Source organism: Agathobaculum sp. TL06 (assembly GCF_054658635.1).
The window spans coordinates 112630-169817 of the sequence record NZ_BAAGGY010000003.1; the positions used below are offsets into that span (position 1 = coordinate 112630).

Consider the following 57188-nt stretch of genomic DNA (forward strand, 5'->3'; position numbering starts at 1 on the left):
GTCATATCCGTTCCCTTTCCCGACGGGCGCTTTACGCGCGTCTGCCGTATCGTGTTTACAGTATAGCGGGCCTTTCTTAAGATTCCGGCAGGGGATTTCTTAAGATTTTCTGAAGCCCTCTATCTATAAGAGTCAGAAAGCCCCCGATCCGTTGCAGAATATCTGCGGCGGACGGGGGCTTTTTTCCCTCCTGCAAACAACACGGTACAGGGACGGGTCTTGTTCTCAGGTATTATGGTCGGAAACGTGGAACTGCTTCAGGTTGCCGATCTTCTGTGCGCGCACATCCATTTCCGCGCACACGTCCGCGAGCGTCACGCCGCATTCGTTCATCATCACCATCATGTGATAGAACACGTCGTTGATCTCGCCCACCAGCTCGGCCTTATCGCCGTTTTTTGCCGCGATAATGGTTTCGGCGCACTCCTCGCCAACCTTTTTCAAAATCTTATCCAGACCCTTTTCAAACAGGTAGCAGGTATACGAGCCCTCCTGCGGCTCAGCCCTGCGCTGTGCGATCACAGCCTCCATTTGCTCAAAGGAATTCATGCTGTTCATCCTCCTTATCTTTTCTGCCGCTTCCATAATAAAGCCGCCCATCACTGCGGCCGCGCCTGCTATCACAACAATTCGGAACCTCCGTTACGGCTGCCCTTCCTTCTCCCACAGCGTCGTAAAGAAGCAGGTGCGGTTGCCCGTATGACAGACCGGCCCTTTGGGCGTGCCGACATAGATCAGCGTATCGTCATCACAGTCGGACAGTATTTTGGACACAAAAATAAAGTTGCCCGAGGTTTCGCCTTTGTTCCACAATTTCTGGCGCGAGCGCGAGAAAAACCACGCCGTGCCAGTCTCCATCGTCAGGCGCAGGGCCTCTTCGTTCGCATAGCCGAGCATGAGGACCTCCCCGCTGCGCTCGTCCTGGCAGATAACCGGAACCAGCGGCGCTTTGACAAAAAATTTGTTCAGCTCCATGATTTACAACCTCACCGGAATGTTCTTTTCGCGCAGATGCGCCTTGACCTGCCCCACGGTCAGCTCTCTGTAATGGAACAGGCTTGCGGCCAGCGCGGCGTCGCAGTCCGTCTGCTCGAACACCTCGGAGAAATGATCGAGCGCGCCGCAGCCGCCGGACGCGATCACCGGAATGCCGGCCGTCTCCACGACCGCCTTTGTCAGCTCCAGGTCAAAGCCGGACTTGGTGCCGTCCCGATCCATCGAGGTGAGCAGGATCTCGCCCGCGCCGCGCGCGGCTACCTCGCCCGCCCACGCGACCGCGTCGATGCCGGTCGGTGTGCGTCCCCCCGCAACATACACCTCAAAGCCCGAGGGGGTCTTTCCGGTCTTTCGCCCGTCGATGGCCACGACAACGCACTGGCTTCCATACTTCTCCGCAGCCGCGTCCACCAGCCTGGGGTTTTTGACCGCCGCCGAGTTGACCGAAACCTTGTCCGCGCCCGCGCGCAGGATCTCGCGGAAATCCTCCACCGTGCGGATGCCGCCGCCGACCGTGACCGGCACAAACACCTCGCGGCAGGTGCGGCGCACCACGTCCGCGATCGTGGCGCGGTCGTCGCTCGTCGCGGTGATATCGAGGAACACGATCTCGTCCGCACCCTCGGCGGAATAGAACTTCGCCAGCTCGACCGGATCGCCCGCGTCGCGCAGGCCGACAAAGTTCACGCCCTTGACCACCCGCCCGTCCTTGACGTCCAGGCAGGGAATGATCCGTTTTGCCAGCATCACTTCGCCTCCCTGATCGCCGCAGCCAGATTGAGCGCGCCGGAATAGACCGCTTTGCCCGCAATCGCCTCATCGATGCCCAGCGCCCTGAGCCGCCGGATATCCTCTAACGTGGACACGCCGCCCGACGCGACAATGCCGCACGTTACCGCCTGCCGCAGCGCGGCGAGCTGGTCGAAGTTAGGCCCCTCGAGCATGCCGTCCTTGTCGATATCCGTGAATATAATGGTTTTCACACCGTAACCGTCCATCTGTCTGGCAAACGCAATATAATCCGTGCCGCTGTCGACCAGCCAGCCCTCGGTGCGGACCGTGCCGCCGCGCGCGTCGATGCCGACCGCGATGCGGTCTCCATACCGCTCCACCGCATCGGCCACGAGCTGCGGGCTGCGCACCGCCGCCGAACCGATGATTACGCGCGTCACGCCCAGTGCCAGCACCGCTTCCACATCCGGCATGGTCCGGATGCCGCCGCCCAGTTCGACCGCTGCGCCCGTCTCCTCGATCACACGCCGGACGACGTTGTAATTCGCGTGCGAACCGTCCTTCGCACCGTCCAGGTCAACCATATGAATCAGCTCCGCGCCCGCGTCGAGGAAAGCCCGCGCAGTCTGCACCGCGTCCTCCGCGACCTTGTGCGCGGTGCCGTAATCACCTTTCTGCAGGCGCACGCACTGCCCGTCCTTCAGGTCAATGGCAGGGAGAACCCTCATTTTCCCACCTCCGTTAATTTTGCAAAGCTCTGCAGCATGCGCAGCCCCACTTTTCCGCTTTTTTCCGGATGAAACTGGCAGCCGAACAAGTTTCCGCGCGCCACCATCGCGGGTACGCGCACGCCGTAGTCTGTCACGGCGGCAAGGTCGTCCTCCGCCGCCGGCCGCGCCATGAAGCTGTGTACAAAATACACATACGCGCCGTTTTCCAGCCCCGCGGTCATTGCGTTCGGGCGCAGGATATCGAGCGCGTTCCAGCCGATCTGCGGCAGCTTGAGCGCGGTCGGGATGCGCGTGATACGCCCCGGCAGCAGACCCAGCCCCGCGCACGGGCGCACCTCATCCGAGCCCTCGAACAGCATCTGCATACCGAGGCAGATGCCGAGGAAGGGCTTTTCCCGCGCCGCTTCCAGCACCGCGCCGGTCAGTCCGGAGGCATGCAGCGCGTCCATCGCGTCCGGAAACGCGCCCACGCCGGGCAGGATCACGCCCGCCGCCCGCTCAAGATCCTCCGCGGTGTCCGCTATTTTATTTTCATAACCCAGGAAATCAAGCGAATTATGTACGCTCATCAGATTTCCCGCGCCGTAATCTACGATCGCAATATAGCTCATTGACCGTCCTCTTTATCCATTAAGGTGTTTTTCAGGGCTTTGACCGCATCGAGTATCTTCCAGCCAAAGCCTACGACCAGCCCGCAAAGCACACAAATCCCATTCATGCAGAACCGAACCCCTTGCTGTTGATGGATGAAAGGATTGATGTCTGATACAATCGCAATCAACCAAAGGGCTGCGATGGCAGCGCCAATACCCAGCAAAATATGCTTCACTTACAGCACTCCCTTCGCGGAAAGCACGCCTCCGCCTGTCTGCGCCACCGCCTGCTTGAGCGCCCGCGCGAGCGCCTTGAACAGCGCCTCGGTGATGTGGTGCGCGTTGTCGCCGTATTCGCATTTAAGGTGCAGGGTCAGCCCCGCGTTCACGCTGAGCGCGCGCATGAACTCGACCGTCAGGCAGGTATCGTACCCGCCGCACATGGGCTGGGGCATGGGCGCGTCGAACACCAGATACGGCCGCCCCGAAATATCCAGCGCGCAGAAGCCGAGCGCCTCGTCCATGGGTACGAACGCCTGGCCGAACCGCGCAATGCCCGCCTTGTCGCCCAGGCACTGGCGGAGCGCCTGTCCGAGCGCGATGCCGCAGTCCTCCACCGTGTGGTGGCCGTCCACCGCAAGGTCGCCCCTGCAGGTAAGCGTCAGCCCGAAGCCGCTGTGTACGGCAAAGCTGTTCAGCATGTGGTCGAAAAAGCCGATGCCGGTGTCGATTTGCCGTGCGCCGCCCTCCAGGTCGAGGGCGAGCGTGATATCGGTTTCTTTGGTTTTGCGTTTGATTTCAGCGTTTCTCATCTTGTGCTTCCTCCGCAAAGCGCACCGCGACCGAGTTCGCGTGCGCGTCCAGGTGCTCGCTCTGCGCGAGCGCGATGATATCCTGCGCGTAGCCCTCCAGCGCGTCGCGCGTGTATTCGATGATGCTGGTTTTCTTCAGGAACGTGTCCGTCGAAAGCGGCGAGAAGAACCGCGCCGTACCCGAGGTCGGCAGGACGTGGCAGGGTCCTGCCATATAGTCGCCCAGCGGCTCGGGCGCATACCGGCCGAGGAAGATCGCGCCCGCGTTATGCAGATACGGCAGCAGCTCACGCGGCGCGGCGGTCACGACCTCCAAATGCTCGGGCGCGACCATATCCGCCATTTTGCAGGCGTCCTTCAGGTCCTCGAACACGATCGCGCAGCCATAACCCGCCACGCTCTCGCGGATGATCTCCCAGCGCGGCAGCGCGCGCGCCATGCGCTCCATCTCGCATGAAACCGCCTGCGCCTGCGCCATGGAATCGGTCAGCAGCACGGCGGAGGCCAGCCGGTCGTGTTCGGCCTGGCTCAGCAGGTCGGCCGCGACCCAGGTCGGGTTGGCTGTGTGGTCGGCAATGACCAGCACCTCGCTCGGCCCTGCGATCATATCGATATCCACCGTGCCGAAAGCCAGCTTTTTCGCCGCCGCGACATAGGCGTTGCCCGGGCCGACGATCTTATCCACCTGGGGAATCATGCCCGCGCCATAGGTCAGCGCGGCCACCGCCTGCACGCCGCCCACGGCGATCACCTTATCCACGCCCGCAATCTTCGCCGCGGCCAGCACCTCGACCGACATGTTTTCGGTCGGCGGGGTGACCATGATGATCTCCCCTACCCCCGCGACCCGAGCCGGTATGGCGTTCATCAATACGCTGGACGGATACGCCGCCGTGCCGCCCGGCACATAGATGCCCACGCGCGCCAGCCCGCGCACGGTCTGTCCAAGCGTTTCCCCGCTGCCGCGTTCCCATTCCCAGGATTTTACGAGCATCTGCTCATGGTAATCTCGAATATTCGCGGCCGCCTTTTCGAGCGCCGCGGTCAGTCTGGGCGCGCACGCGGCATACGCCGCTTCCAGCTCGGAGGGCGAGACGATATAGGGCGTCTTGCCATCGAACTTCTCCGCATATTCGCACACCGCATCCCAGCCGCGCGCCTGCACGTCGTCCATAATCGCGCGCACGGTCTGCTCAATATCCCCGCGCGCGCCGGCAGCGCGGGCCTTCATCTCGCGGATGACAGCCTGCTCGGCCTGCCCGTCCGCAAGAACGGTCTTCAAAAACATATTATCCCTCCAACCCGCTTTCCAGCTCGGCAATCACCTTTTGGATCGCGGCCTTTTTCAGCTTGGCGCTCGCCAGATTGACGATTACGCGCGCCGAGATCGGCGCGACGTCCTCGATCACCTCAAGCCCGTTTTCCTTGAGCGTCGTACCGGTCTCCACGATATCCACAATCGCGTCCGCCAGCTCCAAAAGCGGCGCAAGCTCAACCGAGCCTTCGATCTTGATGGTTTCCACGTCCATATTCTTGCGGTTAAAAAACGCCTTGGTGACCGCCGGATATTTGGTCGCGATGACCGGCGTCCGGTAGCCGCCGTACACGTCTTTCCCCTTTTTGGTCGCCAGCGCGAAGCGGCATTTGCCGAACCCAAGGTCTACCATTTCGTAAAAGCTGCCGCCCTTTTCCATGATCGTGTCCTTGCCGACCACGCCCATATCGCAAACGCCGTGCTCGACATAGGTAATCACGTCCGCCGCCTTGGCCAGCACGATCTCCACGCCCGTATCCGGCAGGGTAAAGATCAGCTTGCGCGAGCCGGCTTCCAGTTCGGAAATATCATACCCCGCGCTTTTGAGCAGCGCGAGCGTCTTCTTCTCCAGCCGCCCCTTGGTCAGCGCGATGCGCACCGTATCGCGTCGGGTTCCGGTTTCCGTACCCGCAGCGCCCTGCAGGCTTTCCGCGACGCTTTCCACATCGATACCGAAGCCGCCCGCCGGCATATCCCTGCCGAACTTGGCGCACAGCGCGTTATACCGCCCGCCCGCAAGGATCGCCGCGCCCGCGCCGCCGATGTAGCCGCGGAACATCACGCCCGTATAGTAATCCATCTCATGCACCAGGCCCAGGTCGATCATGATCCGGTCCCCATAGCCGGCCTCGTCCAGCGCGCGGTACAGCCGGCGCAGATAGGAAACCGCGCCGAGCACACGCACGTTTCCGGTCAGTGCTTCGACCCGATCGAGCACTTCCATGCCGCCAAACAGCTGCGGCATCGCGCGGAGCGCCCCCGCCGCCGGACGGTCGCCATAGGGCGAGAGCGCGTCGCCCAGTGCAGCGAACGATTTGTTTTCGATCAGGCGGCGGATGCTTTCCGCCGCCGCTGCGTCCACGCCCAGCTCCTCTATCAGGGCTTTATAGATCTCCGCATGCCCCAGTTCGATGCGAAAGCCCGCCGCGCCGGTTTCCGTCAGCGCGCCGAACGCCGCGGAAAGGATATCCTTATCCGCCTCCAGCCCGTCCGCGCCGATTAACTCCGCGCCGACCTGCAGGAATTCTCCCTTGTGGCCATGCCCGCCCACGACCGAGCGGAACACCTTCTGGCTGTAATACAGCCGCACGGGCAGCGCCGCGTTATCCAGGCGCGTCGCCGCGATGCGGGCGATCGGCGTCGTATTGTCCGGACGCACCACGCAGATGCGTCCCGACCGGTCGATCACCTTGAGCATCTGCTCCTGATCCAGCTCCGGATTGGCCTGCGCAAATACGTCGAAATATTCGACAGCCGGTGTGATGATCTCACTGTAGCCGCGGTTTTCCAGGGCGGCGCGTATGGTGTTCTCGGTCTGCCGCAGGGCGCGGCAGGAGGAGAACAGCAGGTCGCGCGTCCCCTCTGGTGTGGAAATACGAAAACGGTTCATGGCCGAAAAGCTCCTTTATTGATTTATCGCGTTAAAATGATAGCATGAAACGTCTATCCCTGTCAAGACCTGATTTTGCGGATGGTCATATCCCGATAGGACGGCGCATCGCGCACGATCTCCAGCCGCCCCGCCGCGCCGAGCGCGCGGATACGGGAAAACACCAGCATATCGCCGACACGGTTGCCCAGCTCCTGATCGATTTTCAGCAGCGCGCCGCCAACCGTCTGTGCGGCGGTCCCTTCCTTTTCCGGCACGCAGGCAAGGATCGCCTGGTCGTAAAAATCTATCGCTGCGGACCGCGGCCTGCCGGCTTCCATCACGCGCAGCGGGGCGTTTTCCTCCTGCATGCGCTTCCATTCGGTCAGCAAAAGCCCCTGTTCGGTTTCGGTCAGCAATCGGCGGCGCCTGTAAAAATACCGCGCCGCACCCTGCTCCATCTCCCCGACCAGGCTGTAGCGCACCCGTCCATCCTTTGCCCGCTCGCTCCCGCCGCGGCGCGAGACGCGCGCCGCATACCGCCGCACCAGCGGCTGCGGCGCAAACCGCAGGAAGAAATTCAGTACGCGGCTGCTTGTGACGACTGAAACCGCGCCGCCGACCCACTCGTCCTCCTCCTCGATCTCACCCAGCGGAATCTCATCCACTTCGGCCAGCCAAACCGGCACGCGCCGCTCATACAGCCGGCTGACCACATACCGCAGGCCGCACTGCTCCACAGCATTCCCTCCGGCGGCCCAGACCACAGCCTCGTCCACTTCGTCCAGACGGCCGAACGCCTCCCAATGCCGGTCAAGGTAATCCTGCATCCATGCATGGTCCGCGCTTTCCTCCTCCCGCCAGGGGAAAAGGATATCCTCCCGCGCGGCACGGTTGCCGGCATCGCGGATATCACCCTGCGTATAATCATCCAGCAGTGCAATGATTTTTTCTTTCGGCATGTCCGGCGCAATGCGGTGTCGTGCAACAGACAGACAGCCCTTGGCGCTGTCCCCAAAGCATATCCAGTACATCCGCGCGCCCTCCTTACCGCCCTGCCGCGTACTCTTCCGCGACCGGCACCAGCGTTTCCAGAAAGCTTTCCTCCCCCATGGTGTTGACTTTCCAAAACATCGCCTGGCTGCCGCCCGAGGTAATGGCCGACAGGAACAGTCTGTTCCCATAACCCGCAAGCGTCAGGTTCATGCTTACGCGGTTGCCGCCCGCCCAACTGTAACGCTCGAACACGCGCACCGCGCAGCGCACGCCGTTCGCTTCCCAGTCACTCCCATCCTCATAGGAAGCGGACATGCTGCCGTTCATTACTGCGTCAAACAGGCGGCTCAACACGTCGTCAAAGTCTCCGGTTAACTGTTTTTCGTATTTGGCCATATCTATCCTATCCTTTCCCGTATTACGCAAACAGGCTGATCTGCGTGGTCTTGGGCATCGAGCCGAGCGCGCCGATCTGGTCGAGCAGCTCGACCACCGCCTTGGACGCCTTGGGGCAGCGCACCGCCATCTCCTCGGCGGAGAGGAACCTGCCGTTCCGCCGTTCCTCCACGATGTTCTGCGCCGCCTGCTCGCCGATGCCAGGCATCGAGGTAAACGGCGGGATCAGTCCCTTTTCGGTCACGATGAAATCGGTCGCAGCCGAGGTGTAAATGTCCATCGGCTCAAATGCGAAGCCGCGCCGGTAAAACTCATGGCACACCTCGAGCGTGGTCATCATTTCCTTTTCCGCCGCGGAGATCGTCTTCTCGCGGTCTTTCATCTGCAGCTCCTTGATCTTGTCAATGCACACCTTATCGCCCTTGATCATGCAGGACGCATCAAAGCCCTTGGCGCGCACGGAAAAATACGCGGAATAGAACGCCAGCGGCCGGTGTACCTTGAACCACGCGATGCGGAACGCCATCATCACATAAGCGACCGCGTGCGCTTTTGGGAACATGTATTTGATCTTTTTGCACGAATCGATGTACCAGTCCGGCACGCTCTGCTCGTTCATCGCGGCTTCCATTTCCTCGGTCAGACCTTTGCCCTTGCGCACGCTTTCCATGGTTTTGAACGCGAGCTTGGGCTTGACGCCCTGCAATATCAGGTAGTTCATGATATCGTCGCGGCAGCAGATGCAGCCGGACAGCGGGATGCCGCGGCGCACCAGCTCGGCCGCGTTGCCCAGCCACACGTCCGTGCCGTGCGACAGGCCGGAAATGGAAACCAGCTCGGCAAACGTCGAGGGATGGGTCTCCTTGACCATGCCGCGCACGAACTTGGTGCCGAACTCAGGTACCGCCAGGCAGCCGAGGTCGCCCAGGATGGGGTCGGTATCCGGATTTTCGCCCGTGTATTTCAGCGCCTTGCACGAATGGAACAGGCTCATGGTGTCCGGATCGTCAAGCGGAATCTCCTGCGCGTTAACGCCGGTCAGGTTTTCCAGGTGCTTAATCATGGTCGGGTCATCGTGTCCCAGCTCGTCGAGCTTGAGCAGGTTGGCGTCGATCGAGTGATATTCAAAATGGGTGGTGATGATGTCCGAATCCGGATCATCCGCCGGATGCTGCACCGGACACACATCGTAAATTTCGATCTCCTTGGGTACCACGACCACGCCGCCCGGGTGCTGGCCCGAGGTGCGGCGCACGCCCGTGCAGCCCGCGGCGAGGCGGTTCTCCTCCGCGCGCGAACACTCGATGCCGCGCTCGTCCATGTATTTCTTGACATAGCCGTAGGCGGTTTTTTCCGCCACCGTGCCGATCGTACCCGCGCGGAACACATGGTCGTGTCCAAAAATCTCGCCTGTGTAGTGGTGGATGCGCGACTGGTACTCGCCCGCGAAATTCAGGTCGATATCCGGCACCTTATCGCCCTCGAAGCCGAGGAAGGTTTCGAACGGGATGTTAAAGCCCTGCTTGGTCAGCGGCTTGCCGCAGGTCGGGCATACCTTATCCGGCAGGTCCACGCCGCAGGAGTATTCCTCGTGCCACTCGACGTATTTGTCGTCCGGACACAGGTAATGCGGCGCGAGCGAGTTTACCTCGGTGATATCCGACATAAACGCCGCGAGCGACGAGCCGACCGACCCGCGCGAGCCGACCAGATAGCCGTCCGCGAGCGACTTGGTCACGAGCTTCTGCGCGATGATGTACATGACCGCGTAGCCGTTGCCGATGATGGAGTTCAGTTCGCGGTCGAGCCGCGCCTGCACCAGCTCGGGCAGCGGGTCGCCGTAGATGCGCCTCGCCTTTTCATAGCACATATTGCGCAGGTCGTCCTCGCAGCCGTCGATGTGCGGCGGGTAGTTTTCGCGCGGCACGGGACGGATCACGTCGCACATGTCCGCGATCCTGTTCGTGTTCCTGACCACAACCTCGTACGCGCGGTCCGCGCCCAGGTAGGCGAATTCCTTCAGCATCTCGTCCGTGGACTTGAAGTACAGCGGCGCCTGGTTGTCCGCGTCGCCGAAGCCCTGCCCTGCCATCAGGATGCGGCGGAACGCCTCGTCCTCGGGCTCGAGGAAGTGTACGTCGCCGGTCGCGCAGCAGGGCTTGCCCAGCTCGTCCGCAAGGCGCAGGATCGCACGGTTCCAGTCGCGGAGCTGCTCCTCATCCTTGGCCATGCCCTTGCCGATCATAAAATTGTTGTTGCCGATGGGCTGGATCTCCAGATAATCGTAAAAGGACGCGAGCCGTTTCAGCTCGTCCCACTCCGCATTACTCGTCAAGGCGCGGAACACCTCGCCCGCCTCGCACGCCGAACCGAAGATCAGCCCCTCGCGGTGGCGGATCAGCTCCGAGCGCGGCATGATCGGCCGCTTGTTGTAGTATTCGAGAAAGCTCTTGGAGATGAGCTGGTACAGGTTGCGCAGCCCCGCCTGGTTTTTCACCAGGATGATGAAGTGATAGCGCGGCAGGTTTTTCAGCTTGTTCTTGCGGTCGGTCGTCGCGGCGAGCACCGGATTGATATCCGCCACGGTCCGCGCGTGCATTTCCTCCCGCAGGCGCGCCAGAAGCTTGACGAAGATGCGCCCCAGCACGGCCGCGTCCTCGCTCGCGCGATGGTGCTCGAACGGGCCGACCTGCAGCTCCTTGGCCAGAATGTTCAGTTTGAATTTATGCAGGTGCGGCAGCATCAGGCGCGACATTTCCAGCGTGTCGATCGCGGTGAAGTCCCGCTCGATGGAAAGCCGCTTGCAGGCCGCGCGCAGAAAGCCCATATCAAAGCCCGCGTTATGCGCAACAAGGGGATACTGCCCCTCCCCCGCCCAGGCGAGGAATTTGGGGACCGCCTCGCTGAGGTCGGGCGCGTCCGCGACCGTCTCGTCCGAAATGCCGGTCAGCTTGGTGATTTCCTCGGGAATGGGCTTGTGCGGGTTGACATAGGTCTGGAACGCGTCGTGGATCGCCCCGTCGGTCACACGCACGGCCGCGATCTCGGTGATCTCCTCGCTCGCGGGATTGAGGCCAGTGGTTTCCAGGTCAAACACGATGAACGTTCCCTCCAGCGGCTCGACCGAGCCGCCCCGCACGACCGAAAGGCTGTCCGCATCGTTGACATAGTACGCCTCAATGCCATAGATGATCTTCATATCCCCGATAATGTCCTTCTGCTTGCCCTCCTGCGCATGCAGGGCTTCGGGAAAGGCCTGCGCTACACCGTGGTCGGTGATCGCCATGGCGCGGTGTCCCCACTGTGCCGCACGGCACAGCAGCGCCGCAGTGGAGGACATACCATCCATCGCGCTCATATTGGTGTGCAGATGCAGTTCGACGCGCTTCATGCCCTCGGCCTTGTCCTGCCGCACGGGCTTTTTTGCCTTGACGATACCGGTCGGCTCCAAAACCATCTCCTTGGCAAACGAGTCGTACACCATCTTGCCCTGCACCGTGCAGTACAGGCCGTTTTTGATGTGGGAGGCCGTGTCGCCTGCCTTGTCCGCGGCCAAAAATTTGGACACACGTACCGAGTTCGTGCGGTCGGTCATATCGAACGCGATCTTGACATAGTCCTTGCCGGTCTTTTTGCTGTGGATGTCCTTGTTGTCGGTGAAAAACACCTCGCCTTGGATGGTGACCATATCGTAGGCCGCGATCGCCTCGTTGACCGACACGATCGGGTCCTGTATCAGCTTGCCGAAGATCAGGTCGTCGTCGCGCACCTTTTCCGTGCGCGGGCGCTGGTAGCCCGTATTTTCCGGCCGAGGCGCGGGACGCGGCTTTTTCGGCTTGGGCGCCGCCGGCGCCGCGGACGCTGCTTCCGCAACCGCCTGCTGCAAAATCTCCTCGCGCTTCGGCGCGTCGGACGGGGGCGCGTAGTCCTCCGCCGCCGCACGCACCGCATGCACCGGACACACCATATCCAGCTCGCGGCGGATGCGCGCTTCCAGATGGCGCAGCGCGTTGGCAAAATGCTTTTCGCTCACCTCGTCCATCGGGATATACAGCGCGCCGCCCTCGTATTTCCACTTGGCGCAGTCGAGCAGGCCGCGCGCGGAGGGCATGCGGTACGCCATATCCTCATACAGCGACTCTATGTACGCATCGGTCAGCCCGTCCGGCATGCTGTAGCGCGGCTCGATGCACACGCGTTCCAGCCCGTACTGCTTTGCGATCTGCTTTTCCGCCCGGGCGATCGCTTTTCGGCTGACCACCTGCGAAAGCCCCAGCTCGACCACCATCACGGTATTGTTATCCCCAAACGCGAGAGAACGCACCTCGCCCCCGGCGAGGTGCTGTTCTTCCGCCACGCTTTTACAGTTTCCAAAAATATCAATGAGCTTGCCAGCCACGGTCATTCTCCTTCAAAATGCGCGATCTCCTCCATCAGCGCGTCCACAAGCTGCTCCTGCGGCACCTTTTTGATGATTTCGCCGCGGCGGAAGAGCAGGCCCACGCCGTCCCCGCCCGCGATGCCGAGGTCGGCCTCGCGCGCCTCGCCCGGTCCGTTGACCGCGCAGCCCATGACCGCCACTTTCAAGCGCTTGCCGCGTATTTCCATGCAGCGCCGCTCGACCTCTCTGGCAATGCCGATCAGGTCGATGCGGGTGCGCCCGCAGGTCGGGCAGGAAACCACATTGATGCCTTCCTCCGCACGCCCCACAGCTTTCAGGATCGCCTTCGCCGCGTAAACCTCTTTAACCGGATCATCGGTCAGGGAAACGCGGATGGTATCGCCCACGCCGAGTGCGAGCAGGCCGCCGATACCGGCCGCGGACTTGATGGTACCCATGTATTCCGTCCCCGCCTCGGTCACGCCGAGGTGGAGCGGATAAGCGGTTTTTTCGTGCGCGAGCAGATAGGCCTGCATGGTGTCCGGCACGGAGGAGGATTTGATGGAAATGCAGATATCGTCAAACCCGCAGTCGCCCAGCAGTCCGGCATGGTACAGCGCGGATTCGACCATGGCTTCCGGCGTCGGCCCGCCGAACTTCTCCAGAATATGCTTTTCCACCGAACCGGAGTTGACCCCGATGCGGATCGGGATGCGGCGCGCTTTCGCAGCCTGCACAACCGCGTGTACACGGTCCGCGCCGCCGATATTGCCGGGGTTGAGCCGTATCTTATCCACGCCCGCTTCGATCGACGCCAGCGCAAGCCGGTAGTCGAAATGGATATCCGCCACGACCGGTATGGGCGAGGCGGCGCAGATCGCTTTGAGCGCTTCCGCGGCCTGTGCGTCCGGCACGGCGCAGCGCACGATATCGCAGCCTGCTTCGGCCAGCGCGCGGATCTGGGCCAGCGTCGCCTGTGCGTCCCGCGTGTCCGTGTTGGTCATGGATTGGATCGAAACGGGCGCGCCGCCGCCGATCCGCACGTCACGGAGCCTAATTTGCTTTGTCTGTTTCATATTCCATCCTTTCCTTTGCCTGTCGCGGCAAACGGCGGTCCGCCCGCCTATCTGCCGGAAACGATGCGCAAAATATCCTGGCCAGTCACATAGACCATCAGCGCAAGCAGCAGCATAAGCCCCGCCGCGTGGATATATCCCTCATATTTGGGCGGCACCGGCTTGCGGCGGACCGCCTCGATCAGCAGGAATACCAGCCGCCCTCCATCCAGAGCGGGCAGCGGCAGCAGGTTCATCACGCCGAGGTTGATGGAAATAAACGCCACCAGCTGCAAAAACGCCGATATGCTGTATTTGGCCGTGCTCGCCATGACCTCCGCCACACCGACCGGTCCGGAAAGCTGGTCCACGCCGACCTGTCCCGTTACCAGCATGCCAAGGCTCGACCAGACGAGCCGCGCGTAATTTACCGAAGTGCGCGCCGCCATATTCAGGCGCATGCCAATGCTGTTCGGCTGTTCCGCGAAGTTCAGCCCGATCAGCATGCGGCCGTCCTCCCCCTCTATCGCCGGCGCCAGCGTAACCGCGGGCAGCGTTATTTTCCGCCCGTCCCGCCGCACAACGACCTCGTAGACCGTATCCGCGCCGCGGGCCAGCGCGGTTTCAAAATCACCGCGCAGCAGAATATGGTAGCCGTCCACCCGAAGGATCTCGTCCCCCGCCTGCAGGCCGCCCTCCGCCGCGGCGGTGCTTGCCGGATCCACGCTGTCAAGCGTGGCGACGACATAGCCCCCCTCCGGCCCGTTCGGCCGGATAACGGCAAGCACGATAAGGAAGCCGATCAGGAAATTCATCAGCGCACCCGCCGCTACAATCAGCATGCGGCGCGGCAGGCTCGCCTTGCCGAACGCGCGCTCGTTTTCGCTTTCTCCGTCCTCGCCCTCCATCACACACGCGCCGCCGAACGGCAGCAGCTTTAAGCAGTACAGCGTGCCGTTATGCTCTTTTTTAAGGAGCGTCGGCCCCATACCGATCCAGAATTCATTTACCTGCACCCCGCCGCGCTTGGCGGTGATAAAATGGCCGAATTCATGCACAATGACCAGAATGCCGAACGCTAATATGGCCAGAATGATTTGCAGCAAAGCAGTTCTCCTTTCAGCGGGTCAGATCGGGCTGTGCGCGAGCACCAGCTCGCGCGCGGCGGCGTCCGCCGCAAGGACGCCGTCCAGTGTGAGTTCCATTTGACAGGGAATCGCGTCCAGCGCCCGGGCGACGTTTTCCGCAATCTCGGCAAAGCCGAGCCTGCCCGCGAGGAACAGGCCGACCGCCGCCTCGTTCGCCCCGTTGAGCACCGCGCCGCGGTCGCCCTTTTGCGCCGCCGCGCGCCGGGCTAGGCCGAGCGCCGGAAACGCCTCGTAATCCGGCGCGAAAAAGGTCAGCTTCGCGGCCTCCGCCAGGCGCAGGCGCGGCACCTTGCAGGCCACGCGCTGCGGCCAGGTCAGCGCGTATTGGATCGGCAGGCGCATATCCGGCAGCCCGAGCTGCGCGAGTACCGCGCCATCGTCAAATTCAACCGCAGAATGCACGATGCTCTCGCGGTGAATCACAATTTCGATATCCTCCGGCGCCATGTCATACAGCCACATGGCTTCGATCAGCTCGAGCCCCTTGTTCATCATGGTCGCGGAGTCAATGGTGATCTTCGCGCCCATCGACCAGTTGGGATGCGCGAGCGCCTGTTCTCTGGTCACATCCCGCATCTGCGCAGCGGTCCAGCCAAAAAAAGGGCCGCCCGACGCGGTCAGGATGATTTTCGCCAGCCGGTTGCCCTGCGCCGCCTGCGCGCACTGGAAAATCGCCGAATGCTCGGAATCCACCGGCAGGATCTGCACACCCTTTTCGCGCGCCGCGCGCATGACCAGCTCGCCCGCACAGACCAGCGTCTCCTTGTTGGCCAGCGCAATGTCCTTGCCCGCGTCGATGGCGGCAAGCGTGGGCAGCAGGCCGACCATGCCGACTACCGCGGTCACGACCATATCCGCGCCGCTCTCCGCGGCACAGGCGGTCAATCCCTCCATACCAGAGAGCACGCGGATATCCGTGTCCGCAAGCTTTATTTTCAGGTCGCGCGCCGCCGCCTCATCAAATGCGCATACCATTTCAGGGTGCAGCGCGCGCGCCTGTTCCTCAAGTAAGTTTATGCGTTTATTCGTCGTCAATGCGACGACTTCAGCCCCAACCGACGGCAAAATATCGACAGTCTGCGTGCCGATCGAGCCGGTCGAGCCTAAAATCGCTATTTTTTTCATTTCAACAGTCTCCTGTACACGCCCCTGATGCGGGGCTTTGCATCCTTCGGTCCCGCGCTTACCAGATCAACCGGAACAGCATCTCCGCCATCGGCGCGACAAACAGCACGCTGTCGAACCGGTCGAGCACCCCGCCATGCCCTGGGAAGATATGGCCGTAATCCTTGATGCCGGTCTGCCGCTTGATGACCGAGAAGGAAAGATCCCCGATCTCGCCCAGCACCGCGCCCAGACCGCCAAGCACAGCCGCCGCCCGGACCGGCATATCCAGATCGAGCAGGACATTCATCAGCAGCGCCGCAAGCATTACCAGGACCGCGCCGCCGATCACGCCGCCGACCGCGCCCTCAACCGTTTTTTTCGGGCTGACGACCGGCGCGAGCTTGTGCTTGCCGAAAAGCATGCCGGAAAACAGCGCGCAGGTATCCGCGCCCCACGCGGCGAGCAGCGGCAGCAGCACGATGAACGGGCCGCTGTGCGTCTCCATCTGGAAGATGCGCAGCAGGCTGAGCAGCAGGTAGGGTACCAGCAGCGCGCCGAAAAAGGCCCACGACACCTGCGAGGCGTTCATGCTGTCGTGAAAGCGCAGCAAAATCAGGAACGAGCCGACCAGCAGCAGGAACGCCAGACCACGCAGCGTCCAGTCCAGGGAAAACGGGGCCAGCGACGAATGCCCCGCCGCGAGCAGCAGCGACACCAGGCTGCATAAGAGCAGCTCCAGCCGGTTATGCACCAGCTTAGTCGAACCCAGAACCTCATACGTTGCCAGCACGCAAAGCGCGGCAAGCGCCGCTTCCAGCACAACAGGCGGGAACACATACAGCGCGAGCAGCACAAAAACAAAGCCGATCACGCCGAACAACACTCTTGCTTTCATATCCTTGCACCCCGAACTTTCGGTTTATACCCCGCCGAAGCGGCGGTTTCTCTTGTTGAATGCGTCGATCGCCGCATCCATATCCGCTGTTTTGAAATCCGGCCACAGCACATCCGTAAAATAATATTCCGCATAGGCGGACTGCCACAGCAGGAAATTCGAGGTCCTGACCTCGCCCGACGGCCGGATGATCAGATCCGGATCCGGCATATGGGCGGTGTACAGATGCGCGCCGATCGTCTGCTCGGTGATATCCTCCGGCGCCAGCGCGCCTGCCTGGACCTCCCGCGCGATCGCGCGGACCGCGTTTTTGATTTCATCCCGTCCGCCGTAGTTGATGCACAGGGAGGCGGTCGCGGCATCCGGTCCCAGCCGGTCGGCGATCTCGTCCACCTCCCGTATCTGTGCGCGGATATCCTCTGGCAGCGGCGACAGGTCGCCGAGCACACGCACGGCCACACCGCGCTGGAACATGGTTTCCGCCGCCTCTTTCAGATAGGTGCGAAACAGGTTCATCAGCGCGTCCACCTCCTCCTGCGGGCGTTTCCAGTTCTCGGTGGAAAACGCGTACACCGTGAAGTACTGTACGCCGATATCCTTGCAGTAGGTCGCGATCGTACGGAAGGTTTCCGCGCCGACCTTATGCCCCGCCTGGCGCGGCAGGCCGCGCTTTTTCGCCCAGCGCCCATTTCCATCCATGATGACCGCGATATGGCGCGGTACCGGCCGGTCCGCCGGCACGGGCGCTTTTTTCCTTTTCCGTGTAAACAGGCCCAACTATACTTCCCCCATGCAAAGGGGCGGCGCTCCCGCCGCCCCCACGTTATTTTCAGCTTCCAAGGGCTGGACGGTCCTCTTTCGAGGCATTACACTTCCGCCAGTTCCTTGGACTTCTTCGCGACCATACCGTCGATCTCCTTGACGTACTTATCGGTCAGCTTCTGCATTTTCTCCTCGCCCTCGTGCAGCTCGTCCTCGGTCATCTCGCTCTTTTTCTGCGCTGCCTTGAACTTTTCAATCGCGTCGCGCCGGATATTGCGCAGCGCGACCTTGGCTTCCTCGCCGGTTTTGGACACGCCCTTAATCAGCTCCTTACGGCGCTCCTCGGTCAGCGGCGGGAAATTCAGCCGGATCTGCTTGCCATCGTTCTGGGGGTTGATGCCCAGGTCCGAGGTCTGGATCGCCTTTTCAATCGCCTTGAGGACCGAAGCGTCCCAGGGCTGGATCGAAAGCGAGCGCGGGTCGGGCGTCGCGATGGCCGCCACCTGGTTGAGCGGGGTCGGCGCGCCGTAATACTCGACCGTGATCTTATCCAGCACCGCGGGGTTGGCCCGTCCTGCGCGGACTGCGGCCAGCTCCTTTGCCAGTACGTCGAGCGTTTTCTTCATTTTTTCCTCATACGCGGTCAGTTGAGCTTTCATTTTAATTTTCCTCCTCTACGATCGTGCCGATCTTTTCACCGCACACTGCACGGTAAATATTTTCCGGATCGGAAAGTGCAAACACCAAAATCGGAATGTGGTTATCCATGGAAAGCGAAGTTGCAGTGGTATCCATTACGCCCAAGCCCTGATTGAGCACATCCATGTAGGAAAGGTGGTCGTATTTTTTTGCGTTCGGGTTTTTCGCCGGATCGGAATCATACACACCGTCCACATTTTTGGCCAGCAGGATAACTTCCGCGCCGATCTCCGCCGCCCGCAGCACCGCCGCGGTGTCGGTCGAGAAAAACGGGTTGCCCGTGCCGCAGCCGAAAATGACCACGCGGCCTTTTTCCAGGTGGCGCGTCGCGCGCTGACGGATGTACGGTTCTGCGATGCGGTTCATCTCGATCGCGGTCTGCACACGCACCGGCACGCCGCGCTGCTCGAGCGCGTCCGCCAGCGCAAGGGCGTTGATGGTGGTGGCCAGCATCCCCATATGGTCGGCGCGGGTGCGCTCCATCTTGCCGCCGCCGTCCTTGACGCCGCGCCAGAAATTGCCGCCGCCCACGACAACGCCGATCTCGCAGCCCTGCTCGTTGCACTTCTTGATCACATCGCACACCGGTCCGATCACATCAAAGTTCAGTCCGAAATGCTTGTCGCCCGCAAGGGCTTCGCCGCTGATTTTAATCAGCACGCGTTTATATTTATGTGCTTCCATGTTCCACACTCCTCTTGCTTCATTTTCCTGTTTTCTATTCTACCCTATCACGGCCCATTTTGCAAAGGGTTTTAGCGATTTTCAATTGAAACCGCGGGCGGCGCGGCCGCTCCCCCGCCTTCGGGCGGCGTCCCGACTTTTTGCTCCTCCTCCGTTCGAAAAAAATGGTTGACAATCCCGCTTTTTGGTTGTATCATTGTATCATTAATTTAATACATTGATATGGAGGTTTTTTTATGCTGCTTACGGTGGATGGTCTGGTAAAGGAATATGTGACCCGCTTTGGCGGACGCAGGGTGCCTGCGCTGCGCGGCGTCAGCTTCTCAGTGGAACAGGGCGAATTTGTTGCCGTAATGGGGGAAAGCGGCAGCGGCAAGACCACGCTGCTCACCCTGCTCGCCGCGCTCGACCGGCCGACGGATGGGCGGATCCTGCTCAACGGGGAGGATATGGCCGCGATCCCCGGCCGCGCCCTCTCCGCCTTCCGGCGGGACCGGCTGGGCTTTATCTTCCAGGACTGCAACCTGCTGGACACGCTTTCTCTGCGGGAAAACATCGTTTTCCCGCTTGTGCTGGCGGGAACCGCCCGCAGCGAGATGGAGACCCGCCTGCTCCCCCTGACCGGACGGCTGGGCATCACGCCGCTGCTCGAAAAATTCCCGTACGAGGTATCCGGCGGCGAGCGCCAGCGCGCCGCAGCCGCCCGCGCGCTGATCACGCGCCCCGACCTGCTCCTTGCGGACGAACCGACCGGCGCGCTCGATTCCGGCTCGGCCGCGCAGCTGCTCGGCATGCTAGACGAATGCAACGCGGAGGGACAAACCACCGTCATGGTCACCCACAGCCTGGATGCGGCGAGCCATGCCTCGCGCGTTTTATTCCTGCGCGACGGCCTGATTGCGGGCGAGGTGTGCCGAGAAGGGCTGGCGCGCGCGGACTTTTACCCCCGCCTTGCCGCCTGTCAGACCGCGCTTCAGCAGGGAGGTGTCCGTCTTGCGTAACACGCTGCTCCCCCGCCTCGCCCTGCGCGGCCTGTACGGAAGCCGCCGCCTGTACCTGCCGTTCCTGCTCGCAACCGCTTTCATGGCAATGGTGTATTTTGTGATCGCCGCCTTTGTATATAACGAATCGTTCGGGCGGAGCATCCCGAACGGCGGGAATATCCAAATCCTGATGAGCGTGGGGTATTTCCTGATGCCGGTCGTCCTCCTGCCGTTCCTGGTCTATATTTACAGCTACCTGCTTAAAAACCGCAGCCGCGAGCTGGCCTTGTATGCCATTCTCGGGCTGGGCCGCCGCCATATCGCCGTAATCCTGCTGATTGAAAACACACTCTGCTTTGCGCTGTGCATGCTGCTGGGCGCCGCCGGCGGCGCGCTGGTCTGCCCGCTCGTCTTTCGCGGCCTGCTGGCTGCGCTCGGCGTCACATCCGGCATTGTCTGGGGCTTTTCCTTCCCGCCCCTGCTCGCGACGGTCAAGGTTTTTGCCGCCTGCTTCGCCGTGCTCGTTGTGATCGGCGTGTGGCGGGCCGCACGCACCCAGCCCTGCTCGCTGCTGCGCGAACAGACCCAGGGGGAGCGCCCCATGCGCGGCCGCCTGCCGGCCGCCATACTCGGCGCAGCATGTCTGTTCGCCGCATATTTCCTCTCCCTGACCAGCGGAAGAAGCGCCACGCTGGCCAGCTTCACGCTGGCGCTGCTGCTGGTCATCCTCGGCACCTACGGCGTGTTTACCGGCGTCATCGCCGAGGTTTTGCGCCGCCTGCGCAAAGGGCCGCGCTTTTATGAGGACGCTTCGGAATTTGTTGTCGTCTCCGGCCTGCAGCACCGGCTGCGCAAAAACGCGGCCGGGCTGGTCAATATCTGCCTGTTCGGCTGCGCCGCCCTGTTCACGCTTTGCTGCTCGCTCTGCGTCCTGTTTGGACAGGATGCGGTGATCGCCCGCGTGGGGCAGGCGGTCACAAACAGCCAGTCCGGCATCAACTTTGCCAACGTGACCGTGGAGGACATCACCATGATGTTCACCACGCTCGCCTTTCTCGGCGTCTTTTTCGTACTGGTTTTCCTGGCCTGCACCTCGCTGGTCCTATACTACAAGCAGCTTGCCGAGGGCATGGAGGACGCCGGCCGCTTCCGCATCCTGCGCTCGATCGGCCTGTCGGACGAAATGACGGTGCGCACAGCCCGCCGGCAACTTCGCGTCGTATTCCTGCTGCCGCTGGGCGGGACCCTGCTGCACATCGCGTTCGCCACGCCCTTCCTCTCCACCTTCATGGGACTCATTTCGATCGACACGCCGCTGGTGCTGTACGGCAGCATCGCGCTTTCCATGCTGGTGTTCGCACTGTTTTACCTTGTCTGCTACCAGATTACGATACGCGCCTATCTGCGCACGGTCGCATAGAAAAACGCACCCCAGCCAAGCTGGGGTGCGTCCGCTTATTTTTCCCTGTTCTCCTGTTCGAGCAGCCAGCGCCGCTCATATGTCCGCGCGGCATAGGCCGTGACGCGCCGGTAGACCGGAACATTCCGCAGCCCGCCCGCCAGACCGACCAGCGGCAGTCCCTGCACGAACTTTGCCGCGAGCATCTCTTCCGCAAGCCGTCCGGCCGCCGCGTCCATACATTCCTCCAAAGAGGGGAAACTGCCGCCGGCCGCCACCGCCTCCGCGGACGCCGCCAACCGCTCGCGCTCCTCCCCCTTGCTGAGCGAAACCGCGATCAGCAGAAGCAGGTAGCGGCGCTCCCTGTCGCTGTGACAATCAAAGCCATAGCTGAGCGCGATACGGTAAAGCCCGCGCAGCAGGCCGCCGAGGAACAAGGGGATATCCGGCAGGCCGATCCCCAGCACGCCCAGCGCAGCGCCCTCCGCCAGAGCGACGCCCGTACCGCCCCGCACAGCCGACCGTGCGCCGCTGCGCAAACGGCGCAGCCGCGCCCCTGTCGCTTTCGTCCGCGCCGCGGCGGCGTACTGCTCATAACGTCCGCGGAGCCGGTCGGCGTCATAGGTTTTGCCGATCAGCCCGTCCCCCTTTTCAAACACCAGCCGGAACCCCTTGCAGAACGCCAGCTCCAGCTTGCCGCGCAGACCGTCCGGTATCTTGTCCTGTACGGCGGCAAAAACAGACGGCTTTGCTTTTTCATACCGTGCCGCCGCGCGTTTTTCTTGTTTTTCCAGGCGTTCCAGCCGCCTGCGTCCCGCTCTTTCCACGCGTGATTACGCCGTTCAGATGCGGGCTACGCCCGAATCGCGCGCCGCCTGCGCGACCGCGTCCGCGACCGCCCGTATCACCTTCTGGTCAAACGCCATGGGCATGATGTATTCCGCGTTCAGCTCCTCGTCGGACACGCAGTACGCGATCGCCCTGGCCGCCGCGAGCTTCATCTCCTCATTGATATCGCTGGCGCGCACATCGAGCGCCCCGCGGAAAATGCCTGGGAACGCAAGCACATTATTGATCTGGTTCGGGTAGTCCGACCGACCGGTGCCGACCACTGCCGCGCCGCCCTTTTTGGCGTCCTCCGGCCAGATCTCGGGTACCGGATTGGCCATGGCGAACACCATCGGGTCCGCCGCCATGGTGGAAACCATTTCCGCGGTCAGCACCTGCGGCGCCGACATGCCGAAGAACACGTCCGCGCCCTTGACCGCGTCCGCGAGCGTGCCGGTCATGTGCGCGCGGTTGGTCAGTTTTGCCATCTCCGCCTGCGCGGGGTTGAGGCGCTCGTCCCCTTCGCAGACGATGCCAAAGCGCTCCACCATTGTGATATGCTGCACGCCGAGGAACATCAGGAATTTTGTCACCGCGATCGCGGCCGCGCCGCAGCCATTGACCACCATCCGGATATCCTCCACCCGGCGGCCGGTCAGCCGGCAGGCGTTAATCAGCGCCGCACCGCAGCACACCGCCGTTCCATGCTGGTCGTCATGGAATACCGGAATGTCGCAGACCTCCTTGAGCTTGCGCTCGATCTCAAAGCAGCGCGGCGCGGCGATATCCTCCAGATTAATGCCGCCGAACGAACCCGAAATAAGCTGGATGGTGCGTACGATCTCGTCCACATCCTTGGAGGCCACGCACAGCGGGAACGCGTCCACATCCGCAAACGCCTTGAACAGCGCGCATTTGCCCTCCATCACCGGCATGCCGGCGACAGGGCCGATATCGCCCAGGCCAAGTACGGCCGTGCCGTCCGTAATGACCGCAACCAGGTTATGCCGGCGGGTATAGGTATAGCTCAGCGACGGGTCCTCCTTGATTTTGAGGCACGGCTCGGCCACGCCCGGCGTGTAGGCGACCGAAAGGTCCTCCTTGCTGTTTACCTCACACCGCGCGACGACCTCAATCTTGCCGCCCCACTGCTCATGCGCCTTGAGCGCGCGTTCTTTCAAATCCATATTGCTTTCCTCCATGGCCTTTTGCGCCTGTTTTTTTCTATCGCTATTTTACAACAAAAACCCCGTGCTGCATAGGGGCAGAATGGAAAAAGCCGTCAGCCTTCTGCCTCCCGCCTGCGCATCAGCCGGGGAAACAGCAGGATAAACGCCGCGCCCGAAACCGTTGCGGACAGGATATCCGATATCGGCTCGGCATACAGCAGCGTCGTTGCGGAAAAGAGCGCGGGCAGGAGGTACACGCCGGCGAAAAAGATACCCTTGCGGAACAGGGAGAACGTCAGCCCCCAGCGTACCAGCCCCATGCCGGTCATGCCGTCCACAAAGGGGTACTGGATCGCCAGGCCGAGCACCCCCAGCGTATAGGTGCGTATCATCCAGGCCGCCTGCTCGATATGTACCGGATCCGTGGTAAAGATGCGCACAAAAGGCGTGGCCATGGTCTGCGCAATCACAAACATGACGGCGGTAAAAATGAAGCACAGCAATACGATGCGCTTCTCCGCGCGGATAACGCGGCGGGTATCCCCCGCGCCGTAGTTATAGCCCAGGATGGACTGCGTACCCGCCGTGATGCCGCCCAGCGGCATGGTGATAATCAGCATGAAGCTCTGCAGGATAGCCGCGCACGCGATCAGCATGTCGCTGTCCGCGCCGCCGTATTTGCGCAACATCACGTTCACCGAAATGAGCAGCACGTTATCCAGCGCGATAATCAGCGCCGGCGACAGGCCGACCTGAAAAATACGCCGAATCCAGCCGAAATGCAGCGGACAGTTCGTTATGCCCACCAGCGCGCGGCGGCTGAACAGGAACCGCAGCGTATACACGGCCGAGCAGACCTGCGAAAGCACGGTCGCCACGGCGGCGCCGCGTACCCCCATATCCAGCGCGAAGATGCAGACCGGATCGAGCGCAATATTGACCGCCGCGCCCAGCATGACCGACCGCATCGCCGTGCCGGAAAAGCCCTGGCTCATCACGATCTGGTTCAGTCCCACACTGAGGAGCGCGAACACCGTCCCCAGCACATAGGTGGTAAAGTACGCTTCCGCATAGGGCCAGAGCTGTTCGCTCGCGCCGAACGCAAACAGGATCGGCCTGCGCAGCAGCACCACCGGCACCGTCACCACCGCTGAAAGCGCCAGCAGCAGATAAAAGCTGTTGGCAACAATCTGGCGCGCGCCCTCCAGGTCCCGCCGTCCCATGCGGATGCTCATAAGCGGCCCGCCGCCAAAGCCCACCAGCGCGGCAAACGCCGTAATCATCGTCACGACCGGCGCGCAGACGCCCACGCCTGCCAGCGCCTCCGCGCCGACCTCCGCAATATGGCCGACGTACATCCGATCGACCACGCTGTACAAAATATTGACGAACTGCGCCAGCATCGCCGGAATGGCGAGCTGCAGCACCAGCTTCCCCTCTGGTGCAGTCCCAAGCGGGCTGTCGAACTGCTGCGCCATCAACCCTACCTCTTTCTCTCTGATATACCCTTATTATAGGAGTCGGGCCTGCTTTCGTAAAGGGGGACTTGCTGTTTTTCCCGCGTTTTTATTGCTCCGTTTGAGCTGGCTGGTAATTTGCGCAGGCGGCTTTGTCCTCATAGCGCAGCTTAATACGCGGATAGATGCAGTGGCCGCCGCAGGTCCGGCGGAATCCGCAACCCTTTATTTTGACATAGTGCGGCCGGTAATGCTTGCAGGTTTTGCATATCTTTTCCATTCAAATCACCTCATGTCAATTTTACTATCAAACGATAGTAAAATTGACATATTTATTGAAAGTATAGGTAAACTATATGGTATGAGGTGAAGGCTATGTATCATTATCCGCGTTTACGGCATATGCGCGAGGATTCTGACACCAGTCAGATTCAACTTGCAGAATATCTGAAAATCGACCAACGCACTTATAGTAATTACGAAACTGGTAAACGTGAAATACCGGTGCATTTATTGATCCGCTTAGCGCAATATTATGGGGTTTCGCTTGATTACCTCGTTGGGTTAAGCGATCGATAGCGCTATATAAAAAAGCGGCAGCCAAAGCTGCCGCTTTTTCCATTATGAAATGTCTTACTTGCGGGAGATCGCCTTTTTCGCCGCCGCCACGATATCGTCGGCAGTGAGGTTGTACTCCTTGCGCAGGAAATCCTCCGGACCAACCTGGCCGAAGCGGTCCTGCACGCCCACCATTTCCATCGGTACGGGCGCGTTCTTGACCAGGCAGTTCGCTACGACGCTGCCCAGGCCGCAACCGACCTGATGGTTCTCTGCGGTGACGATGCAGCCGCACTCCGCAGCGCACTTCTTGACCAGTTCTTCATCCAGCGGCTTCCAGGTGAACATATCCACAACCTTTGCGGAAATGCCCTCGGCCTTGAGCGCTTCCTCAGCCTTGAGCGCCTCATCCACCAGAATACCGGAGGCGATGATCGCAACGTCCTTGCCGTCGCGCAGTTCAATGCCCTTGCCGATCTCAAAGTCCGAACCGTCCGCATACACCGTGGTGAAGCCTTTACGGACCAGACGGGTGTAGGAGAACTTGCCCGACGCCGCCAGCTTGCCGGTCAGGCAGTTGAGCATTGCGTAGTCGGTCGGGTCGATAACGACCGCGTCCGGCACGGACAGATACAGCGCCATATCCTCAAACGGCATATGGGTGCCGCCGTTGAACGCCGCGCAGACGCCCGGGTCGGAGCCGATCACATGCACCGGCAGGCCGGCGTAGGCCGCGGACATAAACGCCTGGTCAAACGCGCGGCGGGACGCGAACGGGCCGAACGAGTGCATGAACACGGTCTTGCCGGTGGCGGTCAGGCCCGCGGCGATGCCCATTGCGTTCGCTTCCGCGATGCCGGCATTGTATACGTTGTTCGGAAATTCCTTGGCCAGCTTGCCTACGTTGCTGCAGCCTTCCAAGTCGCAGTCGATATGTACGACAGGCTCGCCCTTTGCCATCAGGTCATGTACCGCAGTGACATATGCGTCACGCATTGCACGGGAATCCTTCTCGTGCTTGCCAATCAAAGTAAAGCTCATTTGCATTCCCTCCCTTACTGTGCCTTGACAGCGGCATACGCCGCTTCAGAGGCCTTGATCGCTTCGTCCCACTGCTCGGGAGTCGGCTGCGAAGAATGCGCGCCGGACGGCTCTGCAAACGTCGCACCCTTGCCCTTGACAGTGTTCAAAACGATGCAGGTGGGCTTGCCCTTTACATCATATGCCAGCTGCACCGCGTCGTAGATCGCCTCCACGTCGTTGCCATCCGGCAGATCGATCACATTCCAGCCGAACGCGTCGAACTTCGCGCCGATGCCCTTGCCGTGGCTCATAACGTCCTCGCACGCACCGTCGAGCTGGCGCTTGTTATAGTCGACAAAGCAGATCAGGTGGTCGAGCTTATAGTGCGCGGCAAACTGCGCCGCTTCCCAAACCTGGCCCTCGTCGCACTCGCCGTCGCCGACGAACACGAACACATGGTTGTCGCGTCCGTCCATCTTGTTGCCGAGCGCCGCGCCGACAGCCGTGGACATGCCCTGGCCGAGCGAGCCGGTCGTCAGATCGACGCCGGGGGTCTTCTGGCGGTCGGTGTGGGACGGGAAGTTGGTGTGGGGCTTATTGAGGGTATACGCTTCCTCAACCGGATAGAAGCCCTTGAGACCGAGGGTGGCATACATGGCCGGTCCGGCATGTCCCTTGGACATGACGCACCAGTCGCGGTCCTCCCAGCGCGGGTTCTTCGGGTCGATGTTCATAACGCCGCCGTAGAGCACCGCCAGAGCGTCCGCAACCGACATCGAGCCGCCTACATGGCCGAAGCCCAGCGAACCGATCGTCTTGAGCGTTTCAAGACGGATCTGCGCTGCAAATACGCGTAGCTCCTGCATTTTTTCTGCTTTCTGCATTGCATACACCTGCCTAATTCTATTCAGTATTTTCTCTCCGCGGAACAGATTCCGGAACACGGCCGTCCTGCCGGACACCGTTTTCGTTTACAGTGTACCACCAAACCAACCAGATTTCAACCAATATCCAAGCATTTGTTAACAAAAATTTGCCCCTTATTTTTACACTGTCTGATAATTTTCACGAGGCGTGCGAACGGCCTGCGGACGGTGTTCCCATTTGATTTGTTTGCTATTTCCGGAGTTTCCGCGCGGGATTCCCCTGGTTTATCCGCTTTTTTCGCAACAAATCATGCCGGCGCACACCTTCTCACAATGCAACAAATATAAAACCACATTCTGTGCATCAAGAAATAATTTTTTACCCATAACTTAACCACTTTTTCCAGTCCGCAAGTATGCGCGGTCCCGTTACCGCGCCATAAAATCCCTGCTTTCCATATCAAAAAATGCCGATTTTGGCACGATGCGGCACAGTGGACATTTTTCTGAATCTTTGATAAACTAAATATCAGTAAATCTGCCATACCTTTGATGGCCCGCGATTGGGGAATGAGGAAGATGAAAGTCAGCCGTTTAAATGCCATAGAGCAGTATGTCATCTCGCACGAAACGGTCAGCATTGACGAGCTGTGCGAGGTTTTCGAGGTTTCCAAGAACACGATCCGCCGCGACCTGAACGAGCTGGAAATGCGCGGGCATATTACAAAGGTATACGGCGGCGTTACCGCCACGGTACCCTCCGGCGCGGTACCCACGCCGATCCGTTCCAGCCTCAATCCGGCAGACAAGTCGCTGATCGGCCGCATGGCCGCCGAGGAGGTCGCGGACGGGGATACCATATTTATCGACTCCGGCACGACCACGCTGTGCCTGCTGCGGTATCTGGTGGCGAAAAACCGCATCACCATTATCACGCATTCGCTCGGCGCGCTGAGCGAAGCGGCAAAATACGAAAACCTGAACATCATCTCGCTCGGCGGCATCTACAGCCCTACGACCGATTCGTTCGTCGGCCTGTCCACGATCGAAGCGCTTTCCACCATGCGGATCAACAAGGCGTTCATGGGCGCAACAGGGGTTTCCCTGACCGCCGGCATGACCAACACCACTTTCCTCGAAGCGGAGATCAAGCGCGCGGTCGTCCACCGCGCGGACAGCATCTACTGCATGGCGGATTCCTCCAAGATCGGGCGCGAGGCCATTGTCACCTTTTGCCACTTAAAGGACCTGACCGGCTTCATCACCGATCGAGAGCCTGCCAAGGAATATGTCAGCCTTTGCAAGCAGGAAAACATCAAGCTGCGGTTTGCAGGCAACTGACGCTTTGCGGATAAAAACCAACCGGCGGTAGCAGGGCGCTTCCGCCGGTATTCTTTTTAATGCGCGCGCCTCACAGGCGTTGCGGCGAACTCCCTGTTGTTTTCCGGTAGACCGATGGCGGGACGCCGTAAGCCTCCCGAAACCGCTTGATAAAATAGCTGAAATTTTCATAACCGACGCGCAGCCCAATCTCCATGACCGGAAGGCCGCTTGTCCGCAGCAGGCGCGCCGCCCTTTCGGTACGCAGGAAATTGACATGCTGCATCAGCGTCCGGCCAAAGCTTTCCCGAAACAATGTGCTGAAATACTGAGGGGAAAGCCCAAACGCCGCCGCTACGTCCGGAAGCCGGACCGGCTCCGTAAAATGCTCATCCAGATAAGCCAAGATCGCTTTTTTCTGCCGCAGCCGTTCATTCGCGCCGCAGGGCGCGTCCACTTTTTCTATCAACGAATAGTCCGCGCACACCGCCACGATCTCCAACAGGGCCGCCTTGGCTGTCAGCTGCCACCCCAGACTTTGCCGAAGGCAGGTACAAACGAGGCGGGCCAGCAGACGGTGTAGCGCCTCTTGCCCCGCCTCCCCTTTCCGCACTTGCCTAGGGAAACGCAGATGTCCCTCGGCCAGTGGTTCCAGCAGGCTGGTTTCGGCATCGTCGACATGGGCAAACTCCAGCAGTTCCAGCGAAAACAGAAACGAGTGAAACTGGTTCCCCTGTCCTGCCGCCCGTATTTCATGCAACTCCTCACTTCCGATGAAAAAGATATCGCCGCGTGTACCCAGGTATGCACGGTCGGCTATGACAAGCGAAACCGTCCCCGCATCGACAATGACGATCTCGCTTTCCGTATGCCAATGGAACGGCACGCGGTCAACCACATCCGCCTCGCTCCCGTCCAGCGCAGGATATATGCGGAGGGGAACGCCGACAGCGGCCTCTTTCTGCCTTTCGCTTTGTGCTTTCATCCATCCCCCTCCTTAAAATCATGTTACTAACCGAGAATATATTGCAAGTATTTTCCGCGTTATCTGCTATAATTATAGAATAACAGACTGGTCTTTACAATCCGCGGGCGGAAAATATTTTTATTGAACTATAGGCCAGAAAACCATCGATACCGCATGGAGGGACAGCATATGTATATGGATAAGCAGGTCAAGCGGGGATATAATGAATATCTCCGCTTGGAAGAAGGATACGGAAAAAAAGCCATGATGGACGTCGGGCTTCTTGTCCTGGAGGCCGGCGACACCTTTTCTCTGCGGGAGGACCGCAAGGAGGCGGCCGCGCTGGTGTTCGACGGACGCTGCACGCTGGAATGGGAAGGGCAGGCCCGCGATGTGGACCGCCCCAACCCGCTTGATTACAATCCGTCCTGCCTGCACGTCTGCAAGGGCGTCGAGGTACGGATCACCGCCCATGGCCCCTGCCATATTTACATTCAAAAAACAGAGAACGGCGCGGTTTTCCCCTGCTGTATGTACGGGCCGGAGGATACCGACACCTGGCCGCGCGGCGACCAGGGCGAGCTGATGGGCTGCACCAAGCGCGATGTCCGCACCTGCTTTGATCTGGATAACGCGCCGTATTCCAACATGGTTTTGGGCGAGGTCGTCAACCTGCCGGGCAAATGGTCCTCCTACCCGCCGCATCACCACCCCCAGCCCGAGGTATATTTTTACCGTTTCGATCACCCCAACGGTTTTGGCGCGGGCTGGGGCGACGGAGAATTATATGAGACCCACCACAACGGGCTGGCGCTGATCACGGAAGGGATGCACCCGCAGGTCACCGCCCCGGGCTATACCTGCTGCTATGCCTGGGGAATCCGGCATCTGCCCGACAACCCGTGGGACAAGACCCGCATCGACGACACTGCACACCTCTGGCTGACCGAACCGGATGCCAACGCACACATCTGGCACTGTCCCACTGGAAACTGACCCCCTCCCTCCTTTCCAACCCAACACAAAACCGGTGTTTTATTCTCAGAATAAAACACCGGTTTTTGTAAGAGAGAGAAGCGGCCGCTATTTCACAGTCGCAAGGCGGCTGCGCCCTCTGCGCCGGCCGCCCGCCGTTTTCCATCAATACGCCGCATAGGTATAGGAGATGTATTCCCTGATCTCCTCCATACCGGGCGTGCCGGGCGCGTTGCCGAACGCACCGTCATGCGCGAACTGCTCTGCGGAGGCTAGGCAGTCCTCCAGCGAGAAGCCGGATTCGCGCAGCGATTTGATCTGCAGTTCTTTCATCAGTACGACCACGCGCTGCGCCAGCGTCTCCGCAAGCTCCATGGTTCCGGTCTCCGCGGTGCAGGCGACCCCCATTGCCTCGGCGACTTCCTCCAGATTCCTGCGCTCACCGTATTTGGCAGTATAGACCATGACGCCCGGCAGTCCCCACGCGCAGCCCAATCCATGCGGCACATGATGGCGCGCGCCGAACGTCTGGCTGAAGCTGTGTCCGATCTGGCAGCCGCAGGCGGAGATCGCCATGCCGCCCAGGTTCGCGGCCAGGGACATCGCCTCCCGCGCCTGTGCATTCTTCGGCTCTTTTACGGCGACCGGAAGCCACTGCAGCGTCAGCCGGATGCCCTCCTTGCCGAAAATATAGCCATACGGGTTGTAATTCCGGTTTGTGATCGCCTCCACGCAGTGCGCCAGCACATCCATGCCGGTCGCGGCGGTCACACCCGCAGGCACGGAATAGGTCAGCACCGGATCGACGATCGCCAGATCCGGCTTGTACACCGGCATTTCCTTGGCGCCGGTTTCCACATCGCCGATGACCGCCCACTGCGACAATTCGCTGCCCGTACCCGAGGTCGTGCTCAGCGTAATCAACTTGAGGGTATGCTCCGCTTCCCCTATCCCATAGTAGTCGCGGATGGTCGTGCCATTCTGGCTGATGATGATGCCGACCGCCTTTGCGGTGTCCAGCGTGCTGCCGCCGCCGACCGCCACGACGCCGTCGATCGCGTGCTCCCGCACATAGGCCGCGCCCGCATCGCAGATATCGCTCGGTGCGTCCGCACGGCACCGGTCGAACACGAACACCTCCAGGCCGGCGTCCTTCAGCGCATCGATGACCGGCGTTACCACACCGAATTCGCACAGCGCCTGTTCGGTGCAGACCATTACCCGATGCATGCCGAGCGCCTTTGCCCGCTCCCCTGTCTCCCCGGAAGCGCCCGTCCCGAACAGCGTGGGGCAAAAGGTGTTCCACATATAAACGCTCATCTTAATGTCCTCCTCTGCGCGTTCCGGCCGGCCCGCCGCGTAGGCCGGACCGGCCGAAGCACCGCATTTATCCTAACAGCTTGCTCACATAGTCCCAAACGGCTTCCAGGTCATAGCCGTACAGGTGATACAGGTCCTCCGCGCTGCCGAAGCCCGGATACACCTGCGGGATACCGAAGCGCTTGAACGATTTGAGTGCGATACCGTTGTCGCACAGCACGTCCGCGACCGCGCTGGCCAGGCCATTTTTCATCAGGTGGTCCTCCCAGACGATGATGCGGCCGGTTTCCTCGGCGGCCTTGCGCACGATCTCCTCGTCCAGCGGCTTGACCGTGAACATATCGATCACGCGCACGCTGATGCCGGCTTCCTTTGCCTTGTCGTGCAGCTGCAGCGCATAGCTGACCATCTCGCCGCAGGCGATGATGGTGATATCCTTTCCGTCCCGCGCCAGGTGGCCCTTGCCGATCTCAAAGCGGTCCTCCGCCGTGTACAGCACGCGGTTTTCCTTGCCCGGGTCAATGCGGATGGACAGCGGGCCTTCGTAATCCAGGCTTTTCTCGATGATCTGGCGCAGCTGCACCGGATCGGACGCCGCGCAGACCGTCATGTTGACCAGCGAGGAATACAGCGCCATGTCCTCCATCGCATAATGGGTGGAGCCGCCGTTGCCGGTCAGTCCCGCATAGTTGGCGATGATGCGCACCGGCAGGTTGGGATAGCATACATCCGTGCGCACCTGTTCGAGCGCGCGCATGCTCATGAACGGCATCATGCCGATGATGAACGGGATGTTCCCGTCATACGCCAGGCCGGCCGATACGCCGACCACATCCTGCTCCGCGATACCGGTGTCGATGAAACGGTCCGGATATTTCTCATGAAAATCCTTGCAGCCGAAGCCGATATCCGGCGTAAGCAGCCAGACGCGGCTGTCCTTTCCGCCAAGCTCCGCTATCGTATCGCCCACCACAGAGCGCGCGGAGTTATATTCATCCAGAGTGTATGACTGCTTCATTTATAACTCCTTTCTCTGCCGGTCCAGCGCCGCGTCCAGGTCGGCCAGCGCGGTCTGCAGGTCCGCCTCATTCATGCTGCCCGCATGCCATTTGATCTGCCGTTCCATAAAGGAAATATTCTTGCCCTTGACCGTGTTCGCGATTACCGCGGTCGGCACGCCGCTGCCGCTTTCCGGCAGGCGCTCGAGCGCGTCGGCCACCTGCTGCATGTCGTTACCATCCGCAATCTCGATCACGTTCCAGCCGAACGCGCGCCATTTATCCGCATAGGGATCGAGTTTGATCGAATCCTCGGAAAAGCTGGTCATGAGCTGCCTGTTGCGGTCCACAACCGCCACCAGATTGCCCAGGCCAAGCGCGTGGCCCGCCATCGCAGCCTCCCACACCGAGCCTTCGCAGGTTTCGCCGTCGCCCATCAGGCAGAACACGCGGTTCTGGCGTCCTTTCTGACGGGACGAGGCCGCCATGCCGACGCTGAGCGGCAGGCCGTGGCCGAGCGAGCCGGTGGAGGCGTCCAGCATCGGCAGACGGGTCTTGCAGGGATGCTGTCCGAACTTGCTGCCCACCTGGCCGTAGGTCTCGCAGATCTCCTGATAATCAAAAAATCCCTTTTGCGCCATCACGATGTACATGCCGACCGCGCCGTGTCCCTTGCTGAGGATGAAGCGGTCGCGGGCGGGGTCCTGCTCCCGTTCGGGGGAGACGTTCATCGTGCGGTGGAACAGGCAGGTCAGCACATCGAGCATGGACATGTCGCCGCCCATATGGATGTTGCCGCTGTACGCCCCGCACAGTTTGCACAGGTCGCGGCGCGCCTGGTATGCCAACTCGGTCAGGCGCAATACCTCTTTTTTATCTACCATTCCGTGCTGTCCTTTCTCACAGGTCCATGGAAACGAACACCTTGCCGCACTGGCGGCTCGCCGCCAGGTCGAGCGCCTCCTGATAACGGGAGGCCGGTATCACATCGGTCACAATCTTATCGAGCGGCAGAATGCCGGATTCGATGATCTGCGCGACCTTGCGCATATAATACTTGCCCAGATAGCCGCCGTAAACCTCGATCTCGTTCTTGAGCAGCTCGGCGACCGGAAATTCCGGACGGGCCAGCTCATCGTGTCCGAACTGCAGCACCTTGCCGTGCGGCCGCACCAGATAAACGCAGTCCACCAGCATCGCGGCCACCGCCTCTACGCAGTGGTCCACACCCAGGCCGCCGGTTTCCTCCTTGACAATCTGCTGCAGGTCCTCGGTATCCGGATTGACCACGCGGGTCGCGCCGACCTCCAGCGCCAGCTTGCGGCGGTGTTCGATCGGCTCGGAAACGATGATCTTGCGGCAGCCGTTCGCCTTGAGCAGTGCAATGAACATCAGGCCGATCGGGCCGGCGCCTAATACGCACGCGGTATCGCCCACATGCACGTTCAGCTTTTCCAGCGCGCAGCCGCAGCCCGCGAGCGGCTCGGCCACGCCCATCAGCTCGGGCTTGGTTTCCGGCGCTACCTTATAGCAGTACTGCTTGGGCAGCACGACGTAATTGGTCAGGCCGCCATCCGCGAACACGCCGCGCGAGCTGACGTGCTGGCAGGCTTCGGGCAGGCCGGCCAGGCAGTTGTCGCACTCGCCGCAGGGGCCGTGCGGGTCGATGACCACCTTATCGCCCGGCTTGAGGTCGGTGACGCCTTCGCCCACCTCCGCGACCTCGCCGCAGAACTCATGGCCGAAAATGATATCCGGCTTGCAAGGATGCTTCTGGGGCGTGGCAAAAATATTCACGTCCGTGCCGCAGACCGCGCAGCCGTAGCTTTTGATCTTGACATCGTTCCGGTCCTTGATCTCGGGAATGGGGCGGTCCTCATAGGCGAACTCGCCCGGCCCCTTGTAAACGATTGCTTTCTGCATGTTTGCCATTGTTTTTTCCTCCTGTTCCGGTCCGGCACGGACAGGGCCGCCTGCCGGCCGCCCTGCCCCCGTCAGGCCACTCTGCTCTTAGTTGATCTCCACCCACTTGGAGTTGTTCTGCGCGCTCTCCACGACAGCATGGAAGAACTTGACGCCGTTGACGCCGGTTTCCACATCCGGAAAGTCCAGATCCTCCTCGGTCGGGGTCTCGCCGTTTTTGAGCTTGAGGATCGTGTCGATCACGCTGCGATAGATATTGGCGATCGCAATATAGTAGCCTTCCGGATGGCCGAACGGCACGCGCGCCAGCTTGCCCGCAGGTACGTCGATGCCGTCGCCTGCGCGGCAGAGCGTACGGGGCGCCTCGCCCTTTTTGATGTAAACCACTTCGTCCGGACGGGTCTGGTGCCACTCCAGGCAGCCCTCCGTACCCATGATCCGCAGGTCGATTTCGTTGGGGCAGCCGCAGGCCACCTGGGTGAACCAGTAAGCGCCGTGGACGCCGTTCTCATACTCCAGAATAATGTTGTCGTTCAGGTCCAGCTTCTTGCCGAACGTATCGGTCGTGGCCAGCAGGCGCTTGATCTTCAGGCCGGTGACATAGTGTACCAGATGCTCGACATGCGTGCCGTCGTCCGCGCAGGTGTTGGAGATGCCGCTGTACTTGGGATCGGTGCGCCAGATGCGGCCGTTGACCTGCTCCTTTTCGGCCAGCAGGCCGAGGAAGCTGTTCTCAATATAGTTGGCATTGACCGCGATGATCTTGCCGATGTCGCCGCGCGCGATCATCTGCTTCATGACCTTGCACATGACATAGCCGGAATAGCAGTAGTCCACCGCGAACACCAGGTTTTTCTCCTTGGCGATGCGGGCCAGGTCCTCGGCCTCCTCCACGGTCAGGGTGAGGGGCTTCTCACACACGACGTTGATGCCGTGCTCCAGGAAGGTCTTGGCAGCGGAGTAATGCACAAAGTTCGGCGTGCAGATGGAAACGAAATCGATCTTGCCTGCCTCGGCCTTTGCCATATCCTCCGCGTTGTAATACACGCGGGATTTGTCAACGTGATACGCCTCCGCGCACTCGTCATTCAGCTCGTCGATCGCGGAGAAGCAGCCGCAGACCAGCTTCGCGCGCGGGTCCAGGCCCAGCGCCTTGCGGTGGCACTCGCCGATCAGCGCTTTCAGGTCGCCGCCTACCATACCGTACGTTACTTCCTTGAACATTTTGTCGTCCTCCTTAAATAATTGATGATAGTGGTTGGTTTTATTTTGAAATGGAATCGCAAAGCTTTTTGACCGCGGGGAAGCCGGCTTCGGTATCCCCTGCCGGAAAATATTCAAAGCAGACCGTACCCGCGTAGCCGCTTTCCGCTACGCCGCGCAGCAGGAAATCAAAGTTGATCTCCCCCGTTCCCGGCTCGTGCCGGTCGGGCGCGTCCGCCAGATGGATGTATTTCACCACGTCCAGGTTGTCGGTGATGCTGCGCAGCAGGTTCCCGTGCATCAGCTGCATATGGAACACATCGCACAGCAGACCGACCCGCTCCGAGCCGACCGCGCGCACGATGTCCGCGCCCTCCGCGGTTGTGGTCAGCGACATGCCCGCGTCGTCCCCCCAATTGTTGAGCGGTTCGATCAGGGCGGTCATCCCGCTTTCCTCCAGCACCGGCGCCAGCCTGGTAAGCGTATGCGTGATGTTGGCAAGCATCGCGGTATGGCTGTACCGGTCGCGGAAGTCCGCGCAGCCGTTTGGCGTAAAGTGGTTCGGGAACAGGATCAGCTTGTCGCAGCCCAGCATTTTCGCCGCGTCGAGCGACTGCCGGACCCAGTCGATGCAGTCCTGGCTGTGCGCCCGATCACACAGGGAGTAGATGCTGGTGCCGCTGAACGCTTTGACGGACACGCCCCGTTCCTGGCAGACCCGCCGGATGTCCGCGAGGTCCTTGTCGTGCCAGCTCCAGAATTCGATCGCCCGAAATCCCGCCGCGCTGACCCGCTCGATTTTCTCGCATACCTCCATGCCTGGGTAAATGGTTTCAATATTGATTGCAAAATCTATCATGTCTTCACCTTCTTTCCGTGTTCTGTGCTGTTTTCTATTGTGCGGCCCGTTTACAGGATACCCTGCTCGTCGCGCTTTTTCAGATCCGCGATCACCTGCGGATAGAGCTTATCCAGCTTGTAAAGCAGGCAGAGGATCACGATGATGACAGAGAAAATGATCGGCGCATACATGCAGATCGCTTTGATCATCGCCATTGCGTCCGCGTTCTGTACCGCGGCCAGGCCGTCATACCCGACCGAATCCATCAGCAGGCCGATGCCCGCCGAAGCAAGACCGCCGCCCAGCTTGGAGCCGACCGAAGCGGCGCTGAAAATCATGCCGTCCTGCCGGACGTGGGTCTTCCACTGGCCGAATTCCGCGCAGTCCGCGATCATCGGGAATACGCAGGCCCACAGCGGCGCAACACCGATGCCGCGCAGCACGGCGCTGACCATGGCGACGGTGACGCTCATCGGGTTGCTCATCCACACAAACTGCGCCACGATTACCAGCAGAATACCGGCAAGCGTCAGATTCCTCTTTCCGAAGCGGAGCACAAACTGCGGCACGATCAGCACAACAATGCTCTGCGCGATCAGCTCCGCCGCGTAGATCGGGCTGTACAAGGCCTCGTTGCCCAATATGTATTTACAGTAATAGGTCTCGATCGTACCGGTGACGGTGCTCATCATGACCATAAAGCCCCACAGCCCCAGGCAGATCGCCCAGTACTGGTTGGAAAACAGCGCCTTCAGGCTTCTTCCCACCGATACCTTCTCGGTTTTGGCCGCTTCGATCACCACGCGCTCCTCAATATTGAAGAAGCAGACCAGCAGCAGCACCAGCGCGATCACGGCGAAGATGATCGAAACGATGATCCAGCTCTGCTGGGTGTTGCCGAACGCCTGCACCAGCGGGATCGTGGAAACCGTGACCACCATCTTGCCCATCGGCCCGCAGAAAATGCGGATCGCCTGGGTGGAGGTACGGGATTTCTGGTCGCGCGTAATCAGCGAGGCCATCGTGGAATACGGCAGGTTGAGCGCGGTATAAACCACCGTATTGACCAGGTTATAGGTGACGAAAATATACACTGCCTGCACCATGACCGGCGCATTCGCCGGAATGAGGAACAGCAGGACGAACGTCACCGCATACGGCACCGCCATCCACAAAATCCACGGCCGCGCTTTGCCGTATTTGGATTTCGTCCGGTCCGTGATAAAGCCCATGATAATATCCGAAACACCGTCAAACACACGCGTAATCAGGAAAATGATACCGACGAGCGCGGCGCTGACACCTACATAATCCGTATAAAAGAAGGTAAGCAGCGTGCTGCACAGGCCGTATACCACGTTACAGGCCGAATCGCCCAACCCATAGCATATCTTTTCCCGCAGGCTGACAACGTGGTCCTCTCTGCTCCGCTGGATTTCCGAAGTATGCTCCAACTGAAAAACTCCTTTCTCTTTCCAATCACAATCCGGATCGCCTCAAGGCAATCCGTTTTCCCGCAAGCGTCGTGCAAGCTGGGAAAATCGTAGCCGGAACTATGCCAGCCGGATCGCTTGCATCCAACTGTTTTCCGGCGCCTCCCCGTATATCCATGCCGGTATGATGCAGACGGTCATCCGTTTCGCTTCTCCGAGAAAAAGTTCTGATTTCCGCACTTTTTACAGCCCCTTTCAATCTTCCGTTCGTTTAGGATAATGCTCTTGAAAATTACCGGCAACTCTTTTATACTGGTATCGTACTATGAAAGCAGAAAGGGTTCAGTCAATTTAATTTCAGGAATTGTAATAATCCTCCCACGTTATTGGGAATATCGCAACAGTTTCAGGCAAATCCAACGGCATTTTCAGTCCTTCCCAACCCTGTTATCGTCACATTGAACAACAGCATTTTCATTTTTTGATTTTTCCTTAACTTTTTATAGGCAAATCCGTGGTTAAAACGTAAAATCCGTTTCCCCCATTGTGCATTTCCCACAACGCCCTTTTTCAGCCTTCATGAGACTTTAAAGCTACTTCTGCAAAGGAGGAATCCCTGTATGGAAAATATCAGCGCGCTGCACGCGGTAAAAGAGGAATTGACCTATTTGAACCAGATGTTCCCCCTGTCCGAATTTGTGGATCATTTCGACACGTTTGCAGACGGCAGCTTCCCAAGCCACTGGCACAATGAGTTTGAGCTTCAGATCATGTTGAAAGGAAACGCGGAATATCGGGTCAACGGCACCCGCTATATGGTCAGCGAGGGCAGCGCTATCTATATCGCGCCGGAAGCCGTACATATGATGAAGGCGCTTTCCTCAAACGCCATTGGCTACAACGTGGTTTTACTCCCGCAGTTCCTGACCAATCTGTTTCAGGTTTCCAACTGTGAAAAATATGCGGCCCCGCTGACCTCCCGCCATCCGGAAGCCTTTGTCATCACGCCGGAACGCAAGGAGGGGCATGCGGTTCTGGAGCTGCTCAAGCGCATGTACTACGCCGAAAGCACCCACACCGCCTATGAGCTGTTCCTGCTGGAGCATTTGATCGGCATTTGGCGCAATCTGCTTGCCATCCTGCCCAAGGCCGCTTCGGTCTCCGAGGACAGCAGCAAATTCCTGCGCGAGCAGCGGATGCGGACTATGCTGCATTTCATCCGCAAAAATTATGCGCAGCCCATCACGATTTCCGAGATCGCCGCATCCGCCAACATCAGCAAAAGCGAATGCTTCCGCTGCTTTTCCGAGCTTTCCAGAATGACGCCGATCGAATATGTCAACCAGTTCCGCCTGCTGCAAGCCGCGCAGCTATTGACCAGCACAAAAAACAGCATATCTGATATCTGTTATTCGACCGGCTTCAATAACACCAGCTACTTTACCAAGAAATTCAAGGAACAGTATAAGGCTACGCCCCGCTCGTACCGGACACAAAATCTGCCATAGCGCTCCGGCTCATGTCTGCGGCAGCTTCCTGTACTCCCCCTTTTCCGGCCGTGCGTTTTGATGCGCCGTTCCATCAGCGAAGCTTCTTCCCGCTCCTGCCTGATTTTTACGCAGCAAAAAGCCCTGGTCTGAATCAGACCAGGGCTTTTCTCAAAGCTTCTGCCGTCTCAAGGAAGCAGCAAAGCGCTTCCTTATTTTTTGACATCCTCAATACCTCCATACCCTCCGCGCGAAACCTGCGAGGGGGGATTCAGAACCTGCTTTCTGTGGTAAGTGCGGTGTTCTTTTACCGCCTGCCGCGATGGATACCGTATGCGCGTTATTTTTCCTGTGCCGGAGCCACTTTTGCACCCCCCTCCCATGCAAACAGCGCCTCTCTGCTTTCGTCCGCTGATATATTGTCAATGCGGCAAAGATAAAGGTTGTGGTCGCCAGCCTGCACAGTCTGCTCCAGTGTGACCGCAAACGCGATGCGGGTATCCACTGGGAACGAAACATCGACTCCTTCCATCGTTTGTAGTGCGACCGGATGCTCTTCCAGCTTGTTTTTATCGCTACCGCTGGATGAGCCATACGCCATCACCGCATCCCTAAGGCTCACACTGGGTGCGGCCAGAACCGCCTTGCCGGTACGCAGGAGGTTGACGCTGCTGTTGGCGGTGGGAAGCATGGCAAAAGCCAGCATGGGCGGGGTAAAAGAAGCATACATAAAGAAAGATACAGGGGCCATATTCAGGGCGCCGTCCTCTTTCTTCGTACAGACCAGCATCAGCGGATCAGGAGAGGTGATTGCAGTTGCCTGTCCAATATTGATCTCTTTCATGTTTTTTCTTCCTTTCCATGTCCGTTTTCAAGAGCGTCTGCATTGACTTTTCTTGATTATATTAATTATACTATGTTTATAAAACAAATTAAGTACGCAAATTATTCTTGCATAGTACGGCGTACCGTACCATAGAAAGGATTTCCGATATGATGGACAAGGATATGACGTATGAGGAATATGCAGAGAAAGTCCGGCAGGGCATCTTGACCGACGCTGGGAACTGTCCGGTCACTCCCCTGCTGTTGATGCTGCAAGGAAAATGGAAACTCCAAATCATCTACAAACTGTGCATCCAGGACCCGATCCGGTTTGGGCAATTGAAAAAGGCAATCAGCGGCATCACCAATACCATGCTGACTACCTCGCTACGCGAATTGGAGCGGGACGGTTTGGTCTCCCGCATCCAGTTTAACGAAATCCCGCCCCATGTGGAGTATTCGTTGACCGACAAGGGGAAAGCCCTGCTTCCTGTGTTCTATGAGATGACCAAATGGGGATTCCGGTATATTCCATAGTTCCGCTTTATTTAAAATTTATACAAAAGGATGCGGGACGCTTGACCGCAAGCGTTCCCGTATCCTTCTTTTTGTTTGCTGCCAAACTCATGAGTTGGAAAGGAACAGCCGCTTTTTGATGGTCATATCGTTCACCTGCCCGCTTATTATCATGGCACAGATCGGCAGCGGATTTATAAAATTTCAATAAGCTTATCCTAAGTATCGGCTTGACATCTGCAATATAGGTTGTATAATGAGGAATAGATTCAAAACTGAATACAGCGAGCAGTCGGTGCCTGCACTTCCTTTCTGTCGAAGATGCGGGTTAAAAGGGAAACAGGTGAGAAGCCTGTACGATCTCGTCACTGTAAGCAGGGAATGCGCGTCCATTCAGTCCACTGGTGCAAACTGGGAAGGCGGCCGTGCGTAGCGATCTGCGAGTCAGGAAACCTGCCGCCTGTTGGTACAGGAATCACATTCCAGATCACGAGTAATTGGTCGTACTGTAGCCGCGTTTGTCTCTTTACGATCCTTTTATTTGCACGTCATATGCAGTAAAAGGGTTTTGTTTTTCCTGTGCTTTTTCAGAAGTGGTGTGCATTTGATATACATCACAGGGGATATCCCCAAAAGGAGGAAAAACAAAAATGAAACTCAAAAAACTGCTGGCTTTCCTGCTATCGGCCGCCCTGCTTGCTTCTCTGCTGGCCGGATGCGCTTCCACCCAAACGCAGGCGGAAGACAACACGGATACCCAGGCTGAAACCGCTGCCGGCGGGGAAACAGAACAGGCTGACCCCGATGAAAACTATGATACCGGAGACGCCAGTCTGGACGATCCGCTCAATCAGGACGATATCGGCGAAAACGAACTGCTGGTCATCAGCTTTGGCACCAGCTATAACGACAACCGTCGGCTTACGATCGGCGCTATCGAAAAAGCCATGCAGGAAGCATTCCCTGACTATTCGGTGCGACGCGGCTTTACCAGCCAAATCATCATTGACCACGTCAAGGACCGCGATAGCGAAGTGATCGACAACGTTGGCGAGGCGCTGGACCGCGCCGTTGATAACGGTGTCAAAAATCTGGTTGTTCAGCCGACCCATCTGATGAATGGCCTGGAATATAATGATCTGGTCAATGAGCTTGCGGAATACAGCGATTCTTTTGAAAAGGTAGTCATCGGCGAACCGCTGCTGACCAGCGATGCGGATTTCCAGGCCGTCGCGGAGGCAATCGTCGCGGCGACTGCGGAAGATGACGACAGCGAAACCGCAATCTGCTTTATGGGCCACGGGACCGAGGCCGATTCCAACAGCGTGTATGCCAGGATGCAGCAGGTGTTGACGGACGGCGGCCATGCCAATTACTTTGTCGGCACGGTAGAAGCCTCTCCGACGTTAGAGGATGTCCTGTCGCTTGTCCAGGCCGGCGATTATAAAAAGGTCGTGCTTCGTCCGCTGATGATCGTGGCGGGCGACCATGCCAACAACGATATGGCCGGCGATGAGGAAGGCACCTGGAAAGCCGCTTTCCAGGAGGCCGGCTATGACGTGATTACGATTGTAGAGGGCTTAGGGCAGCTCGAAGCGATCCAGGACCTGCTGGTGCAGCATGCACAGGCTGCGGCGGCAAAATTAGGCTGATTATTTCAAATAGCTTTCTTTTCTTATCTTTCTGCTTTTTTATACTTCTTGTTCTGAACGGGGTGCGGTTTCTCAGGCCGGACCCCGTTCGGAATGTAGAGAAAACATATTCTGCAAAAGGAGGATGCGGTATTCTCACAGAAACCGCGCTAAACACATGAGAACAGGCAATCTTATACCACTTGCCGCTCTGACGGCCCTGCTGCTGTTCGGGACGGGCTGTGCCGCTGATACAAACGGTCAGCAATCCGATATTCCATCCACCAATGACGCAGTCGCCTCCGCCGACGAGATGGCCGGTATAGAAGACGTTGTTACGGAGGATATGACGCCGATCGACGGCTCTCAGGTCAGGGACGGCGTATACGATGTAACGGTAGACTCCAGCTCGTCCATGTTCCGTATCGTCGCCTGCCGGCTGACCGTAAAGGACGGAAGCATGACCGCACAAATGACCATGGGCGGAACCGGCTACCGGTATGTCTATATGGGTACGGGCGAGCAGGCCGCCGCCGCAGACGAGGCGGCATATATCCCGTTTGTCGAAGACGCCGCAGGCGCCCACACCTATACCGTGCCGGTCGATGCGCTGGATGCCGGCGTCCCCTGCGCTGCATTCAGTAAAAACAAGGAAAAATGGTACGACCGCACGCTGGTATTCCGCGCCGATTCCCTGCCGGTTGGCGCTTTTGCCGATGGCGTCGTAACAACGCCGGAGGAGCTGGCGCTGGCGGATGGCACCTATCAGGTTGACGTCGCCCTGGAGGGCGGCTCCGGCCGCGCGAGCGTGGAATCGCCCGCGCAGATAATGGTCAAGAACGGCGCGGTCACGGCAACTATCGTCTGGAGCAGCTCGAACTACGACTACATGAAGGTTGCTGATGTGCGCTATGACGCTGTCATTGAAAACGACCGTTCGGTGTTTACCATCCCGGTGACCTGCTTTGACTGGAAAATGGCGGTGGTTGCCGATACGGTTGCAATGAGCCAGCCGCATGAAATTGATTACGCGCTGCGCTTTGATTCGGCTTCCCTTTCTCCGGTGGCGTCATGAAAAGGCATGGAATGGCGGCGGCTGTCCTTTCGCTTGCCGTTCTGCTTGCCGCCTGCTCCCCCGCATCCGAACCGGTGTCAGGCGAGCCTTCCGCAGTCAGTTGGGACAGTCTCACGGTGGAAAGCGGCCTTGACCTGCAGTACGCCGACCAGTTCACAGTCGATTATTACACCGGCGGCTATGCGTTGATCCATATTGCCGACGGCAGCGATTACCTTGTCGTTCCGGAAAACAAGCCGGTGCCGGATGGGCTGGCGGATACGACCGTTGTCCTTCCGCAGCCGCTGGACCATATCTATCTGGTTGCGACCTCTGCCATGGACCTGTTCTGCGCGCTGGACGGTATCGACAGCATCCGGCTGTCCGGCACGGACGAAAGCGGCTGGTATATTGATGAGGCCAAAGCCGCAATGCAAAACGGGGCGATGCTGTACGCCGGCAAATACAGTGCGCCGGATTATGAACTGATTTATGCTGAGCAATGCGATCTGGCGGTCGAATCGACCATGATCTATCATTCGCCTGAGGTGAAGGAACAGCTTGAACGGTTGGGCGTACCCGTACTGGTAGAGCGCTCCAGCTACGAGAGCAGCCCGCTGGGGCGCATGGAATGGCTGAAGCTGTACGGGGTGCTGCTGAACCGCGAGGAGGTGGCGGAAGCCATATATCGGCAGGCGCTCGACAGCCTGCGGCCAGTGATGGAGCAGGAAAACACCGGCAAGACCGTCGCGTTCTTTTATATCAATTCCAATGGTTCCGCCAACGTCCGCAAGTCCGGCGACTATGTGGCGAAAATGATCGAAATGGCGGGCGGGACGTATATCTTCAGCGACCTTGGGAATGACAACGCGCTCTCTACCATGAATATGCAGATGGAGATGTTTTACACAGGAGCCAAAGACGCGGATGTTATCATCTATAACAGCACGATTGACGGGGAGCTGCATTCCATCGACGAGCTGCTGGCCAAAAGCCCGCTGCTCGCTGATTTCAAGGCGGTCCGGAACGGCGACGTGTGGTGTACCGGACAAAACCTGTTCCAGTCCACGATGGGACTGGGCGATATGATTCTGGATATCCACGCCGTACTGACCGAAGAGGCTCCGGAATCCCTGACCTACCTGCATCGGCTGACATAAAAGAAGGTACCTATGGAAGAAAAACGAACCAGGCGCTATATCTTATCCTTCGGCATGCTGGCTATACTGCTGCTGGCCCTGCTGGTCTGGAACATCCATTCGGGCAGCCTGCGGTTGTCCGTCAGCGAGGTGCTGCACATCCTGCTGTTCCGCAGCGGCGAAAACACCGCCGTCATCTGGGATATCCGCCTGCCGCGCATTCTGGCCGCAGTTTTACTGGGAGGCGCGCTGTCGGTTTCCGGCTTTCTGCTGCAGACCTTTTTTGCCAACCCGATCGCCAGCCCGTTTATTCTGGGCATTTCATCCGGTTCCCGACTGATGGTTTCGCTGGCTATGGTGGGCGCGCTTGCGCACGGGCTGATCATCGGGTCGGCGCTGATGATTGCGGCGGCCTTTATGGGCGCCATGCTATGCATGGGGTTTGTTCTGCTCATTTCCCAGAAGGTCCGGAAAATGTCGCTGCTCATCATCTGCGGCGTAATGATCGGCGATATCTGTTCCGCGGTTACGGATTTTGTTGTAACCTTTGCGGAGGATTCCAATATCGTCAATCTTCATAACTGGTCGATGGGCAGCTTTTCCGGCATTTCATGGGAAAATATTTACATCATGGCACCCGTTGTGCTGGCCGCGCTGCTGCTTGCCTTCCTGCTCTCCAAGCCGATCAGCGCTTATCAGATGGGCGAGGTCTATGCGCAGAATATGGGGGTGAATATTCGGGCCTTCCGTTTATCCCTGATTTTGCTGTCCAGCCTGCTGTCAGCCTGTGTGGCCGCTTTTGCCGGACCGATCTCGTTTGTCGGCATTGCGGTACCGCATCTGGTAAAAAGCCTGTTCCAGACAGCAAAACCGCTTCTGATCATCCCCGGCTGTTTTCTGGGCGGCGCGGCCTTCTGCCTGTTCTGCGATCTGATCGCGCGCACGGCTTTTGCGCCTACCGAATTGGGCGTCAGCTCCGTAACAGCGGTTTTCGGCGCACCGGTCGTCATTTACATCATGGTGCGCCGCAGGATGCAGGCGGGATGAAAGGAGGAAGCCGCTGTGGATACCTATATCATCCGCACGGAACACATGACAGTGGGATATCGCGGCGTTCCTCTGATCCGCGATATTGCGATTCACGTCCGCAAAGGCGAGATCCTGTCGCTCATCGGGCCGAATGGCGCAGGTAAATCCACTATATTGAAAAGCATCATTCGGCAGCTTGCCCTGATTGGCGGGACCGTATATCTGGACGGCCGCGCGATGCGCAGCCTGTCGGAGCAGGCAGTTGCACAGTCGATGTCCGTCCTGATGACCGATCGCGTCCAGCTCGAACTGATGACCTGCGGGGATGTAGTCAGCACGGGACGGTATCCCTATACGGGGCTTATGGGTATTTTATCCGCCGACGACCGCCGCAAAGTGCGGGAAGCTATGGCGCTGGTGCATGCGGAGGAGCTGTATGACTGCGACTTTTCGCAGATCAGCGACGGGCAGCGGCAGCGCGTGCTCCTGGCACGCGCCATCTGCCAGGAGCCTGAAGTGATCGTGCTTGACGAGCCAACCTCCTTTCTGGATATCCGCTATAAGCTCGAATTATTGTCTATGCTCAAACAACTGGTGCGCGAAAAACAACTGGCGGTCGTTATGTCCCTGCACGAGATCGATCTAGCGCAAAAGGTATCCGATCACATCCTTTGTGTCCGGCACAACGCGGTAGACCGCTACGGCACGCCGGAAGAGATTTTCTCCGGCGGCTATATTGCCGAACTGTATGGAATCACCTCCGGTTCCTATAATGAAGCCTTTGGCTTTCCAGAACTGCAGGCAGCGCGGGGGCAGCCGCAGGTGTTTGTCATCGGCGGAGGCGGCAGCGGAATCCCGATATACCGCCGCCTGCAACAGCGCGGTATCCCGTTCGCCGCCGGTATCCTGCATGAAAACGACATGGATTATCCTGTCGCGTCCATGCTGGCAGTGGAGGTCATTTCCGAACATGCCTATCAGCCGATCGCCAAGCAGACATTACAGTCCGCATGCGCTGTGATGGACGCCTGCCGATATGTGCTCTGCCCATGCCAAACGTTCGGCCCGTTTAATCAGGCAAACGAAGAACTGCGGCAGCAAGCAGGCCGCAAATTATGTGACGAGATTCCCGACTTGCCTTGCGAGGCGTAGGGTGCCAATGGGAGTGGTGCCTCCAGTGTATCTGCACGGTTCATGCGGAACGGTTTATTTTTGTTCTCACGCCGGTTTTATTTTATCGTATAAAGGCATATCAGTTTATCATGATACCGCGCGGTGTGATCCTGAACCGAAATGATTATACCAGAGCGGCTGTGGTATCACAGCCACCCCTTTTTCTTTGTGGTACAAATTCACTTATATAAGAAGTTCGAGAGTATATGTAAAATAAAAACGTTCGCCCTCCACTCCGCGCAAGGCTCATTAAAAAGGGCAAGATTTATCCTACTGTCTAAACAAAGACCGGCTTCGCAGCACCACAGCTCGGCAGCTTTATGCGGCCAAGCAACCCCGATTGACACTGTAGCGCACAACAACTTAAACAGCCTCGGATCTGATCCGAGGCTGTTCTTTGTATATCGGACACCCTGGCTGTTCTCACCAACTTAGAATGCCGGTGAAAACACTCAGCGCTTTACAGGATGGTAGTCGTTCCGCCACGATACGGAAGAAACCAGATAGGGAATGGCCTGATGAGAGGAGGCAGTAACCTGACGGCTGTATAGATCGAGCGTAAACGTATGCCGGTAGATCAGGCAGTTTTTGTCCGACGGGTTATTGTTGCCGCCGAACACCAGATTCCCCAAAGAATAGGCGATCTGCTTGCCCTTGTAGGTCTCTACCTCCTGCACGACGTGCGGATGGTGGCCAATGACCAGATCCGCGCCTTGGTCGATGCAGTAGCGTCCAATCGCCTGCTGGGTAGGATCGCTGTGATAGGAGCGTTCGATCCCCCAATGATAGTTGAATACGATGAGTTCCGCTCCGCGTTCCCGCAGCGAACGGATCGCATTGTCGATAAACCGCTTCTGCGCGCTGTCGAATGACCAGCCTACATTGGAAGCAAAGCCAATCCGCACGCCTTTGACAGTTACAATCGGCATGCGGTCGTATGCCGAGACCTGGACGTAAGGGGACAGATAGCGCACCGTATCGTCATATCCGCGCTGCAAGTAATCCATAGAATGATTGTTGGCAAGCGAGACAACATCAATGCTGCCTGCCTCCAGCACCTTGGCATATTCCGGCCTCCCCTTAAAGACGAACGTTTTATTCGCGTGCGCGGTGGCATTGGTCAGCGCCCCCTCAAAGTTCACCATCGTCAGATCATCGTCAAAGAATTCTGGGATGCCGGAAAAGAAATATGCGGCGCCTTTGTTGTCGTACATTTCATCGAATGAACCGCTGTATGCGAAATTATGCCCGCGCCCGAGCGTGCAGTCACCGCCAAAGGTCAGCGTGAGCGTTACGCTGTCATACCCCGGCGCGCTGCGCCAATCTTCGGCGGCATCCATAATTGAAAGCGAGTTTTTCATGCGCCCGATGGACAGAATCGCCTGCTCGATCGTGTAGCTGTCCTGCGGGGAAAACCTGCCGCCGGAACCGCCCATAATAGGCTGTCCGGAAAGATCGGTACGGCCGGAAACATACTTAACCGACTCGACTGCCCAGCGCGGGATCGCATAGCTGTCCATAAACTGCTGCGGCTGAAGGTTGGCTTCGGTGCGGCCGAGCACGCCCATGCACCGCTGCATCATTGTTGCCGCCTCAGCCCGCGAGACTTTATCATCCGGCCGGAACAGCCCGTCCGCCCCCTTGACAATCCCAAGCTGCGCGGCTGCTTCCACATATACGCTCTTCGTATCCGAAAAACTGCCGGAGACAACGGGCGGCAGCCCGCCGTCAAGCGGATCGCCGTTTGCAGCCTCAGCTTCCGTGGCGCCGCCTGTCCCCGCCTCGTCGTCTGCCGTCAGTGACGTATCTGCTGTCGTATCGTCAGCCGCTGTATCTTCCGCTGCAGGGGGGATATCTTCTGTTTTACTGTCGTTCGCTTCCTGCGCTTCTTCGAGGTGTGCTTCCGTCGTCCCCTCGCCATCGGCTGTCGGATCGTCTGATTCAGGCTGCGTTTGCGCGGGCAGCAACGGGATCTGCTCCAACTGGATACCGAGCTGTCCTGCCAGATCGGCCAGCGTTATCTGCTGCTCGCTGATGACGAGATCCACAGTCAGACGTGCCATCTGCGCGCGCGTGATCGGTTTGGTATAATCCTTACCCAAATCAAACTCGTCCGAAACAGCCCCGCTTTGGTAGGCGGCGGCCACGCCCTCCTGCGCCCAGTAACTCATCGAGAGTTCTGAACCGTCCCATGCGCCCGCCTGCAGTCCGGCCAGCATGGCCGTCAGCACGAGGGTACAAACTGTTTTCCGCATCATGCAGCACCTCTCTCTTTCTTATAGTACCAAATTACTATATTTCAGGCAATATTGCAAGACATTTTGCCTGGTTATCCGACGGGAGCATACGGATCGGGAATAAAATTGGGGCTAAAATAAAAATCGCACTTTTTCATCAAGAAAAAGTGCGATTATCTGGCGGAGAAGGTGGGATTCGAAGTCGATTTTGGCAGTATATACCCTCAAAAAGCTTCTATTATCTTCATTTTATTGCAGTTATCTCAACTAATTTGTCTATTTAGAGCACATATATCTCGTTGCTTTCATTATGTCAGGGGTAACATTAGGGGTAGGAATGTCACGCATACCTGCTCATGTTACCCCTGCTTGAAATAACGGCTTGGCAGTATACCAGCTAAAGCGGAGCTCATCTATGATGATGCGAATACCTATAACTGTACAACCTTCACCATCGGCGCCCAGCCCGCCAAGCTGGCATACAATGAAGAACACTCGTCACAGGTAATATTCGTACTGGGTTCAGAAGCCAGAAAGAGAGCATTGCCGGAAATGCCTTCGCCTGCTACGAAAATCACCCTCAATAACCGCTTTTCTACGCTTTGACCCGAACCTTTCGGCTCTCATCAAAACAAAGCGGCTTCCCGCATCGACCCGTATGGCGTTCACGCTCCGCTTTAACAAGCGCAATAATCATGCGCTGTACACGATCAAACAAACTCCAATCCCCCTACTGACCCAGAACATTCGCATCAGTTTCAATCGGCGCATTGAGACGATATGTAATATTTTGCGCCGCGATGCCGTCATATCCACCAGTTTTCGAGGGGCTGAATGGCCATGCTTCAATCCAGTCGCGCTTATGTTCTTGGGAGATTATCGGCAATATCACTGCCGAAGGATGTTCGGCGTCATGATAAATCGTCTGTTTCGCGGTTCGGTAATCCGACGCCTTTGCCGTACGCAAATCAATGAACTGGTTCGGATTGATATCATACATATACGCATCACTGCTTGTTACTTCAATTCTGATGCGGTGACCAGCTTTGAACACATTGCTTATTGCCTGAACACCAAACTCAAAACAGGTAATCTCATCAGGAGTCAACGCCTGCGGGTTCTTTCGATCGTTCCGATACCGCGCTCTTTGTCCACCAGTAGCTAAATTAATAGCTGTTCCGTCTGGAAAAACATCAATCAATTTAATATCTGCAATCGTGCAGAAGAAATCATCAAAAGTGAATTGACTTGTTGCTAACTCAATAAAGCTATACGCAAGCGATGCTCGGTAAACCTGCCAAGCATCGCTTGTATTTTAATCTGTCAGAATATTATGAGACTCACCAGCTTTAATCGCTGTAAAAAACGTACATATACACCCAAAACTCGTTGTAATTTTTGTAATCATGTGATATACTATACTCATATTACAATGACGGAGGTGCATGTATGTACCGAATTGCTATTGAAAAGCTATTAAAATGGAAACAAAGCAAACGCCGCAAACCCTTAATTATTGAAGGAGCACGTCAAGTTGGCAAGACCTGGCTAATGAAAGAATTCGGCAAGCAGGCGTATACAGATACCATATATATCAATTTTGATTCTAATTCCAGAATGGCGGAGTTATTTGCTTCTGATCTGGATACTGACCGCTTAATTATGGGATTAGAGTTGTATGCTGGTCGCAAAATTGATCCAGACAATTCTTTGCTGATTTTTGATGAAGTACAGGAAGTTCCGAGAGCATTGGCATCTCTTAAGTATTTTTACGAAAACGTCCCTCAGTACCACATTGTATGTGCCGGTTCTTTGCTTGGTATCGCTTTGCATCAAGGCACATCTTTTCCCGTTGGCAAAGTAGATTTTTTAAAGCTTTATCCTCTTTCGTTCAAAGAATTTTTGATGGCAACCGATAAAGAACGCTTTGCCGAACTTCTTGATAAGCAAGACTTTGGGATGATTACATGCTTTAAGCAAACATATATCGATTCCTTAAAGCAATACTACTTTGTCGGTGGTATGCCTGAAGCTGTGCAAAGCTTCGCAGAGAGTAAAGACTTTAACGAAGTTCGTGAAATTCAAAAGCGAATCCTTGCAGCCTACGAACAAGACTTTTCCAAGCATGCTCCAAATGAGATCGTTCCGAGACTTCGTATGTTGTGGAACAGTATTCCTTCTCAGTTAGCCAAAGAAAACAAAAAATTCATCTACGGGCTCGTCCGTGAAGGTGCTCGTGCGAAGGACTACGAAACCGTAATTATGTGGCTCAGTGATTGCGGTCTTGTTCATAAGGTCAGCCGAGTTAATGCAGCGGCTATCCCGCTACGGGCGTATGAGGACTTAAAAGCATTTAAGTTATTTTTGGTAGACGTGGGATTACTCGGATGTATGACGGGGCTTCGCCAACGTACTTTGCTTGATGGGAACGATCTTTTTGTCGAATTCAAAGGCGCTCTTACTGAACAATATGTTTGTCAACAATTAAAAACCATCGAGGATTTAGGTGTTTATTATTATACCAACGATAGGGGTTCTTGTGAGGTTGACTTTGTTATTGATACAGGTGAGCAAATTATTCCGGTTGAAGTGAAGGCGGAAGTTAACCTTAGGGCAAAGAGCTTGAAAACATATCAGGAGAAGTTTTCACCTGATATATCTGTTCGCACTTCGATGGCAGATTTCAAAAAGGAAGATTGGCTTATAAATTTGCCGCTCTATGCAATTGAGAAGATTGATAAAACAATAGATGAGCTACGTTAAATTTTTTCTCATTATAGCACCAATCTGAGTAATGTGTAACAACGGAGAAGCATTGTTGTTAGACGAACGGTAGCTCAATGAAATATTTAGAACGGTTATGGAGGCCTGATTATGGCAAAGAATATTGAACCCAAACTTAAAAAGATTGGTGATTATCTGAAACTCGAAGAAGATACTGTTTTTACCATACCGGAATACCAGCGTGCGTATTCTTGGGGCATTGATAATTGCGATAAGCTGTGGCAAGACATCAATGACTTTGTTGAAAGCGAAAGCAAGGATAGATACTTCTTCGGAACAGTTATTATCAACTGTCAGGATAATGACACAAAGTATGGACTTATTGACGGACAGCAGAGAACTACCACATTTTTATTGTTATTAAAAGCTTTGCTGGTCAGAATCAATATTGCAATTGAACGAACCGCAAGTGACGAGGACTCTGCAAGCCTCTGTCGTGGTTTACAGGAACGCAGAAGAAGAATAATGGGTATTCTGTACAAAGCAGAAACAGAAGATATTTCAGACAAGCCCGATGCAGCTAAAGATGCTGAAATATGCCGTCGTGAAATCATCCTTGAGAATTTTTCTATAAACGAGCAATACAAGACAGAATTGTCAACAATTCTTCAAGCTACGGATTACGCTTCAGCAGAAGCAAGAGTAATTAAAATCAAATACAGGCAAAAAGACAACAAATATACTAACTTTTTTAGGAATTTCAAATTCTTCTATGGAAAGATAAGTGAACTGTCAGATTCTCAATTGAACAGTATTGCGAAATCCATTACGGACAACTGTGAAGTAATTGAAATTAAAAGCTGGCAAGTTGAGCAAGCTATCACTATGTTTAATTCTCTCAACTCTGATGGGCTTCCTCTTTACGACTCGGATATCATCTCTGCGAAGCTATACTCGGAAGCAGAGAAAAGAGGAAAAGAAAAAGAGTTTGCCGATTTGTGGAAACAGTTGAACAACTGCATAAACGAATTGGAATGCACTCGTATAGCGGATATCAATTCGATTTTGATGCAGTATATGTATTACATACGAACGATTAACAAAGAAACGATAAGTGAAACAGGTGCAATCAATGTGACTACACCTGGCTTAAGAAGGTATTTTACTGAGATTAATAAAATGCCAATTACTGATCCTATCGGTATGTGTTCTGATATGGTTAAACTGGCTAAGGTTTGGAAAAAGGTTTCTGAATATCCTCAAATGAAAGTTCTGCTAAAGTTCAACGAGAACACAAAACTGTTCTTGGCAAGCTACTTCTTTAGATTTGATGAGGAAAATATTACAGAAGAACTTGTTGAACCGATTCTTGAGTGTTTGCTTCGTCTGTTTTCTCTTCTCGAACTTGTCGATGTTGGTTATTCCAGTAAATATTTTAAGACATTTTTATTCGGGGCAGAAACCAAGCTCGTTAGTAGAAGCACCACTGTCGATGAAATCACACAGGATTTTAATGAACATATCTGTTCTAATTGGGACAAAGAAACTATTTGGGCAGCTTTACATGACTACGATGGCAATGTGCTGGTATATCTGAACGAGTTTCTTTTTGCAAAAGAAAAAGATCTAAGTTTTACACTTGGAACAAAATATGACATTGAACACATTATGCCATATAGCGGCAACAACCTTCAGGAAATTAGAAAAGATGCCGAGATTGACAGTGAAGAAGAATTCTACGGTGTCGTAAACAAATTAGGCAACAAGATTCTTCTTGAAGAAAAGATTAATCGAGCAATCGGAAACGAATGGTTTAGAACTAAGGTTTCCACTAAACTCGAGAACAAGACAGGATATATCGACAGCAAATATCCTATAGCTCGTGCCTTGGTTTCCAAATATCAGAGTGCTAATAAGCCTTATTGGAAGAAAGATGATATTATGAGCGCCACTGACAAAGCAAGTGATAGAATCGTTAGGTTTATCTTTGGCGAATAATTTTTACCTTTTATTTGTCCATTTGGAGCACATATATCTCGTTGCTTTCATTATGTCAGGGGTAACATTAGGGGTAGGAATGTCACGCATACCTGCTCATGTTACCCCTGCTTGAAATAACGGCTTGGCAGCATACTAGCTATAGAGGAGTTCCTCTATTTCTCTAAAAGTTAATACACCAGATCATATAATCATCGCCAGCCATTGCACTTCTGATAACCGATTTGTGTCCATCTTTGATGTCAGGACTGAGTGATATCACCATTCCAGTTTTGCTTTCTGCATTTTAATGCAGGTCTCCACGCGATCACAAATATACCACATTTCTCTTTCTGCATAAAATCGCAGCGGTTCCGCTAATGGGGTTTCTATGTCTGTCAAATCAAAATCCCACTCCAGTTGGACTCCGTACACTGCTTCAGCCGCATGGACCTGTCTGGTGAAAGTTGTGTCCAACGGCTGCGCCCGAAGCTGGCGCAGCAAAGCCTTGGGAGCAATTTCCATCGGATAGTCCCTGACGTTGGAGAGCAGCCCTGCACCAAGGTCGAAGAGAGGACAGTAATCAAACCGCTCTTCTCTGCGCAGAATAGCAACGTTATCCAAATGCCGGTCCGCATTACCGAATAGCATATCTATTTCAAACAACAGTGTCAAATAAGCACCGAAATGTACGAGACCGGTGAGCCGTACGGTCTGTTCCACCATCCACTGGATTTTACTTGGGAAATTCGGCAAGCGGGATACTGTTTTCTGCCAATCTGATCCTACGCCTTTCCGGAACAGGTCCGCAATCGTGAGAATCGCCTCGCCCGGCTGTAAAAAATCAGGGCTGGAGCAGCCGTTCCGGATGTGGCGATGCGCTTCTACTCGTTCCATACGATAGGATACATAGCGAACCCCCAATGCTTCCACAGTGGTTTTGGCCAACAAAATGGGCGTGACTGTCTCGGCCAACCCCTCATAGCCGAACAGATCCAGCTTGTACCAGCGGCTGTCCTCCCGCCACTTTTCCTGGTTCCCTTTAGACGAGGTCCCCGCAATATGGTTGCCGGTGGTCAATTGGATCGCCATATTCACCCCTCCACAATTTTGATCCAGCAGGCATCTTCTGCCATCCGCCCTTCCGTTTTTCGGATAATAGCCAAAGGGGCATATTGATCCAGTCCCAACTCTGCCAGATAGTATTGCAGACCGTCCCTCTGACGTGGGATACAGCGGCTCTCCAAAAACTTGCTCAGATCATCCCACGCCGGCGTCTGGTTAACACCAAAAGCTGTAGATAGTGAGTCGCTGACCAGATTTTCAACAGCAAGCCGATACGATGTTCGGTCGGCGCAGATTTTCGTGCAAAGCCTTTTATTATCGTAAAAGTGAAAAATCAGCAGATCATGTCCCCGACTGCGGGCATCTGCCATAAAGTCTTCATAGCTTGCCGGCGCTGTGCGTCGAAGGTAATACATTCCCCATCAAATTGCAGCAAGACCTCCCGATCCTCCTTTGTTATTCCCAGTTGTTTTACCCAGGCAGCAGGCAGGATTACACGATAGTTTTTTCCTTCTGGTCCCGCGGTTCCACCAGCTTTGTTAATGAGTATATTCGCCTTGCGTTCCTGTATTTTCACGCTGCTTCACCTCGTTTTTATTATATCTGTTGGACACCAATAATGCAATTATTTTCAGCCGAGTTGAAACAAGCATGCTAAAAAACGCCCGTTTTTCACTTTTCAGACCTCTTTTACCGATATGTTTTGTATTAACCATCGGAGATACATAGACTTTCGTATTAAACAGCCAGAATCTGAGTGTTATCAGATTCTGGCTGTTTTTAGTCACCGATTCAATTTTAACTATTCAGTTAATAGTGTATAGACAAGTTGCGGAATCTTTTTGTTCTATAATGGCCTTTTTAGTACATCAACTCTACCGGATTGATATGTTTCAGCCGCTATCGTCTATAACAAGTATTCCCAGGAGAAAACACCACAGGAAATACTGAGTGTTTTTGGTGCGTTCCTTCATTGCCATCACGAATAATCGAAAAAGTTTTTCTCGCGATCTCGTTGATGCTCTGGTGAACAGATGTAATTCGAGGGGAGAAAATGTCTCCATCCATAGCGTCAATTCCACAAATGGAAATATCGTTAGGTATTTTTATGCCTAATGAGTTTGCGCGAATAATAAATCCTTTGGCCATATCATCATTGGCAGAAATAATTGCAGTTGGCATATCAGGAATGGAATAAAAATAGTCAAAGGCAGCTAAGCCACTATTAATATCAAAACCACCTGAATAAATGTAGCTCTCAGGAAGATTAAGATCGAGACTGCGCATGTATCGAATAAATGCCGAAGACCGCTCTTTGCTTGCCAAGCTTTGTGCATCACCTGAAATAAAGCCTATCTTCCGGTGATTTAGCTTCATAAGATAATCAATCAATATTTTCATGGCCGCGTCACTATCAGCATGCACACTGTAAAAATTCCCTTCTGTAGTATCTGGGGAACTGAGGAGGACTGTCGGAATATCTGTATAGATATTTTTTAGACGTGTCAAGCCGGTAAGAACAATGCCGGCGCAGCCTATCTTTTGGAAATAATCAAACATATTATTTTCAATTATCGGATCACCATTTGTGTTGCATGCAAGCACAAAGTAATTTTCGGCAACTGCGAAATCGGTGAGTTTGCGAAGAATTTCATTGTAAAATTGATTGTTAATATTACTGATTACATAAGCAATCAGATTTGCAGACGAAGGAGGAAGTTGTTTTGGAACATAATTAAGTTCATCAACTGCATTCAGGACTTTTTTTAGCGTTTCTGGCTTCACTTTTTCTGGATTGTGTAATGCCCGTGATACCGTAGCTGCTGATATTCCCAAAGATTGGGCTATTAATCGCATATTAATTTTATTCTTTTTTTCCATAATCTTTTATCCTCAAATTGCAACAATTTATTTTTGTTTCATTAATTTTAAGATATTTTTGTTCAAATGTCAATATATAATAAAACATCATTTGTAAAAATAAACAAATCTAATCGAGTATTTTTACAAACTTTATGCAACAATTCTATCAAGAATCCAGATTGACAGTATAAACTTATATTATTATAATGCAAACATAAAATAAATATTTCAAAAATTATGAAATGTTTCATATTTGAGTGCCTTATATTCATGTGTGAGGCCGTATTACCACCGTCCCATATAGCAATATATTAC

55 protein-coding genes and 1 riboswitch (1 of these 56 running past the window's edge) are annotated in these 57188 nt (G+C 56.7%); of the genes, 14 read left to right on the top strand and 41 right to left on the bottom strand.

Going from position 1 to position 57188, the window contains the following annotated elements; genetic code table 11:
- The 20 genes from ACYQ3S_RS02740 to pyrH all read right to left on the bottom strand — a co-directional run.
- Window positions 1–5 carry the 5' end (the start) of a C39 family peptidase gene (locus ACYQ3S_RS02740; RefSeq protein WP_459687212.1) on the bottom strand. It extends 931 nt beyond the left edge of the window, so only the first 5 of its 936 coding nucleotides appear in the window; the start codon lies at window positions 3–5; its stop codon lies off the left edge, out of view.
- 220 nt (window positions 6–225) lie between these two features.
- On the bottom strand, window positions 226–549 hold the full coding sequence (gene hisE, locus ACYQ3S_RS02745; protein WP_459687213.1) for a phosphoribosyl-ATP diphosphatase: 324 nt from the start codon (window positions 547–549) through the stop codon (window positions 226–228).
- A gap of 93 nt (window positions 550–642) precedes the next feature.
- Window positions 643–975 carry a phosphoribosyl-AMP cyclohydrolase gene (gene hisI, locus ACYQ3S_RS02750; RefSeq protein WP_459687214.1) on the bottom strand — a complete coding sequence of 111 codons (333 nt, stop codon included), beginning with the start codon at window positions 973–975 and terminating at the stop codon, window positions 643–645.
- Between the two features lie 3 nt (window positions 976–978).
- A complete protein-coding gene (hisF, locus tag ACYQ3S_RS02755) occupies window positions 979–1743 on the bottom strand; it encodes an imidazole glycerol phosphate synthase subunit HisF (RefSeq protein ID WP_459687215.1) in 765 nt (254 codons plus the stop codon).
- Complete coding sequence (hisA, locus tag ACYQ3S_RS02760; RefSeq protein WP_459687216.1) at window positions 1743–2456, bottom strand: 1-(5-phosphoribosyl)-5-[(5-phosphoribosylamino)methylideneamino]imidazole-4-carboxamide isomerase; 714 nt, start codon at window positions 2454–2456, stop codon at window positions 1743–1745. The genes hisF and hisA overlap by 1 nt, the downstream gene beginning before the upstream one ends.
- Window positions 2453–3070: an imidazole glycerol phosphate synthase subunit HisH gene (gene hisH / locus ACYQ3S_RS02765; protein ID WP_459687217.1), complete on the bottom strand. Its 618-nt coding sequence runs from the start codon at window positions 3068–3070 to the stop codon at window positions 2453–2455. The genes hisA and hisH overlap by 4 nt, the downstream gene beginning before the upstream one ends.
- Window positions 3067–3288, bottom strand: coding sequence for a hypothetical protein (locus tag ACYQ3S_RS02770; RefSeq protein ID WP_459687218.1), 222 nt, complete (start codon window positions 3286–3288; stop codon window positions 3067–3069). Before ACYQ3S_RS02770 ends, hisH begins: the two co-directional genes overlap by 4 nt.
- Window positions 3289–3864 carry an imidazoleglycerol-phosphate dehydratase HisB gene (gene hisB / locus ACYQ3S_RS02775; RefSeq protein WP_459687219.1) on the bottom strand — a complete coding sequence of 192 codons (576 nt, stop codon included), beginning with the start codon at window positions 3862–3864 and terminating at the stop codon, window positions 3289–3291. It abuts the gene before it with no gap.
- A complete protein-coding gene (gene hisD, locus ACYQ3S_RS02780; RefSeq protein WP_459687220.1) occupies window positions 3851–5152 on the bottom strand; it encodes a histidinol dehydrogenase in 1302 nt (433 codons plus the stop codon). Before hisD ends, hisB begins: the two co-directional genes overlap by 14 nt.
- A 1-nt stretch (window position 5153) precedes the next feature.
- Window positions 5154–6788 carry an ATP phosphoribosyltransferase regulatory subunit gene (gene hisZ, locus ACYQ3S_RS02785; protein WP_459687221.1) on the bottom strand — a complete coding sequence of 545 codons (1635 nt, stop codon included), beginning with the start codon at window positions 6786–6788 and terminating at the stop codon, window positions 5154–5156.
- 62 nt (window positions 6789–6850) lie between these two features.
- A complete protein-coding gene (locus tag ACYQ3S_RS02790; protein WP_459687222.1) occupies window positions 6851–7801 on the bottom strand; it encodes a DUF3658 domain-containing protein in 951 nt (316 codons plus the stop codon).
- Between the two features lie 13 nt (window positions 7802–7814).
- Window positions 7815–8159: a DUF6054 family protein gene (locus tag ACYQ3S_RS02795; protein WP_459687223.1), complete on the bottom strand. Its 345-nt coding sequence runs from the start codon at window positions 8157–8159 to the stop codon at window positions 7815–7817.
- Between the two features lie 22 nt (window positions 8160–8181).
- A complete protein-coding gene (locus tag ACYQ3S_RS02800; protein ID WP_459687224.1) occupies window positions 8182–12558 on the bottom strand; it encodes a PolC-type DNA polymerase III in 4377 nt (1458 codons plus the stop codon).
- A 2-nt stretch (window positions 12559–12560) separates the two neighbouring features.
- Entirely contained in the window at window positions 12561–13616 is a 1056-nt protein-coding gene (ispG, locus tag ACYQ3S_RS02805) for a flavodoxin-dependent (E)-4-hydroxy-3-methylbut-2-enyl-diphosphate synthase (protein WP_459687225.1), read from the bottom strand.
- Window positions 13617–13663: 47 nt separating this feature from the next.
- Entirely contained in the window at window positions 13664–14701 is a 1038-nt protein-coding gene (rseP, locus tag ACYQ3S_RS02810) for an RIP metalloprotease RseP (RefSeq protein ID WP_459687226.1), read from the bottom strand.
- Between the two features lie 21 nt (window positions 14702–14722).
- Window positions 14723–15868 (bottom strand): 1-deoxy-D-xylulose-5-phosphate reductoisomerase, encoded by a 1146-nt coding sequence (locus ACYQ3S_RS02815; RefSeq protein ID WP_459687227.1) that lies wholly within the window; start codon window positions 15866–15868, stop codon window positions 14723–14725.
- Window positions 15869–15926: 58 nt separating this feature from the next.
- A complete protein-coding gene (locus ACYQ3S_RS02820) occupies window positions 15927–16745 on the bottom strand; it encodes a phosphatidate cytidylyltransferase (RefSeq protein WP_459687228.1) in 819 nt (272 codons plus the stop codon).
- Between the two features lie 24 nt (window positions 16746–16769).
- Complete coding sequence (locus ACYQ3S_RS02825) at window positions 16770–17522, bottom strand: isoprenyl transferase (RefSeq protein ID WP_459687229.1); 753 nt, start codon at window positions 17520–17522, stop codon at window positions 16770–16772.
- A gap of 89 nt (window positions 17523–17611) precedes the next feature.
- The gene (frr, locus tag ACYQ3S_RS02830; RefSeq protein ID WP_054326191.1) at window positions 17612–18166 is read right to left on the bottom strand and encodes a ribosome recycling factor; all 555 of its coding nucleotides are present in this window, start codon (window positions 18164–18166) and stop codon (window positions 17612–17614) included.
- Window position 18167: 1 nt separating this feature from the next.
- Complete coding sequence (pyrH, locus tag ACYQ3S_RS02835; protein ID WP_107630647.1) at window positions 18168–18890, bottom strand: UMP kinase; 723 nt, start codon at window positions 18888–18890, stop codon at window positions 18168–18170.
- Window positions 18891–19126: 236 nt separating this feature from the next.
- Here pyrH and ACYQ3S_RS02840 point away from each other — a divergent pair, with 236 nt between their 5' ends.
- Both ACYQ3S_RS02840 and ACYQ3S_RS02845 read left to right on the top strand, forming a co-directional pair.
- On the top strand, window positions 19127–19891 hold the full coding sequence (locus ACYQ3S_RS02840) for an ABC transporter ATP-binding protein (RefSeq protein ID WP_459687230.1): 765 nt from the start codon (window positions 19127–19129) through the stop codon (window positions 19889–19891).
- On the top strand, window positions 19884–21293 hold the full coding sequence (locus ACYQ3S_RS02845) for an FtsX-like permease family protein (RefSeq protein WP_459687231.1): 1410 nt from the start codon (window positions 19884–19886) through the stop codon (window positions 21291–21293). The genes ACYQ3S_RS02840 and ACYQ3S_RS02845 overlap by 8 nt, the downstream gene beginning before the upstream one ends.
- A 35-nt stretch (window positions 21294–21328) precedes the next feature.
- On the opposite strand, the gene ACYQ3S_RS02850 is transcribed toward ACYQ3S_RS02845, so the two are convergent.
- From ACYQ3S_RS02850 to ACYQ3S_RS02860, 3 genes are all read right to left on the bottom strand, one after another.
- Window positions 21329–22099 (bottom strand): EcsC family protein, encoded by a 771-nt coding sequence (locus ACYQ3S_RS02850; RefSeq protein WP_459687232.1) that lies wholly within the window; start codon window positions 22097–22099, stop codon window positions 21329–21331.
- 15 nt (window positions 22100–22114) lie between these two features.
- Window positions 22115–23287 (bottom strand): NAD(P)-dependent malic enzyme, encoded by a 1173-nt coding sequence (locus tag ACYQ3S_RS02855; RefSeq protein WP_459687233.1) that lies wholly within the window; start codon window positions 23285–23287, stop codon window positions 22115–22117.
- A gap of 95 nt (window positions 23288–23382) precedes the next feature.
- Window positions 23383–24747, bottom strand: a complete 1365-nt coding sequence (locus ACYQ3S_RS02860) for an MATE family efflux transporter (protein WP_459687234.1) — start codon at window positions 24745–24747, stop codon at window positions 23383–23385.
- 354 nt (window positions 24748–25101) lie between these two features.
- Here ACYQ3S_RS02860 and ACYQ3S_RS02865 point away from each other — a divergent pair, with 354 nt between their 5' ends.
- Window positions 25102–25305 (top strand): helix-turn-helix domain-containing protein, encoded by a 204-nt coding sequence (locus ACYQ3S_RS02865; protein ID WP_082396732.1) that lies wholly within the window; start codon window positions 25102–25104, stop codon window positions 25303–25305.
- A gap of 54 nt (window positions 25306–25359) precedes the next feature.
- Here the strand turns inward: ACYQ3S_RS02865 and ACYQ3S_RS02870 are convergent, their stop codons facing one another.
- Together ACYQ3S_RS02870 and ACYQ3S_RS02875 are read right to left on the bottom strand one after the other, a co-directional pair.
- Window positions 25360–26325 (bottom strand): transketolase family protein, encoded by a 966-nt coding sequence (locus ACYQ3S_RS02870; RefSeq protein WP_054326185.1) that lies wholly within the window; start codon window positions 26323–26325, stop codon window positions 25360–25362.
- A gap of 14 nt (window positions 26326–26339) precedes the next feature.
- Window positions 26340–27191: a transketolase gene (locus ACYQ3S_RS02875; protein ID WP_459687235.1), complete on the bottom strand. Its 852-nt coding sequence runs from the start codon at window positions 27189–27191 to the stop codon at window positions 26340–26342.
- A gap of 561 nt (window positions 27192–27752) precedes the next feature.
- Between ACYQ3S_RS02875 and ACYQ3S_RS02880 the strand changes: the two genes are divergently transcribed.
- Window positions 27753–28514 (top strand): DeoR/GlpR family DNA-binding transcription regulator, encoded by a 762-nt coding sequence (locus tag ACYQ3S_RS02880; protein WP_459687236.1) that lies wholly within the window; start codon window positions 27753–27755, stop codon window positions 28512–28514.
- A gap of 70 nt (window positions 28515–28584) precedes the next feature.
- Here the strand turns inward: ACYQ3S_RS02880 and ACYQ3S_RS02885 are convergent, their stop codons facing one another.
- Entirely contained in the window at window positions 28585–29478 is an 894-nt protein-coding gene (locus tag ACYQ3S_RS02885; protein ID WP_459687237.1) for a helix-turn-helix transcriptional regulator, read from the bottom strand.
- Window positions 29479–29649: 171 nt separating this feature from the next.
- Between ACYQ3S_RS02885 and ACYQ3S_RS02890 the strand changes: the two genes are divergently transcribed.
- Window positions 29650–30456 (top strand): 5-deoxy-glucuronate isomerase, encoded by an 807-nt coding sequence (locus ACYQ3S_RS02890; protein ID WP_459687238.1) that lies wholly within the window; start codon window positions 29650–29652, stop codon window positions 30454–30456.
- A gap of 144 nt (window positions 30457–30600) precedes the next feature.
- Here the strand turns inward: ACYQ3S_RS02890 and ACYQ3S_RS02895 are convergent, their stop codons facing one another.
- The 7 genes from ACYQ3S_RS02895 to ACYQ3S_RS02925 all read right to left on the bottom strand — a co-directional run bounded on the left by ACYQ3S_RS02895 (window position 30601) and on the right by ACYQ3S_RS02925 (window position 38174).
- Window positions 30601–31755 (bottom strand): iron-containing alcohol dehydrogenase, encoded by a 1155-nt coding sequence (locus ACYQ3S_RS02895; protein ID WP_459687239.1) that lies wholly within the window; start codon window positions 31753–31755, stop codon window positions 30601–30603.
- A gap of 67 nt (window positions 31756–31822) precedes the next feature.
- Window positions 31823–32773 carry a transketolase family protein gene (locus ACYQ3S_RS02900; protein ID WP_459687240.1) on the bottom strand — a complete coding sequence of 317 codons (951 nt, stop codon included), beginning with the start codon at window positions 32771–32773 and terminating at the stop codon, window positions 31823–31825.
- Window positions 32774–33637 (bottom strand): transketolase, encoded by an 864-nt coding sequence (locus ACYQ3S_RS02905; protein ID WP_459687241.1) that lies wholly within the window; start codon window positions 33635–33637, stop codon window positions 32774–32776. It lies immediately after the preceding gene.
- Between the two features lie 16 nt (window positions 33638–33653).
- Complete coding sequence (locus ACYQ3S_RS02910; RefSeq protein WP_459687242.1) at window positions 33654–34685, bottom strand: zinc-dependent alcohol dehydrogenase; 1032 nt, start codon at window positions 34683–34685, stop codon at window positions 33654–33656.
- Between the two features lie 78 nt (window positions 34686–34763).
- Window positions 34764–35900 carry a Gfo/Idh/MocA family protein gene (locus ACYQ3S_RS02915; RefSeq protein WP_459687243.1) on the bottom strand — a complete coding sequence of 379 codons (1137 nt, stop codon included), beginning with the start codon at window positions 35898–35900 and terminating at the stop codon, window positions 34764–34766.
- A 40-nt stretch (window positions 35901–35940) separates the two neighbouring features.
- Entirely contained in the window at window positions 35941–36738 is a 798-nt protein-coding gene (locus ACYQ3S_RS02920) for a TIM barrel protein (protein WP_459687244.1), read from the bottom strand.
- 50 nt (window positions 36739–36788) lie between these two features.
- Window positions 36789–38174: an MFS transporter gene (locus tag ACYQ3S_RS02925; protein WP_207724456.1), complete on the bottom strand. Its 1386-nt coding sequence runs from the start codon at window positions 38172–38174 to the stop codon at window positions 36789–36791.
- 599 nt (window positions 38175–38773) lie between these two features.
- Here ACYQ3S_RS02925 and ACYQ3S_RS02930 point away from each other — a divergent pair.
- On the top strand, window positions 38774–39661 hold the full coding sequence (locus tag ACYQ3S_RS02930; protein WP_459687245.1) for an AraC family transcriptional regulator: 888 nt from the start codon (window positions 38774–38776) through the stop codon (window positions 39659–39661).
- Window positions 39662–39980: 319 nt separating this feature from the next.
- Here the strand turns inward: ACYQ3S_RS02930 and ACYQ3S_RS02935 are convergent, their stop codons facing one another.
- Complete coding sequence (locus tag ACYQ3S_RS02935) at window positions 39981–40484, bottom strand: flavin reductase family protein (RefSeq protein WP_459687246.1); 504 nt, start codon at window positions 40482–40484, stop codon at window positions 39981–39983.
- Between the two features lie 152 nt (window positions 40485–40636).
- Between ACYQ3S_RS02935 and ACYQ3S_RS02940 the strand changes: the two genes are divergently transcribed.
- Window positions 40637–41002, top strand: a complete 366-nt coding sequence (locus ACYQ3S_RS02940; RefSeq protein WP_459687290.1) for a winged helix-turn-helix transcriptional regulator — start codon at window positions 40637–40639, stop codon at window positions 41000–41002.
- A gap of 7 nt (window positions 41003–41009) precedes the next feature.
- Here ACYQ3S_RS02940 and ACYQ3S_RS02945 read toward each other — a convergent pair whose 3' ends face one another.
- Window positions 41010–41189 (bottom strand): hypothetical protein, encoded by a 180-nt coding sequence (locus tag ACYQ3S_RS02945; RefSeq protein WP_459687247.1) that lies wholly within the window; start codon window positions 41187–41189, stop codon window positions 41010–41012.
- 68 nt (window positions 41190–41257) lie between these two features.
- Window positions 41258–41456: riboswitch (cobalamin riboswitch) on the top strand.
- A gap of 175 nt (window positions 41457–41631) precedes the next feature.
- On the opposite strand from ACYQ3S_RS02945, the gene ACYQ3S_RS02950 reads away from it, so the two are divergent.
- The 5 genes from ACYQ3S_RS02950 (at window position 41632) to ACYQ3S_RS02970 (ending at window position 46986) form a co-directional block, all read left to right on the top strand.
- Complete coding sequence (locus tag ACYQ3S_RS02950) at window positions 41632–42633, top strand: sirohydrochlorin cobaltochelatase (protein WP_459687248.1); 1002 nt, start codon at window positions 41632–41634, stop codon at window positions 42631–42633.
- A 157-nt stretch (window positions 42634–42790) separates the two neighbouring features.
- Window positions 42791–43687 (top strand): hypothetical protein, encoded by an 897-nt coding sequence (locus tag ACYQ3S_RS02955; RefSeq protein ID WP_459687249.1) that lies wholly within the window; start codon window positions 42791–42793, stop codon window positions 43685–43687.
- Window positions 43684–44826, top strand: coding sequence for an ABC transporter substrate-binding protein (locus tag ACYQ3S_RS02960; RefSeq protein ID WP_459687250.1), 1143 nt, complete (start codon window positions 43684–43686; stop codon window positions 44824–44826). Before ACYQ3S_RS02955 ends, ACYQ3S_RS02960 begins: the two co-directional genes overlap by 4 nt.
- Window positions 44827–44838: 12 nt before the next feature.
- The gene (locus ACYQ3S_RS02965; RefSeq protein ID WP_459687251.1) at window positions 44839–45852 is read left to right on the top strand and encodes a FecCD family ABC transporter permease; all 1014 of its coding nucleotides are present in this window, start codon (window positions 44839–44841) and stop codon (window positions 45850–45852) included.
- 15 nt (window positions 45853–45867) lie between these two features.
- Window positions 45868–46986, top strand: a complete 1119-nt coding sequence (locus ACYQ3S_RS02970; RefSeq protein ID WP_459687252.1) for an ABC transporter ATP-binding protein — start codon at window positions 45868–45870, stop codon at window positions 46984–46986.
- 473 nt (window positions 46987–47459) lie between these two features.
- Here the strand turns inward: ACYQ3S_RS02970 and ACYQ3S_RS02975 are convergent, their stop codons facing one another.
- The gene (locus ACYQ3S_RS02975) at window positions 47460–49265 is read right to left on the bottom strand and encodes a CapA family protein (RefSeq protein WP_459687253.1); all 1806 of its coding nucleotides are present in this window, start codon (window positions 49263–49265) and stop codon (window positions 47460–47462) included.
- Between the two features lie 709 nt (window positions 49266–49974).
- Window positions 49975–50445 (bottom strand): CocE/NonD family hydrolase, encoded by a 471-nt coding sequence (locus tag ACYQ3S_RS02980; RefSeq protein WP_459687254.1) that lies wholly within the window; start codon window positions 50443–50445, stop codon window positions 49975–49977.
- A 248-nt stretch (window positions 50446–50693) separates the two neighbouring features.
- On the opposite strand from ACYQ3S_RS02980, the gene ACYQ3S_RS02985 reads away from it, so the two are divergent.
- Window positions 50694–52007: an ATP-binding protein gene (locus ACYQ3S_RS02985; RefSeq protein ID WP_459687255.1), complete on the top strand. Its 1314-nt coding sequence runs from the start codon at window positions 50694–50696 to the stop codon at window positions 52005–52007.
- A gap of 111 nt (window positions 52008–52118) precedes the next feature.
- Complete coding sequence (locus ACYQ3S_RS02990; protein WP_459687256.1) at window positions 52119–53966, top strand: DUF262 domain-containing protein; 1848 nt, start codon at window positions 52119–52121, stop codon at window positions 53964–53966.
- Window positions 53967–54224: 258 nt separating this feature from the next.
- On the opposite strand, the gene ACYQ3S_RS02995 is transcribed toward ACYQ3S_RS02990, so the two are convergent.
- The 4 genes from ACYQ3S_RS02995 to ACYQ3S_RS03010 all read right to left on the bottom strand — a co-directional run bounded on the left by ACYQ3S_RS02995 (window position 54225) and on the right by ACYQ3S_RS03010 (window position 56891).
- On the bottom strand, window positions 54225–55037 hold the full coding sequence (locus ACYQ3S_RS02995) for a hypothetical protein (RefSeq protein ID WP_459687257.1): 813 nt from the start codon (window positions 55035–55037) through the stop codon (window positions 54225–54227).
- A 2-nt stretch (window positions 55038–55039) separates the two neighbouring features.
- Entirely contained in the window at window positions 55040–55381 is a 342-nt protein-coding gene (locus ACYQ3S_RS03000; protein WP_459687258.1) for a hypothetical protein, read from the bottom strand.
- Window positions 55345–55587 carry an AbrB/MazE/SpoVT family DNA-binding domain-containing protein gene (locus ACYQ3S_RS03005; RefSeq protein WP_459687259.1) on the bottom strand — a complete coding sequence of 81 codons (243 nt, stop codon included), beginning with the start codon at window positions 55585–55587 and terminating at the stop codon, window positions 55345–55347. The genes ACYQ3S_RS03000 and ACYQ3S_RS03005 overlap by 37 nt, the downstream gene beginning before the upstream one ends.
- 323 nt (window positions 55588–55910) lie before the next feature.
- Window positions 55911–56891: a LacI family DNA-binding transcriptional regulator gene (locus ACYQ3S_RS03010; protein WP_459687260.1), complete on the bottom strand. Its 981-nt coding sequence runs from the start codon at window positions 56889–56891 to the stop codon at window positions 55911–55913.
- Window positions 56892–57188 lie beyond the last annotated feature (297 nt).

Bases quoted from the DNA above. Each gene is read 5' to 3' on its own strand.
- ACYQ3S_RS02890 (WP_459687238.1), top strand. From the start codon at position 29,650: ATGTATATGGATAAGCAGGTCAAGCGGGGATATAATGAATATCTCCGC.
- ACYQ3S_RS02920 (WP_459687244.1), bottom strand. From the start codon at position 36,738: ATGATAGATTTTGCAATCAATATTGAAACCATTTACCCAGGCATGGAG.
- ACYQ3S_RS02990 (WP_459687256.1), top strand. From the start codon at position 52,119: ATGGCAAAGAATATTGAACCCAAACTTAAAAAGATTGGTGATTATCTG.
- hisA (WP_459687216.1), bottom strand. From the start codon at position 2,456: ATGAGGGTTCTCCCTGCCATTGACCTGAAGGACGGGCAGTGCGTGCGC.
- ACYQ3S_RS02965 (WP_459687251.1), top strand. From the start codon at position 44,839: ATGGAAGAAAAACGAACCAGGCGCTATATCTTATCCTTCGGCATGCTG.
- ACYQ3S_RS02865 (WP_082396732.1), top strand. From the start codon at position 25,102: ATGTATCATTATCCGCGTTTACGGCATATGCGCGAGGATTCTGACACC.
- hisI (WP_459687214.1), bottom strand. From the start codon at position 975: ATGGAGCTGAACAAATTTTTTGTCAAAGCGCCGCTGGTTCCGGTTATC.
- ACYQ3S_RS03010 (WP_459687260.1), bottom strand. From the start codon at position 56,891: ATGGAAAAAAAGAATAAAATTAATATGCGATTAATAGCCCAATCTTTG.
- ACYQ3S_RS02995 (WP_459687257.1), bottom strand. From the start codon at position 55,037: ATGGCGATCCAATTGACCACCGGCAACCATATTGCGGGGACCTCGTCT.
- ACYQ3S_RS02940 (WP_459687290.1), top strand. From the start codon at position 40,637: ATGGACAAGGATATGACGTATGAGGAATATGCAGAGAAAGTCCGGCAG.
- ACYQ3S_RS02985 (WP_459687255.1), top strand. From the start codon at position 50,694: ATGTACCGAATTGCTATTGAAAAGCTATTAAAATGGAAACAAAGCAAA.
- hisE (WP_459687213.1), bottom strand. From the start codon at position 549: ATGAATTCCTTTGAGCAAATGGAGGCTGTGATCGCACAGCGCAGGGCT.
- ACYQ3S_RS02840 (WP_459687230.1), top strand. From the start codon at position 19,127: ATGCTGCTTACGGTGGATGGTCTGGTAAAGGAATATGTGACCCGCTTT.
- ACYQ3S_RS02790 (WP_459687222.1), bottom strand. From the start codon at position 7,801: ATGTACTGGATATGCTTTGGGGACAGCGCCAAGGGCTGTCTGTCTGTT.
- hisB (WP_459687219.1), bottom strand. From the start codon at position 3,864: ATGAGAAACGCTGAAATCAAACGCAAAACCAAAGAAACCGATATCACG.
- ACYQ3S_RS02885 (WP_459687237.1), bottom strand. From the start codon at position 29,478: ATGAAAGCACAAAGCGAAAGGCAGAAAGAGGCCGCTGTCGGCGTTCCC.
- ACYQ3S_RS02950 (WP_459687248.1), top strand. From the start codon at position 41,632: ATGAAACTCAAAAAACTGCTGGCTTTCCTGCTATCGGCCGCCCTGCTT.
- ACYQ3S_RS02815 (WP_459687227.1), bottom strand. From the start codon at position 15,868: ATGAAAAAAATAGCGATTTTAGGCTCGACCGGCTCGATCGGCACGCAG.
- ACYQ3S_RS02905 (WP_459687241.1), bottom strand. From the start codon at position 33,637: ATGGTAGATAAAAAAGAGGTATTGCGCCTGACCGAGTTGGCATACCAG.
- ACYQ3S_RS02930 (WP_459687245.1), top strand. From the start codon at position 38,774: ATGGAAAATATCAGCGCGCTGCACGCGGTAAAAGAGGAATTGACCTAT.
- hisH (WP_459687217.1), bottom strand. From the start codon at position 3,070: ATGAGCTATATTGCGATCGTAGATTACGGCGCGGGAAATCTGATGAGC.
- frr (WP_054326191.1), bottom strand. From the start codon at position 18,166: ATGAAAGCTCAACTGACCGCGTATGAGGAAAAAATGAAGAAAACGCTC.
- ACYQ3S_RS02860 (WP_459687234.1), bottom strand. From the start codon at position 24,747: ATGGCGCAGCAGTTCGACAGCCCGCTTGGGACTGCACCAGAGGGGAAG.
- hisZ (WP_459687221.1), bottom strand. From the start codon at position 6,788: ATGAACCGTTTTCGTATTTCCACACCAGAGGGGACGCGCGACCTGCTG.
- ACYQ3S_RS02960 (WP_459687250.1), top strand. From the start codon at position 43,684: ATGAAAAGGCATGGAATGGCGGCGGCTGTCCTTTCGCTTGCCGTTCTG.
- ispG (WP_459687225.1), bottom strand. From the start codon at position 13,616: ATGAAACAGACAAAGCAAATTAGGCTCCGTGACGTGCGGATCGGCGGC.
- ACYQ3S_RS02855 (WP_459687233.1), bottom strand. From the start codon at position 23,287: ATGGATTTGAAAGAACGCGCGCTCAAGGCGCATGAGCAGTGGGGCGGC.
- ACYQ3S_RS03000 (WP_459687258.1), bottom strand. From the start codon at position 55,381: ATGGCAGATGCCCGCAGTCGGGGACATGATCTGCTGATTTTTCACTTT.
- ACYQ3S_RS02880 (WP_459687236.1), top strand. From the start codon at position 27,753: ATGAAAGTCAGCCGTTTAAATGCCATAGAGCAGTATGTCATCTCGCAC.
- ACYQ3S_RS02955 (WP_459687249.1), top strand. From the start codon at position 42,791: ATGAGAACAGGCAATCTTATACCACTTGCCGCTCTGACGGCCCTGCTG.
- ACYQ3S_RS02915 (WP_459687243.1), bottom strand. From the start codon at position 35,900: ATGTTCAAGGAAGTAACGTACGGTATGGTAGGCGGCGACCTGAAAGCG.
- ACYQ3S_RS02875 (WP_459687235.1), bottom strand. From the start codon at position 27,191: ATGCAGAAAGCAGAAAAAATGCAGGAGCTACGCGTATTTGCAGCGCAG.
- ACYQ3S_RS02975 (WP_459687253.1), bottom strand. From the start codon at position 49,265: ATGATGCGGAAAACAGTTTGTACCCTCGTGCTGACGGCCATGCTGGCC.
- hisD (WP_459687220.1), bottom strand. From the start codon at position 5,152: ATGTTTTTGAAGACCGTTCTTGCGGACGGGCAGGCCGAGCAGGCTGTC.
- ACYQ3S_RS02900 (WP_459687240.1), bottom strand. From the start codon at position 32,773: ATGAAGCAGTCATACACTCTGGATGAATATAACTCCGCGCGCTCTGTG.
- pyrH (WP_107630647.1), bottom strand. From the start codon at position 18,890: ATGGAAGCACATAAATATAAACGCGTGCTGATTAAAATCAGCGGCGAA.
- hisF (WP_459687215.1), bottom strand. From the start codon at position 1,743: ATGCTGGCAAAACGGATCATTCCCTGCCTGGACGTCAAGGACGGGCGG.
- ACYQ3S_RS02870 (WP_054326185.1), bottom strand. From the start codon at position 26,325: ATGAGCTTTACTTTGATTGGCAAGCACGAGAAGGATTCCCGTGCAATG.
- ACYQ3S_RS02895 (WP_459687239.1), bottom strand. From the start codon at position 31,755: ATGAGCGTTTATATGTGGAACACCTTTTGCCCCACGCTGTTCGGGACG.
- ACYQ3S_RS02795 (WP_459687223.1), bottom strand. From the start codon at position 8,159: ATGGCCAAATACGAAAAACAGTTAACCGGAGACTTTGACGACGTGTTG.
- ACYQ3S_RS02910 (WP_459687242.1), bottom strand. From the start codon at position 34,685: ATGGCAAACATGCAGAAAGCAATCGTTTACAAGGGGCCGGGCGAGTTC.
- ACYQ3S_RS02935 (WP_459687246.1), bottom strand. From the start codon at position 40,484: ATGAAAGAGATCAATATTGGACAGGCAACTGCAATCACCTCTCCTGAT.
- ACYQ3S_RS02820 (WP_459687228.1), bottom strand. From the start codon at position 16,745: ATGAAAGCAAGAGTGTTGTTCGGCGTGATCGGCTTTGTTTTTGTGCTG.